General features: G+C 72.3%; 51 protein-coding genes and 1 tRNA gene (1 of these 52 only partly in view). 36 read left to right on the top strand and 16 right to left on the bottom strand.

The window, feature by feature from the left end:
* Positions 1-77: the beginning of a DUF427 domain-containing protein gene (locus BXA11_RS33850; RefSeq protein WP_030511622.1), read on the bottom strand. Its footprint begins 667 nt before the window's first position; 77 of the gene's 744 nt are visible here — the first part of the coding sequence; its start codon is at positions 75-77; its stop codon lies beyond the left edge, outside the window.
* 126 nt (positions 78-203) lie between these two features.
* Between BXA11_RS33850 and cysS the strand changes: the two genes are divergently transcribed.
* Positions 204-1,559, top strand: a complete 1,356-nt coding sequence (gene cysS, locus BXA11_RS33845; RefSeq protein ID WP_076441141.1) for a cysteine--tRNA ligase — start codon at positions 204-206, stop codon at positions 1,557-1,559.
* Between the two features lie 288 nt (positions 1,560-1,847).
* On the opposite strand, the gene BXA11_RS33840 is transcribed toward cysS, so the two are convergent.
* Entirely contained in the window at positions 1,848-2,960 is a 1,113-nt protein-coding gene (locus BXA11_RS33840; RefSeq protein ID WP_076441228.1) for a glycosyltransferase family 4 protein, read from the bottom strand.
* Between the two features lie 160 nt (positions 2,961-3,120).
* Between BXA11_RS33840 and BXA11_RS33835 the strand changes: the two genes are divergently transcribed.
* From BXA11_RS33835 to BXA11_RS33815, 5 genes are all read left to right on the top strand, one after another.
* Positions 3,121-3,933 (top strand): PIG-L deacetylase family protein, encoded by an 813-nt coding sequence (locus BXA11_RS33835; RefSeq protein ID WP_076441139.1) that lies wholly within the window; start codon positions 3,121-3,123, stop codon positions 3,931-3,933.
* A gap of 89 nt (positions 3,934-4,022) precedes the next feature.
* Positions 4,023-5,108: a lysylphosphatidylglycerol synthase domain-containing protein gene (locus BXA11_RS33830; protein ID WP_051762571.1), complete on the top strand. Its 1,086-nt coding sequence runs from the start codon at positions 4,023-4,025 to the stop codon at positions 5,106-5,108.
* Positions 5,109-5,278: 170 nt separating this feature from the next.
* Positions 5,279-8,626 carry an ATP-binding protein gene (locus BXA11_RS33825; protein WP_076441137.1) on the top strand — a complete coding sequence of 1,116 codons (3,348 nt, stop codon included), beginning with the start codon at positions 5,279-5,281 and terminating at the stop codon, positions 8,624-8,626.
* Positions 8,627-8,808: 182 nt separating this feature from the next.
* Positions 8,809-9,345: a DedA family protein gene (locus BXA11_RS33820; protein WP_076441135.1), complete on the top strand. Its 537-nt coding sequence runs from the start codon at positions 8,809-8,811 to the stop codon at positions 9,343-9,345.
* Positions 9,338-10,192 carry a D-alanyl-D-alanine carboxypeptidase family protein gene (locus tag BXA11_RS33815; RefSeq protein WP_076441133.1) on the top strand — a complete coding sequence of 285 codons (855 nt, stop codon included), beginning with the start codon at positions 9,338-9,340 and terminating at the stop codon, positions 10,190-10,192. Before BXA11_RS33820 ends, BXA11_RS33815 begins: the two co-directional genes overlap by 8 nt.
* Here BXA11_RS33815 and BXA11_RS33810 read toward each other — a convergent pair.
* Complete coding sequence (locus BXA11_RS33810; RefSeq protein WP_076441131.1) at positions 10,179-10,988, bottom strand: TrmH family RNA methyltransferase; 810 nt, start codon at positions 10,986-10,988, stop codon at positions 10,179-10,181. The genes BXA11_RS33815 and BXA11_RS33810 overlap by 14 nt on opposite strands.
* 112 nt (positions 10,989-11,100) lie before the next feature.
* Between BXA11_RS33810 and BXA11_RS33805 the strand changes: the two genes are divergently transcribed.
* The 3 genes from BXA11_RS33805 to BXA11_RS33795 all read left to right on the top strand — a co-directional run bounded on the left by BXA11_RS33805 (position 11,101) and on the right by BXA11_RS33795 (position 15,457).
* Positions 11,101-12,861 carry a substrate-binding and VWA domain-containing protein gene (locus tag BXA11_RS33805; RefSeq protein ID WP_083744776.1) on the top strand — a complete coding sequence of 587 codons (1,761 nt, stop codon included), beginning with the start codon at positions 11,101-11,103 and terminating at the stop codon, positions 12,859-12,861.
* Between the two features lie 134 nt (positions 12,862-12,995).
* Entirely contained in the window at positions 12,996-14,720 is a 1,725-nt protein-coding gene (locus BXA11_RS33800) for a sigma-70 family RNA polymerase sigma factor (protein ID WP_076441126.1), read from the top strand.
* 197 nt (positions 14,721-14,917) lie between these two features.
* Positions 14,918-15,457, top strand: a complete 540-nt coding sequence (locus BXA11_RS33795; RefSeq protein ID WP_051762575.1) for a hypothetical protein — start codon at positions 14,918-14,920, stop codon at positions 15,455-15,457.
* Here BXA11_RS33795 and pdxR read toward each other — a convergent pair.
* Positions 15,435-16,820 carry a MocR-like pyridoxine biosynthesis transcription factor PdxR gene (gene pdxR, locus BXA11_RS33790; protein WP_076441124.1) on the bottom strand — a complete coding sequence of 462 codons (1,386 nt, stop codon included), beginning with the start codon at positions 16,818-16,820 and terminating at the stop codon, positions 15,435-15,437. The genes BXA11_RS33795 and pdxR overlap by 23 nt on opposite strands.
* An 82-nt stretch (positions 16,821-16,902) precedes the next feature.
* Between pdxR and BXA11_RS33785 the strand changes: the two genes are divergently transcribed.
* The 12 genes from BXA11_RS33785 to BXA11_RS45535 all read left to right on the top strand — a co-directional run bounded on the left by BXA11_RS33785 (position 16,903) and on the right by BXA11_RS45535 (position 30,988).
* The gene (locus BXA11_RS33785; RefSeq protein WP_076441121.1) at positions 16,903-17,550 is read left to right on the top strand and encodes a pyridoxamine 5'-phosphate oxidase family protein; all 648 of its coding nucleotides are present in this window, start codon (positions 16,903-16,905) and stop codon (positions 17,548-17,550) included.
* A gap of 60 nt (positions 17,551-17,610) precedes the next feature.
* Entirely contained in the window at positions 17,611-19,833 is a 2,223-nt protein-coding gene (locus BXA11_RS33780; protein ID WP_076441119.1) for a serine/threonine-protein kinase, read from the top strand.
* A gap of 135 nt (positions 19,834-19,968) precedes the next feature.
* The gene (locus BXA11_RS33775) at positions 19,969-21,648 is read left to right on the top strand and encodes a serine/threonine-protein kinase (protein ID WP_076441117.1); all 1,680 of its coding nucleotides are present in this window, start codon (positions 19,969-19,971) and stop codon (positions 21,646-21,648) included.
* Positions 21,649-22,995 (top strand): protein kinase family protein, encoded by a 1,347-nt coding sequence (locus BXA11_RS33770; protein WP_076441115.1) that lies wholly within the window; start codon positions 21,649-21,651, stop codon positions 22,993-22,995.
* A gap of 19 nt (positions 22,996-23,014) precedes the next feature.
* Entirely contained in the window at positions 23,015-24,019 is a 1,005-nt protein-coding gene (locus BXA11_RS33765; RefSeq protein WP_076441113.1) for a DUF2510 domain-containing protein, read from the top strand.
* A 35-nt stretch (positions 24,020-24,054) separates the two neighbouring features.
* Positions 24,055-24,651: an oligoribonuclease gene (orn, locus tag BXA11_RS33760; RefSeq protein WP_076441111.1), complete on the top strand. Its 597-nt coding sequence runs from the start codon at positions 24,055-24,057 to the stop codon at positions 24,649-24,651.
* A gap of 82 nt (positions 24,652-24,733) precedes the next feature.
* Positions 24,734-24,806 (top strand) — tRNA-His (locus tag BXA11_RS33755).
* A 95-nt stretch (positions 24,807-24,901) separates the two neighbouring features.
* Positions 24,902-25,426 carry a PadR family transcriptional regulator gene (locus tag BXA11_RS33750; protein WP_076441109.1) on the top strand — a complete coding sequence of 175 codons (525 nt, stop codon included), beginning with the start codon at positions 24,902-24,904 and terminating at the stop codon, positions 25,424-25,426.
* Positions 25,423-26,103 (top strand): ABC transporter ATP-binding protein, encoded by a 681-nt coding sequence (locus BXA11_RS33745; protein ID WP_076441107.1) that lies wholly within the window; start codon positions 25,423-25,425, stop codon positions 26,101-26,103. The genes BXA11_RS33750 and BXA11_RS33745 overlap by 4 nt, the downstream gene beginning before the upstream one ends.
* Entirely contained in the window at positions 26,100-28,313 is a 2,214-nt protein-coding gene (locus tag BXA11_RS33740) for an FtsX-like permease family protein (protein WP_076441105.1), read from the top strand. The genes BXA11_RS33745 and BXA11_RS33740 overlap by 4 nt, the downstream gene beginning before the upstream one ends.
* 8 nt (positions 28,314-28,321) lie before the next feature.
* On the top strand, positions 28,322-30,562 hold the full coding sequence (locus tag BXA11_RS33735; protein WP_076441103.1) for a penicillin acylase family protein: 2,241 nt from the start codon (positions 28,322-28,324) through the stop codon (positions 30,560-30,562).
* Positions 30,563-30,673: 111 nt separating this feature from the next.
* Complete coding sequence (locus BXA11_RS45535) at positions 30,674-30,988, top strand: helix-turn-helix domain-containing protein (RefSeq protein ID WP_083744774.1); 315 nt, start codon at positions 30,674-30,676, stop codon at positions 30,986-30,988.
* Here the strand turns inward: BXA11_RS45535 and lat are convergent.
* The gene (gene lat, locus BXA11_RS33725) at positions 30,896-32,182 is read right to left on the bottom strand and encodes an L-lysine 6-transaminase (protein WP_076441101.1); all 1,287 of its coding nucleotides are present in this window, start codon (positions 32,180-32,182) and stop codon (positions 30,896-30,898) included. The two genes, BXA11_RS45535 and lat, sit on opposite strands and share 93 nt — an antisense overlap.
* Before the next feature lie 236 nt (positions 32,183-32,418).
* Here lat and BXA11_RS33720 point away from each other — a divergent pair, with 236 nt between their 5' ends.
* Both BXA11_RS33720 and BXA11_RS33715 read left to right on the top strand, forming a co-directional pair.
* Positions 32,419-33,774, top strand: a complete 1,356-nt coding sequence (locus tag BXA11_RS33720; RefSeq protein ID WP_204053959.1) for a transaminase — start codon at positions 32,419-32,421, stop codon at positions 33,772-33,774.
* Positions 33,771-34,217, top strand: coding sequence for an Lrp/AsnC family transcriptional regulator (locus tag BXA11_RS33715; protein ID WP_030511648.1), 447 nt, complete (start codon positions 33,771-33,773; stop codon positions 34,215-34,217). Before BXA11_RS33720 ends, BXA11_RS33715 begins: the two co-directional genes overlap by 4 nt.
* A 3-nt stretch (positions 34,218-34,220) precedes the next feature.
* Here the strand turns inward: BXA11_RS33715 and BXA11_RS33710 are convergent, their stop codons facing one another.
* Positions 34,221-35,876: a penicillin-binding transpeptidase domain-containing protein gene (locus BXA11_RS33710; protein ID WP_083744773.1), complete on the bottom strand. Its 1,656-nt coding sequence runs from the start codon at positions 35,874-35,876 to the stop codon at positions 34,221-34,223.
* A 32-nt stretch (positions 35,877-35,908) separates the two neighbouring features.
* Here BXA11_RS33710 and BXA11_RS33705 point away from each other — a divergent pair, with 32 nt between their 5' ends.
* On the top strand, positions 35,909-36,751 hold the full coding sequence (locus BXA11_RS33705; RefSeq protein ID WP_036408802.1) for a spermidine synthase: 843 nt from the start codon (positions 35,909-35,911) through the stop codon (positions 36,749-36,751).
* A gap of 264 nt (positions 36,752-37,015) precedes the next feature.
* On the opposite strand, the gene BXA11_RS33700 is transcribed toward BXA11_RS33705, so the two are convergent.
* A complete protein-coding gene (locus BXA11_RS33700; RefSeq protein WP_083744772.1) occupies positions 37,016-39,301 on the bottom strand; it encodes an HNH endonuclease signature motif containing protein in 2,286 nt (761 codons plus the stop codon).
* Positions 39,302-39,416: 115 nt separating this feature from the next.
* The gene (locus BXA11_RS33695; RefSeq protein ID WP_076441095.1) at positions 39,417-39,878 is read right to left on the bottom strand and encodes a MarR family winged helix-turn-helix transcriptional regulator; all 462 of its coding nucleotides are present in this window, start codon (positions 39,876-39,878) and stop codon (positions 39,417-39,419) included.
* A gap of 66 nt (positions 39,879-39,944) precedes the next feature.
* On the opposite strand from BXA11_RS33695, the gene BXA11_RS33690 reads away from it, so the two are divergent.
* On the top strand, positions 39,945-40,814 hold the full coding sequence (locus BXA11_RS33690) for a nitroreductase/quinone reductase family protein (RefSeq protein ID WP_076441093.1): 870 nt from the start codon (positions 39,945-39,947) through the stop codon (positions 40,812-40,814).
* Here BXA11_RS33690 and BXA11_RS33685 read toward each other — a convergent pair.
* Positions 40,811-41,077 carry a 4a-hydroxytetrahydrobiopterin dehydratase gene (locus BXA11_RS33685; RefSeq protein WP_036408806.1) on the bottom strand — a complete coding sequence of 89 codons (267 nt, stop codon included), beginning with the start codon at positions 41,075-41,077 and terminating at the stop codon, positions 40,811-40,813. The two genes, BXA11_RS33690 and BXA11_RS33685, sit on opposite strands and share 4 nt — an antisense overlap.
* Positions 41,078-41,124: 47 nt before the next feature.
* On the opposite strand from BXA11_RS33685, the gene BXA11_RS33680 reads away from it, so the two are divergent.
* Positions 41,125-41,766 (top strand): class II aldolase/adducin family protein, encoded by a 642-nt coding sequence (locus BXA11_RS33680; RefSeq protein ID WP_076441091.1) that lies wholly within the window; start codon positions 41,125-41,127, stop codon positions 41,764-41,766.
* Positions 41,767-41,770: 4 nt separating this feature from the next.
* Here BXA11_RS33680 and BXA11_RS33675 read toward each other — a convergent pair whose 3' ends face one another.
* On the bottom strand, positions 41,771-43,345 hold the full coding sequence (locus tag BXA11_RS33675; protein WP_076441089.1) for a DUF885 domain-containing protein: 1,575 nt from the start codon (positions 43,343-43,345) through the stop codon (positions 41,771-41,773).
* A gap of 56 nt (positions 43,346-43,401) precedes the next feature.
* Between BXA11_RS33675 and BXA11_RS33670 the strand changes: the two genes are divergently transcribed.
* Complete coding sequence (locus BXA11_RS33670) at positions 43,402-44,628, top strand: DUF4032 domain-containing protein (protein WP_030511657.1); 1,227 nt, start codon at positions 43,402-43,404, stop codon at positions 44,626-44,628.
* Here BXA11_RS33670 and BXA11_RS33665 read toward each other — a convergent pair.
* Complete coding sequence (locus BXA11_RS33665) at positions 44,603-45,127, bottom strand: 2-thiouracil desulfurase family protein (protein ID WP_076441224.1); 525 nt, start codon at positions 45,125-45,127, stop codon at positions 44,603-44,605. The two genes, BXA11_RS33670 and BXA11_RS33665, sit on opposite strands and share 26 nt — an antisense overlap.
* 209 nt (positions 45,128-45,336) lie before the next feature.
* Here BXA11_RS33665 and BXA11_RS33660 point away from each other — a divergent pair, with 209 nt between their 5' ends.
* Genes BXA11_RS33660 through BXA11_RS33645 form a run of 4 tightly spaced genes read left to right on the top strand, consistent with a single transcriptional unit; the run spans position 45,337 to position 47,337 of the window.
* Entirely contained in the window at positions 45,337-45,708 is a 372-nt protein-coding gene (locus BXA11_RS33660; RefSeq protein WP_030511659.1) for a hypothetical protein, read from the top strand.
* Between the two features lie 14 nt (positions 45,709-45,722).
* Positions 45,723-46,535 (top strand): DUF4388 domain-containing protein, encoded by an 813-nt coding sequence (locus BXA11_RS33655; RefSeq protein ID WP_030511660.1) that lies wholly within the window; start codon positions 45,723-45,725, stop codon positions 46,533-46,535.
* 38 nt (positions 46,536-46,573) lie between these two features.
* Positions 46,574-46,942: a roadblock/LC7 domain-containing protein gene (locus tag BXA11_RS33650; RefSeq protein WP_030511661.1), complete on the top strand. Its 369-nt coding sequence runs from the start codon at positions 46,574-46,576 to the stop codon at positions 46,940-46,942.
* 23 nt (positions 46,943-46,965) lie between these two features.
* Positions 46,966-47,337, top strand: coding sequence for a hypothetical protein (locus BXA11_RS33645; RefSeq protein WP_030511662.1), 372 nt, complete (start codon positions 46,966-46,968; stop codon positions 47,335-47,337).
* 6 nt (positions 47,338-47,343) lie between these two features.
* Here the strand turns inward: BXA11_RS33645 and BXA11_RS33640 are convergent, their stop codons facing one another.
* Positions 47,344-48,180 (bottom strand): alpha/beta fold hydrolase, encoded by an 837-nt coding sequence (locus BXA11_RS33640; protein ID WP_076441087.1) that lies wholly within the window; start codon positions 48,178-48,180, stop codon positions 47,344-47,346.
* 81 nt (positions 48,181-48,261) lie between these two features.
* On the opposite strand from BXA11_RS33640, the gene BXA11_RS33635 reads away from it, so the two are divergent.
* Entirely contained in the window at positions 48,262-49,647 is a 1,386-nt protein-coding gene (locus tag BXA11_RS33635) for an MFS transporter (protein ID WP_204053787.1), read from the top strand.
* On the opposite strand, the gene modA is transcribed toward BXA11_RS33635, so the two are convergent.
* Entirely contained in the window at positions 49,628-50,386 is a 759-nt protein-coding gene (gene modA, locus BXA11_RS33630) for a molybdate ABC transporter substrate-binding protein (RefSeq protein ID WP_143734676.1), read from the bottom strand. The genes BXA11_RS33635 and modA overlap by 20 nt on opposite strands.
* Before the next feature lie 116 nt (positions 50,387-50,502).
* Here modA and BXA11_RS33625 point away from each other — a divergent pair, with 116 nt between their 5' ends.
* On the top strand, positions 50,503-51,063 hold the full coding sequence (locus BXA11_RS33625) for a Dps family protein (RefSeq protein ID WP_030511666.1): 561 nt from the start codon (positions 50,503-50,505) through the stop codon (positions 51,061-51,063).
* 24 nt (positions 51,064-51,087) lie between these two features.
* Here the strand turns inward: BXA11_RS33625 and BXA11_RS33620 are convergent, their stop codons facing one another.
* Together BXA11_RS33620 and BXA11_RS33615 are read right to left on the bottom strand one after the other, a co-directional pair.
* The gene (locus tag BXA11_RS33620) at positions 51,088-53,082 is read right to left on the bottom strand and encodes a phosphocholine-specific phospholipase C (protein WP_076441085.1); all 1,995 of its coding nucleotides are present in this window, start codon (positions 53,080-53,082) and stop codon (positions 51,088-51,090) included.
* A 57-nt stretch (positions 53,083-53,139) separates the two neighbouring features.
* Positions 53,140-54,243: a helix-turn-helix transcriptional regulator gene (locus BXA11_RS33615; protein ID WP_143734675.1), complete on the bottom strand. Its 1,104-nt coding sequence runs from the start codon at positions 54,241-54,243 to the stop codon at positions 53,140-53,142.
* Between the two features lie 47 nt (positions 54,244-54,290).
* Between BXA11_RS33615 and BXA11_RS33610 the strand changes: the two genes are divergently transcribed.
* Positions 54,291-55,382: a winged helix DNA-binding domain-containing protein gene (locus tag BXA11_RS33610; RefSeq protein ID WP_239105098.1), complete on the top strand. Its 1,092-nt coding sequence runs from the start codon at positions 54,291-54,293 to the stop codon at positions 55,380-55,382.
* 27 nt (positions 55,383-55,409) lie between these two features.
* A complete protein-coding gene (locus BXA11_RS33605) occupies positions 55,410-55,850 on the top strand; it encodes an SRPBCC family protein (protein WP_030511670.1) in 441 nt (146 codons plus the stop codon).
* Here the strand turns inward: BXA11_RS33605 and BXA11_RS33600 are convergent.
* Positions 55,847-56,491 carry a TenA family protein gene (locus BXA11_RS33600; protein ID WP_030511671.1) on the bottom strand — a complete coding sequence of 215 codons (645 nt, stop codon included), beginning with the start codon at positions 56,489-56,491 and terminating at the stop codon, positions 55,847-55,849. The genes BXA11_RS33605 and BXA11_RS33600 overlap by 4 nt on opposite strands.
* A gap of 270 nt (positions 56,492-56,761) precedes the next feature.
* Between BXA11_RS33600 and BXA11_RS33595 the strand changes: the two genes are divergently transcribed.
* The coding region (locus tag BXA11_RS33595; RefSeq protein WP_244303601.1) for an RICIN domain-containing protein at positions 56,762-57,216 on the top strand (455 nt) is incomplete at its 3' end.

The following is a 57,216-nucleotide window of genomic DNA, read 5'->3' as shown; positions in this document are numbered from 1 at the left end:
GCCCGGCCCTCGACGTAGGCACGCACGCGCTTGGCCGTCGTCTCCACCCGGACGCGGCCCCGTTTCGTCGGCTCCATGCCTGCGCCAACCAGCGGGCGGATCGTCCTTATTCCCCGTCCTCACAATCGCCATTTCCCGGTGTGCGGGGCGGGGTCGGCCCGCGCTATCGACAGCGAGCGGATAAGTCGCTTACCCTCGGCTAGGTGGGTCTTCGCCTTTACGATACGCATCGCCGCGCCGTCCGCGATTTCGTCCCCCGAATTCCCGGAACTGTGTCGATTTATCTCTGCGGTCCCACCGTCGTCGTTCCGCCGCACGTGGGACAGCTCAGATCGCAGGTGAATTTCGACATCCTGCACCGCTGGCTGAAAAACAGCGGATATGAGGTCCTGCTCTGCCGGAACGTCACCGACATCGAGGACAAGATAATTCACAGGGCCATTTCCGAGGGGGTTCCCTGGTGGCGGGTCACCGACCCCGTCCACCGCGCCTTCGTCCGCACCTACACCGCCCTGGGATGCCTTCCGCCCAGCGTGGAGCCGCGGGCGACGGGGCACATCCCGGAGATGATCGAGATGGTCGAGCAGCTCGTCGCGTCCGGCCACGCCTACGAGTCCGACGGAAACGTCTATTTCTCGGTCGGCGCCTACCCGCATTACGGGTCCCTCTCCCGGCAGCAGGCGAGACACCTGAGGGCGACCGAGGAGAACGAGCACGGAAAACGCGACCCGCGCGATTTCGCATTGTGGAAGAGCGCCAAACCCGGCGAGCCGGTGTGGGATTCACCCTGGGGCGAGGGGCGCCCGGGGTGGCATCTGGAGTGTTCCGCGATGGCCCGCAGATATCTGGGCGCGGAATTCGACATCCACGGCGGCGGAGCCAATCTCATATTTCCGCACCACGAGAACGAGATGGCCCAGTCGCGGGCCGCCGGAGACTCTTTCGCGCGATTCTGGCTGCACAACGGGCCGGTGACGCACCGGGGCGAGAAGATACGCAAACACCACCGCAACCCGCTGGCCGTCCCCGCCCTGCTCGACCGCGTACGGCCGGCCGAACTCCGCTATTACCTGGCGGCGGCCCATTACCGGTCGCCGGTGGAATTCAGCCCCGACGCCCTGGACGAGGCGGCGGCGGCCTACCGGCGGATCGAGAGGTTCGTGCTGCGGGTGTCCTCCGACGCCGCCGCGTCCCTCCCCCCGCAGTTCAGCGAGGCCATGGACAACGACCTGAATGTGCCGCAGGCCCTCGCGGCCGTCCACGGCGCGGTGGCCGAGGGCAACGCCGCGCTGGCGTCCGGAGATCGCGAGCAGGCGGCCGCGAAATGCCGATCGGTCCGGGCCATGCTGAATGTGCTCGGCCTCGATCCGCTCAGCGATACCTGGCATCGGGAAACGCATCTGCAGGAAGTGGCGGGGGCCGTACTCCGGGTGGTCCGTAATCTCGCCGCCGCCAGCGCCCGGCAGGGAGATCACGAACGCGCGCGGATCATGGAGCAGCACATCGAGAGGGCGCTCGCTAAACGCCGCCAAATCGAGCATGCCGCGCTTATCAGATAGATCTTGATCGCCCGGCCGGCGTGCGGGCGGCCCCCGCCCAGCCGTCCGCCACGCGCGGATGACCGACGGGCGGATGTTACAAGAACAAGAACTGACGCTCGGAGGATAATCTCGGCCAATTCATGGGAATCATGAAGGCACCAGCTGACGGACTCCGCCGAAAGGAGGGCCCCGATGAAGAAGGTGCAGATCGTGCCGCGACCGCGGCCGCCGAGAACTCCCGCCCCGATCGACCTGCGCACCCCCTCGGGAAGGGTCCTCCCCTACTAGACCCCGAGTGACCCCGGATCAGCTTCCGGCCAGCTCGTAGCAGTGGGCGAAGCCCTCAAGCACGGCGGGCCAGGAGCACCGGACCGGCTCCGTCTCCCTGTTGTGCTCGGCGATCGACTGACGCAGGGCGGAGTCGCGGGCCAGCCGTACGACCGAGGCGACGAGGTCGTCGAACGTGCGGCCCAGCAGGCCCTCCTTGCCCGGCCTGACGAAGTCGGCCACGCCGCTCTGCGCCCGCGCGACCACCGGCACGCCGGCCGCGCGGGCCTCCAGCGCGGCCAGGCCGAACGACTCGCGCGGCGCCGGGGCCACGAACACGTCGGCCCCGGCCAGCAGGTCCTTGATCTGCTCCCGGCTGTACCTGCCCGGCAGCGACACCCAGCTCATCCGGCGCGCCCTCAGGTAGCGCTCCATGCGCCCGCGGGCCGGGCCGTCGCCCACGATCGTCGCGCGCATCGCGACGTTCCCCGGCACCCTGTCACGCGCCGTCTCCAGCAGCTTGAGCAGGCGCAACGGCTGCTTGCGCGGCGCCAGCCTTCCCACCGCCACCACATGCACCGTCCCGTCCCCGGCGTCCCGTACGGCGCTGTGCCGTTCCGAACCGGGCTCGGGCCGCCACGAGGTCACGTCGAGGCCGTTCGACACCACCTGTACGGGCACCCTAGGCCCGGCCACGGCGCGGATGGGGCGCGCGGCGGCCTCGCTGACGGCGGTGAGGACCAGGCCCCAGCGCCGCCACCCGAAGGCCGCCTCCAGCGCCCGATAGACGCCCCGGGTGACCGGATCCCACATGCTGTGGACGGTCGCGACCACCGGCAGCCCGGACCGCACCGCCGCGTGCACTCCCATCCACGCGAACGGCGAGACGGCCCCCGTGTGGACGTGCGCCACGTCGTACCGGCCGCTCGCCATGATGCGGAGAAGGTGGGCCGTGCCGCGCGGATGGACGGGCAGGTCGAACGGGAGGTTCGCGACCACGCGGTGCACCCCCGGCAGCCGCTCCCCCGGCGTCGCCGTCACCACCTCGACCGTGTGGCCCGCCTCTCGCTGGGCCCTGACGAGGTCGGCGACCTGCACCTCGATCCCTCCGAGCCGCGGCAGGTAGCAGTCGCTGACGTGAAGAATCCTCACCGGGTCAGCCTGGCAGAGCACGCCACGCCCATCAAACCGCGCGCCTGTCCTGACTGCTCACAGGGGAGGCCGACGTCACGCGACCCGGGCCACGTGGGATCATGGGCGGAAGCCGGCGCAGATGAGTGGAGCACGCGATGACGACGTTCCGTGGGGCGCGATGAGGACGGCGGTGTTCTTCCACGCCCATCCCGATGACGAGGCGCTGCTGACCGCCGGGACCATGGCCATGCTGGCCGACGAGGGGCACCGCGTGGTGCTCGTCGTCGCGACGGCCGGTGAGCGCGGCCTCGCCGAAGTCCCCCACGGCGAGGAGCTCGGCAGGACCCGCATGGACGAGCTGCACCGATCGGCCGCGGCCCTGGGCTGTGCCCGGGTCGTGCTGCTCGGCTACGGGGACTCCGGCCTGGCGATCGACGGCGGCGTGGCCGGCGAGCGGCCGGACGACGCGTTCATCGACGCCGACATCGAGGAGGCGGCGCAACGGCTGGCCTCGGTGCTCAAGGAGGAGACGGCCGACCTCCTCACGATCTACGACCCGGCCGGCGGCTACGGCCACCCCGACCACGTGCAGGTCTACCGGGTCGGCAGCCGGGCCGCCGAGATCGCCGGGACGCCCATCGTGCTGGAGGCGACGGTCGACCGCGACCTGCTGCTCAAGGGCGTGCGGCTGGCCTCCCGGTTCTACCCGGCGATCGACGTGCGGAGCTTCGAACGGGCCTACTCGCCCCGGGACTCGATCACCCACCGGGTCAACGTGCGCAAGTACGCCAAGGCCAAGAGGGCGGCGATGGCGGCCCACGCCAGCCAGGCCACCGGCGGCGACGGCGACCGCACGCTGGGCGCGATGCTGAAGATCCCGGGGTTCGCCTACCGCTTCGTCTTCGGCACCGAGTGGTACGTGCGCCGCGGCCTGCCCCGCGGCACCCGCCTGCGGCATCCCTTCGACGGCGGCCCGCAGGCCACCCCCTAAGGGTCGTGCTCCTCCGTCAGGAGGATTCGGCCGCCCCCGAGGGCCCGGCAGACTGGAGGGGACCGACACCGGACTGGGGGCATACGCGGGTGAACAGGAAGTGGCTGCAGATCGCGCTGTCTGTGGTGTCGCTCGGGCTGGCCACGGCGCTGGTGGTCTATCTCCCGGAGATCGTGCACACCCTCACCGGCGCCACCGTGAGCTGGACGGAGATCGGCCACCAGTTCGGCGGTCTCGGGTGGCAGACCATCGCGCTGATGACCGTCCTGTGGCTGGCGAGCCTGCTGGCGTACACGTTCGTGATGACCTCCGCGCTGCCCGGGCTCACGCACATGCAGGCGCTCACACTCAACGCCGCGGGAAGCGCGGTCAGCAACCTGCTGCCGTTCGGCGGCGCGGCGGGCGTGGCCCTGACGTTCGGCATGACCCGCGGCTGGGGCTTCGCCAACCGGCCGATCGTCGTCTACACGCTGGTCACCGGCATCTGGAACTCGCTGTTCCGGTTCATCCTGCCCGCCGTGGGGATCGTGTGCCTGCTCATGGCGGGCAAGGCCACCAATCCCACGGTCGCCAAGGCGGGCTGGGTCGGGGCCGTCTCGATCCTCGTCCTCGTCGCCGTCGTCGCCACGGCGCTCTACTGGGACCGCGCCGCCGCCGTCCTCGGCCGCGTCCTCGACGGGATCGTACGGCTCGCGCCCCGGCGGTTCCGCCCGGCGGAGCACGCGGCGTCGGCGGCCATCGAACGGCTGCGCAGGGACACCGCCGAGATCATCCACAGCCGGTGGGCGGGCCTGTCGCTCGGGATGGTCGCCTTCCTCGCCCTGCAGTGCCTGATCATGGCCGCCTGCCTGGTCGCCACCGACTCCTACCCGGGGCCGGCCGAGACCGTCGCCGTCTTCGCGCTCAGCCGCGTCCTCACCACCGCCCTCGTCACGCCCAGTGGAGCCGGGATCATGGAGGGGGGCGTCGCCACACTGCTGATCGGGGCGTTCGGGCAGCCCGCGGGCGGGGCCACCGCGGCCGCCGTGCTGTTCGGCTTCTGGACCTACACCATCGAGATTCCCTGGGGCGGGCTGGCGCTCGGCGGCTGGGCCCTGCTGCGCAGGCGGGAGACCCGCGCCGGGGCCGCAGAGGCGGGATCGGCCGCCTCCCCGCACCGCACCCGGGTCCGCTGATCAACTGCGGGTCACCCTGCCGATCTCCTACACTCGCTGGGCGAGAAGGTGAGAGTGCCCGGGTTGGTGAATGCCTTGTGCCCCTTCGCGGGCGCGCATACGGTGACGCCTGAGACAGGACGACCAGCGGCGGCCGGCAGGCACGGCGCACGAGAGCGGAGGAGCGCCCGATGAGCCCCCCGACGAGCCCGGTGGCGTTCCGGGTCCTCGGACCGGTGGGGGCGCACGACGGCACCGACGAGCTCGACCTCGGCGGGCTGCGGCAGCGCGCGGTGCTGGCCCGCCTGCTCGTGGCGCGCGGCCAGGTCGTGCCCGTGGACACCCTGCTGTTCGACCTGTGGGACGACGACACCGCCAAGGGCGCCCAGTCGGGGTTGCAGGTCTACATCTCCCGGCTGCGCCGCGTGCTGGAGCCCAACCGGCCCCGTGGCGGGCCCAACCGCCTGCTCGTGACCGTCGCGTCGGGGTACGCCCTGCGCGCCGCCCCGGAGCAGGTGGACGCCCTGCGCTTCGAGGCCATGGTCCGCTCGGCCGGGGAGCGGATGGAGGAGAGCCCCCAGGCCGCCCGGGCCCGGCTGGACTCCGCGCTCGCGCTGTGGCAGGGCACGCCTTACTCGGACTTCGCCGACCAGCCCTGGGCGGAGGCGGAGGTGGCGCGGCTGAGCGAGCTGCGCCTGGTGGCCAGGGAGCGGCACGCCGACGCCGGGCTGCGGATGGGCCTGCACGCCGAGACCGTGCCCGACCTGGAGGCGCTGACGACCCAGCACGCCCTGCGTGAGGAGGGCTGGCGGCTGCTCGCGCTCGGGCTCTACCGGTGCGGGCGGCAAGGCGACGCGCTCGCCGCGCTGCGCCGGGCCCGCACGATCCTGTCCGACGAGCTGGGCATCGACCCGGGGCCGGCGCTGCGGAAGCTGGAGTCGGACATCCTGGCCCAGGCCCCCGGGCTCGACCTCGTGCTTCCCGCGCCCCGGCGGCCCGCCGAGATCACCGCGACCTGGCCGCCCCGGCCGGTCGCCACCGGCGACGCCCCGCCGCTGGAGCCCGAGCCGTTCGTCGGCCGCGACGCCGAGCTGGCCGCGCTCGCCGCCGCCGCGCCCCGCGTCCAGGCGGGCCGGTTCACGGTCGCCGTGGTCAGCGGCGACCCCGGCGCGGGGAAGACGACGCTGGTGCGGCGGCTGTTCGAGCGGCTGGAGGGCGACGGCTGGATAGGGGCGACCGGAGGCTGCCCCGACAGCACGGCGACCCCGCCCGGCTGGGCCTGGGTCGAGGTGCTGCGCGCCCTGGTCGCCCGCAGGGGCGCGGGCGAGTACGCCGCGCTGCTGGCGCCGCTGCTCGACGACGCCGCTCCCGACACCGCCGACGACGAGGCGTCGGGCGGCTTCCGGCTGCACCGGGCCGTCGGCGGCTACCTGTCGGCCGTGGCGCGCGAGGCCCCGCTGCTGATCCTCCTGGAGGACCTGCACTGGGCCGACGACCAGACGCTCGCGCTGCTGCGCGCGCTGCCCAGCCTGCTCGCCGCCAGCCGCGTGCTCGTCGTGGTGACCTGCCGCGACGGCGAGCTGAACGACCAGCAGCAGGATGTGCTGGCCGCGCTGGCCCGGCTCGACCCCGTACGCGTGGGGCTCGGCGGCCTCGACGACGCCGCGGTGGCGGAGCTCGTCCGGGCGACCTGCGTGCACGAGGTGGACGACGAGGTCGTCAGCACGATCGTCGAGCGGGCCGGGGGCAACCCGTTCTTCGTCAAGGAGACGGCCCGGCTGTTCGAGGCCGAGGCCGACATCTCCGAGGTGCCCTCGGGCGTGCGCGACGTGTTGCGGCGGCGGATCGCCCGGCTGCCGGAGCGGGCCCAGCAGGTGTTGCTGCAGGCCGCCGTGATCGGCCGCGACGTGGACGTGGACGTCCTCGTCGACGTCTCCGGCGACGAGGACGCCGTGGTGGACGCGGTCGAGGCGGCCCTGCTCGCCGGGCTGGCGACCGAGCCGGGCCCCGGCCTGCTCAGGTTCGACCACGACCTGGTCAGGGACACGATCTACTCGGACGCCTCCCGGCTGCGCCGCTCGCGGCTGCACGCCGCGGTCGCCTCGGTGATCGAGCAGCGCAGCCCGAACGACGTGGCCGCGCTGGCCCACCACTACGACGCGGCGGGCACGGTGGAGACCGCCGCGAAGGCCGTGCGGTACGCCGGGCTGGCGGCCGAGCAGGCCGAGCGCAGGTTCGCCCACCGGGAGGCCGCCACCCTCTGGCAGCAGGCCATCGCCGCCTTCGACCGGGCTCGCACAGGCCGTGGATCCGTACGCGACCGGCTGGAGCTTCAGCTGCGGATGATCAGGGCGCTGGCGCTGTGCGGGGACATGACCGCCGCCCGCGCGCATCGGGGGGAGGCGATGGCGGTCGCGCTGCCCCTCGGCGATCTGGAGCTGACCGCCCGGGTCGCGGCGGCGCTCGCGGTGCCGCACAAGGGCATCGCGCGCGACTTCACGCGCACGGCCTGGGAGATCGTCGACGTCACCGAGAAGGCGCTGGTCGAGCTGCCGGAGGGCGAGCAGTCGCTGCGGGCCAGCCTGCTCGCGACGCTGGCCCTGGAGTTGGAGGGGTCGGCCACCGAGCGCGGCTACCAGGCGTCGCTGGAGGCCGAGGAGCTGGCCAGGTCGAGCGGCGACCCGGCGCTGCTGGCGATGGCGCTGAGCGGGCGGCTGCGGCAGTCCTACACGCTGACGCAGGTCGACGAGCGCGAGACCATCGGCCGCGAGCTGCTGCGGGTCGGGGCGGAGTCGGGCCAGATCGCGGTGCAAACACTGGCGCACCTCGTGCTGCTGGAGTGCGCGGCGGCCCGGGGCGACTTCGCCGAGGCCGACGAGCACCTCGCGCAGGCCGAGCGCCTCGGACGGCAGTACGCCCTGCCTGCCCCGGCGGCGGTCGGCGCGTGGTACGCCGGGCAGCGGCTGATGATCACCGGCGACTACGCCGGGGCCGAGCGGGCCTACCGGAACGCGGCGCGGCTTACCGCGCGGGCCGGCATGCTCGAAGGCCGCCAGGACCTGCCGCTGATCGCCACGTTCTGCCTGCACCTGGTGGACGGGCGGGCCGCCGAGATGGCCGAGCCGCTGGGCGAGGCCCACCAGCGCGGCGCGAAGTGGACGCTCGACGCCTACGCCGTGGCGCTCGCCTCGGCCGGGCACGTGCGGGACGCCCAGGTGGTGGCCGCGAGCCGGGAGCCGGTCCGCACCGACTTCCTCTACGAGCTCGCGCTCATCTGGCGGGCGCTCGCCGGGATGCTGCTGGACGACGAGGGCCGGATGCGGGAGGCGTACGAGAAGCTGGCGCCGTTCCGCGACCGCATCGCCGGGGCCGGCACCGGCGTGGTCGCGCTGTGGCCGGTGGCGAAGACGCTCGGCGATCTCGCCGTACGGCTCGGCCTGCCGGCCCGAGACCACTACGAGAAGGCGCTGGCCGTGGCCGAGCGGGTGGGCGTGCCCCGCTGGGTCGCCGAGGCCCGCGGAGCGCTCGCGAACAGGTGAGCAAGTAGAGGGGCGGAGTTCGCAAAGGCCCCTGTCGCATCGCGAACCCGTCACCTCTCGTCCCCTCAGGTGTACAAAGGACGAATTGATCGCCGCTTGACATCCGCTTGCAATCGGCGCGAGCCGGGACGCTAAGGTAAGGCTTGCCTGATGACTGCCCCCACGACCGGCGGTGAGAGCACGTGAGGATTCCCGACCCCACGGCCGCCTCCGTGTTCGGCCTTCCTCTGTGGCTGGTCGTCGCGGTCGGCGCGGTCGCCCTGTTCGGCGCGTTCCAGGTGTACTACTGGGTCGGCCGCAGGCTCGGCGAGGCGCTCTACCGCTCGCGGATGGGCCGCAGGATCGGCCGGGCGCGGATCGAACGCGTGGAGAACGTGGTGCGCCGGTGGGGCGCGCTCGCCGTGTACGGCTGCTTCTGGGTGCCGGGCCTGCGGCACACGCTGCCGTGGGTCGCGGGGGCGCTGCGGGTGGACTACCGCTGGTATGTGGTGGCCAGCGCGCTCGGCTGCCTGACCTGGGTGCCGGTGACCTCCTTCGGCCTCTACTCGCTCCTGTGGGCCTGGCTGTCGCTGGCGGCCCGGTCCCCCGCGCTGGCCGCGGCCGTCGTCGCCGTCGTGGCCCTGGCCGTCGCCCTCCTCGTACGGCGCCGCAGGAGGAGGGGCGGGACCGGAGACGCGCCCGCCACGCCAGAAGCCGTGCGATCATGTCCGGATGCGTAACGGGGTAATCATCGCGCTGGCCGCCGCCCTCGTCACGGCAGGGGCCGCCGCCGCACCCGCTCAGGCCGCCGCAACACCGTCGGTCACCGCCAGGGAGGCCTACCTGGTGGACACCACGGACGGAACGGTCCAGTTCGCCAAGCGCGAGACGCGCCGGGTGCCGGTCGCGAGCCTGACCAAGGTCATGACCGCCTACGTGGTGCGGCGGCAGGCCCGCCTGGACGACGTGGTGACCATCACCAAGGCCGACATACGGCACGCGACGGCCGGCGGGGCCACGACCGCGGGCCTGCGGGCGGGCGAGCGGCTCACGGTGCGCGACCTGCTCTACGGGCTCATGCTCCCCTCGGGAGCCGACGCCGCGCACGCCCTGGCCGAGCGGTACGGCCCGGGGACGGCGAAGTTCGTCGCCAAGATGAACGCCGCGGCACGGCGCCTCGGCCTGCGCGACACCCGCTACGCCAACCCCGACGGCCTGCCGTCGAAGGCGTACTCCACCGCCCGCGACCAGGCGACGCTGGCCGTCGCGGCGCTGCGCGACCCCGTGATCGCGACCGTCGCCAGGACGCCCAGGCGGGCGGTCGGGAAGTCGGCCCTCCACCGGGCGCACGTGTGGCACAACACCAACGACCTGCTGGACGACGGCGCGGTGGGGCTGAAGACCGGCTTCACCAGCCAGGCGGGCTACTGCCTGTCGTTCGCCGCCGTCCGGGACGGGCGCACGTACGTGGGGGTCGTGCTGGGCGAGCGCAGCGAGAAGGCCAGGCTGGCGACCGCGCGCAAGCTGCTCGACTGGGCCGGGACGGGAGCCTCCGAGGAAGCAGAGCCCGGGGTCACGATCCCCTGAGCAGGCCGTGACAGGCGATGGCCGCGGCGGCCACCACGTTCAGGGAGTCGACGCCGAGGTCCATCGCCTGTGCGCTCATCGGGATGCAGACGGGCTCGTCGGCCTCGTGCAGCCAGTGGGACGACAGCCCGTCGCCCTCCGAGCCGAGCATCAGCGCGACCCGTCCGGACAGCGGGGCCTTGTCCAGCGGCACGGCCGACTGGTCGGGCGTGAGCGCGAGCAGGCGGAAGCCGGCCGCCCTGATCTCCGCCAGGCCGCCGTGCCAGTCGGCCATACGGGCGTACGGAATGGCGAACACCGCCCCCATCGACACCTTGACGGCCCTGCGATAGAGGGGGTCGGCGCAGCGCGGTGACAGCACGATCGCGCCGACGCCGAGCGCCGCCGCGCAGCGGAAGATCGCCCCCACGTTGCCGTGGTCGACCAGATCCTCCAGGACGAGGATCCGCGACCCCGCGTCCGTGAGGAGTTCGCCGACCGAGGGAAGCGGGGTGCGCTCCATCGCGGCGAGCGCGCCCCGGTGCACCTGGAAGCCGGTGATCCCCTCCATCACCCGGTCGGAGACCACGTAGACGGTGGCCTCCCCGACGACGCCGGCCAGCGCGTCGAGCCATTTGGCGGTGGTCAGCACGGAACGCACCGGATGGCCCGCGCCGATCGCCCGCCTGATGACCTTCTCGCCCTCGGCGACGAACAGCCCGCGCTCGCTCTCGACGCTTTTGCGCAGGTCGACGTCGCGCAGCCGCACGTAGTCCGACAGGCGCGGATCGGCGGCGTCCTCGACCGGGATGACCACGGGCCAAGGGTACGGGCAGGGAGAACACCTCCGCACACCCGGCGCAAGATGCGGCTTTTGCCAGTATCGTTCCGTAAACCTGTTTCGGCCAGTCGACACCGGAGAGAGCACCGTGGGCGGACGACACCGCACAGACGAACTCGATGGCGGCTTCGACCCCCAGTACGAGCCCCCGCCACCGCCGCGGCGGCGCGCCGGGCGGGGGACGGTGTTCGTCCCGCTGGCCGGAGCGGTCGCCCTGGCCGTGCTCCTCGGCGTCGCCGCGTACGTGGTGGTGAACAAGAGCCCGGGCTGCGCCGGCGAGAAGGTCAAGCTCTCGGTCGTCACCGCGCCCGACATCCAGCCCGCCGTACAGAAGATCGCCGCCAGGTTCGGCAAGTCGGGCAGGGCCGTCGACGGCAAGTGCGTCGCCGTCACGGTCAAGGCCGCCGAGTCGGCCGACGTCGCCAACGCGATGGCGGGCACCGGTCCCACCAGCGGAAAGCTGGACCCCGATCTGTGGATCCCCGACTCCAGCCTGTGGCTGAGCGGCGTCAAGAACGCTCCCGAGCCCGCCGGGAACGCCGCGAGCACCCCCGTCGTGCTGGCCGCGTCCAAGACCGGCGCGGACAAGCTCCAGTCGGCCTTCAGCCCCAGCTGGACCGGCCTGATGAGCGCCGCGAACGCCGCCAACCCCGACGGCCTGGCGCGGAAGGTGCGCGTGCTCGCGCTCGACCCCACGCAGAACGCCGCCGGCCTCGGCGCGCTGCTGGCCGGGGCAGCCGTGCTCAAGCAGGGAGGCGGCAGCGAGGAGACGCTCGTCGGCGTGCTGCGCCAGTTGTCGGAGTCCACCGTGTCGACCCCCGACAGCATGTTCGCCACGCTGACCAAGGCCGCGGCCCGCATCCCGGTCGGCGTGACGTCCGAGCAGGCCGTCTGGTCGTACAACACGACGACGACCCCGTCGAACCCGGCGGTGGCGCTCTATCCGGCCGAGGGAACGATCAGCCTCGACTACCCGATCATCGTCACGGCGAAGGACGCCACGACGCGCAAGGCGGCGCAGGCCCTGGCGACCGAAGTGACCTCGCCCAGCGGCAGGAAGACCGTGCAGGACTACGGCTTCCGCGCGCCCGACGGCAAGGGCGGCGGCCTGCTGAAGCCCGACAACGGCGTCAGCGCCAAGAAGCCGGCCGCGATCCCGCTGCCGGACGCCGCGACCGTCACCCGCCTCTCGCAGGCGTGGCACCAGATCAAGCTCGGCACCAGGCTGCTCGCCCTCATCGACATCTCCGGGACCATGGCGCTGCCCGCCGACAAGTCCGGTGTCACCCGGATGCGCGCGATCACCGACCTCACCGTCGAGGGCCTGAAGCTGTTCCCCGACAAGGCCGAGATCGGCATCTGGGCCTTCTCCGACAACCTCCGCGGCGCGGGCGTCGACTGGAAGCCGGTCGTGCAGATCGGGCCGCTTGCCCAGCAGATCAACGGGGTGACCCGCCGCGACGTGATCGGTCAGGCCCTGCGCCAGGCGAAGGCCATCCCCACGGGCAACACCGGCCTGAACGACACCCTGTGGGCCGCCTTCCAGAAGATGACCAAGGAGTACGAGCCCGACAAGGTCAACACGATCCTGCTGTTCACCGACGGCGTCGGCAACGACGACCCGAACGGCGGCATCTCCAACACCGAGATCCTGCGCAAGCTGAAGGACGCCTACGACCCCAAGCGGCCGGTGAGCCTCCTGATCATCTCGTTCAACACCCAGAAGGACGAGGACCGGACGCAGATGACCTCCATCGCCAAGGCGACCGGCGGCGCCGCCTACTTCCCGCAGACGATCCTGGAGATCCGCAACATCTTCCTCAAGGGCATCGCCCGCAGGCTCCAGTAACAGCAGTCGCTGTTTTCGCAGGTCATACCCGTTGGGCATGGCCCTGCGACCCGTAAACGACGCCAGAGGGGACGGCGTCCCACTCGTGTGGGGACCGGCGAGACCAGGTTCCGTCACACGGGGAGGAATGTTCGTTGCCCGCATGGCCCGGCGTCGGGCGAGCCGACGACCATCGACTGCTGGAGGCGCTGCGCCGTGGGGGCGGCGCGGACGCCCAGGCCACGGCCGCGCTGTACGACTCCTACGCCGACCGGCTGAGCGACTACGCGTACGTGCTGGTGCGCGACCTCGACGCGGCGGAGCGCGCGGTGCACGACGCGCTCGTTGCCGCGTCCTGCTGCGCCGACCGGCTGAAGGAACCGGCCCGGCTGCGGGCCTGGCTGTACGCGCTGGCCCGGTTCCACAGCGCCACCCGGAAAGGGGCGGTGCGAGGGGCGAAGGAGGTCACCGGGCCCGTCATGGAGGTGGCGGAGTCCGCGGACCCGCCGCTCGCAGCGCTGGTGCGGGAGGCGCTCGGGGAGATCGCCGGAAACGAACGCGAGGTGCTCGAACTCGCCGTACGGCACGGCCTGACGGCGGCCGAGATCGGGTCGGTCCTCGGGCTCGCCTCCCGGCAGGTGTCGGCGCGGCTCACCCGGGCCCGCGACCACCTGGAGAACGCCGCCGCGGCCCTCGTGCTGGCCAGGGTCGGCCGGGCCCACTGCCCGGAGCTGTCGGCCCTGGTCGACCACGGTGTGGGCGCCGCCTGGCAGGACGGCCCCCTCGCTCCTCCCCTGCGCAAGCGGTTGAGCAAGCACATCGCGGGCTGCGAGGTCTGCCGCGACGGCCGGGGCAGGCACGTGTCGGCCGAGCGGCTGCTCGACATGATCCCCGTCGCCTTCCCCCCGCTGTCGCTGCGCCGCCGGGTGATCGAGTCCGCGCTCCACGCCGACCGGCGTGACGGCGCCGCCACCACCACCGCCACCACCGCCACCACCGCCATCGCCACCGCCGAGTTCGACCGGCGCGGCTTCCCGGCGGCCGCCGGCAGGCGGGCAGAGCACGGGCGGGCAGAGCGTAGGCGGGTCGGCTCCCGTCCGCTGCGGACCGCCCCCGTCATGCTCGCCGCCGTCTGCGTGTTCGGCGCGGCCGGCGGGCTCGCGCTGGTCTCCGGTCAGGCCCCGGCCGAGCGGCTCGAAGCGATACGCGTGTCCCCGACGGCGGCCCCGGAAGACCCTGCCTCCGAAGACCCTGCCTCCGAAGAGCCTGTGCTGGGCCCGGAGGAGAGCGGCCCGCCGTCGGCGACGCCCGGCGCGTCCCCAGACGAGACACCTCCACCGGACGATTCCCCCCACTCGGCCGCGACCGCCCCGCCCCACACCACCGCACCCTCGGGGCGGTCGCGGCCGTCTCCCCCTTCCATGCGACGCGCGCCCAGGCCGGCGCTGACGGCGCTGTGTCCCGGAGATCTGGGCGGGTCCACGGGCGCGTCGATCACGCTGGCCGCGCGCAACGCCGTGATCGAGTGGACGGCCGTCACCTCGGGCGGGATCGTGGTCTCGCCCCGGCACGGCAGGCTCCGCGCGGGCGCGAGCGGCCGGGTCACGCTCACCGTCGTCGATCCCGGCGTCGCGGGCAGGGGCGTGGTGACCTTCGCGTCCTCGGCCGGCCGGCCGGCGTGCCGGGTGGCCTGGGACGGCCGGGAGGGGGACGGCGACGCCGACCCGCTGCCCGACCGGACCTCCGACCCCACGACGGGCCCCCCGACCCGCCCTCCGACCCGCCCGTCGTCCGAGCCCCCAGGCGACTCGGGCGACTCGTCCGAGCCGGGCGACGGCCCGCCTCAGGCCGGCGAAGCCGCGGCCACTCCCTCCGACTGACGCATCCGTCACAAAATCACCATTTGTTACACCCTCGTTGGAAGATTGGCACCCGCCAGTAACAATCAGGATTCGTCAGGTGTCAGCGGAAGTTTGAAAGGGGAAAAACGACGCGACCGAGGATTTGAGGGGGCATTGTGGCCCAAGCATGGCTGCCCGGCGCAAGCCGACTTCCCTCCCCCGGGGACTCCGGAGCGATGCTCGGAGGAGCCCCGAGGACCGTCTGGTTCATCTGGCCCGCCGACCCCCAAGGGGTCTCGGCCAGGTCCGTCGCCCAGCGGCTGATCCAGCTCCACCGGCCTTCCCACCTGGTGTGGAACCCGGTGACCGGGGAGATCGTCCAGTTGCTCCCGCCCACCAGGGCGGGTGGCGGACTAGCCGCGGACCGCGGCAGGAACGGACGGATCTGCGTGCAGATCCAAGTCATCGGCTCGGCGAGGGAACCGTTCACCGACACCAAACTCGACGGCCTGGACGACATCCTGGCCTGGCTCGACTCCTGGGAGGTGCCGCGCCGATGGCCGGCCGGCCCTCCCCTGCCCTACCCGCACTCCCTGACCGCCGAGCGGAGCAAACGGCTGTGGGCGCGGGGCGGCCACTTCGGCCACTCCCAGGTGCCCGGCACCAGGGAGGGCGACCCGGGATCGATCGACATCGCCCGCATCATCGGCGAGGAGGCGCTCAACCTGGAGGTCCCCCTGCCCGGACGCGAGCTCAGGCTTCTGCAGGAGGTATGAGCTCCCGGATCACCGCGCACCCGCGCCGCACGTCGGCCCGGGAGGCCGAGCCGTAGCCCAGCACGAGGCCGTGCACCCGAGGCGGCCCCAGGTGGTGGGGTTCGGTCGTGTCCAGGAGCACGCCGCGTTCCCCGGCCCGCCGCACGAGGCCGGGGAGCACGCCGGCGGGCAGGGTGACCATGACGTGGAGCCCGGCCGTGTCGCCCCGCACGTACGGCCCGAGCGCCTCGACGATGGCCGCCCTCCGGCGGGCGTACTCCAGCCGCATCCTGCGCAGGTGCCGGTCGAGGTCACCGCGTTCCAGCAGGGTCGCCACGGCCCGCTGGACCGGCCCGGACGTGCGGTCGGCGAGCTGCATCCTGCGCTCGGCCACGGCGTCGAGCAGGTCGGCGGGGGCGACCAGCCAGCCGAGCCCGACGTCGGGACCGAGCGACTTCGACAGCGTGCCGAGCAGCACCACCCGCCCGGGGTCGAGCCCGTAGAGCGCGGGCAGCGGCGCGACGTCGTAGCGGAACTCGGCGTCGTAGTCGTCCTCGACGACGATCGCGCCGGTCCTGCGCGCCCAGGCGAGCAGCTTCTCCCTGCGCGGGATCGGCAGCCTGCCGCCGACCGGGAACTGGTGGGCGGGCGTGGTGTAGAGCACCCGCAGGTCGTCGGGGAGCGCCTCGACGATCACGCCCTGCTCGTCCACCGGGCAGGGCACGACCTCCGCGCCCCGGGAGGCGAAGATCCGCCGGGCGGCCCGCCAGCCCGGCTCCTCCACGCCGGCCCGGGTCCCCGGCCCGAGCAGCGTGGCGGCGATCAGGTCGAGGCCGTTGCCGGTGCCCCTGGTGACCATGACGTTCCCGGCGCCCACCGGCACGGCCCTGGCCCTGCGCAGGTGGTCGGCCAGCAGCTCGCGCAGCTCCGGATGGCCGTAGGGGTCGGGAAACGCGTTCAGCGCGAGCTCGCCGGCCGAGCGCCAGGCCCGCCGCCAGGCCGCCGTGTCGTACCCGAACACCCACGGCCGCCCCGGCCGCAGGTCCACCCAACCCGGGGGCGCCGGCTCGCGGTGGACGCTGCCGCGGGTTTCGATCACCTGTGCGCCGGGCTTCTCGTACGGCAGGGTGTCGTCGGCCACATAGGTGCCCGAGCCGTGCCGCCCGTCCAGCCACCCCTCGGCGTACAACTGCTGGTACGCGTCCGTAGCGACGGTCCTGCTGACGCCCAGCAGGGCGGCGAGGGCCCGCGTGGACGGCAGCCGCTCCCCCGCCCTGAGCCGGCCGGTGCGCATGGCCTCCCGCAGTTGACCGGCCACCTGGACGGCGAGCGGCACCGCGGCCTCGCGGTCCACGGCCAGCGGCAGATCTATGGTCACGCGCACAGTGGTCCCCGCAAAGTGGTCTCTCCGTATGGGCACTGAGTGGACGTGTTCCGCCGGTCCACTTCGGCCTAACTTATCGGACATGCTCTCCACAACCGCCCGTACAACCCTTAGGCGGTCGAAAGACCGCGCCCGCATCGACCGCGCCGACCTGTACGCGATCCTGGACGCCGGTCTCATCTGTCATCTCGGCGTGGTGGCCGACGGATCCCCCATGGTGGTCCCCACCGGATACGGGCGGATCGGCGACACCCTCTACCTCCACGGCTCCACCGGCGCGACCTCGCTGCGTGCCGCGCTCGGCAGCCCGGTCTGCGTCACCGTGACCCACCTCGACGGCATCGTGCTGGCGCGCTCCGCCTTCCACCACTCCGTGAACTACCGGTCCGCCATGGTCTACGGCCTCGCCCGGATGGTGGACGACCCGGAGGAACGACTCGCCGGACTGCGGGCCATCACCGAACAGCTCGCCCCCGGGCAGTGGGACGTCGTACGCCTGCCGGACCGCAAGGAGACGGCCGCAACGGCCGTGGTCGCCCTGTCCCTGGAGGAGGCGTCGGTGAAGGTCCGGCAGGGACCGCCGGTAGACGACGAGGAGGACTACGACCTGCCCGTCTGGGCGGGCGTGCTGCCGCTCACCGTGTCGTGGGGCGCTCCCGAGACCGACCCGCGCCTCACGCCCGGCATCCCGGTTCCCCCGCACGTCGCGAACCGCCGGCCACGGCTGTAAGCGGGTTGCAAGCGGTTTCACCGACACTACGGCCGACCGTTCATCGACCAGGGAGGCCGCATGAGTTCCGCCGAGCACTGGAATGTGCCCGGCTACACGGTGACGCGTGAGCTGGGCGCGGGAGGCGGCGGCCGCGTCGTTCTCGCCGTCCACGAGTGGTCCGGCGCCCCGGTGGCGATCAAGTACCTGTCGGAGGACCTGCGCCGGGACGAGGGATTCGTCGTTCGCTTCCGGCAGGAGGCCCGCCTGCTCGTCGAGCTGGACGACCCCCACGTGGTGCGGCTCTACGAGTACCTGGAGACCGGGCGGGGCGCCGCGATCGTCATGGAACTGGTCGACGGTCCCACCTTGCGAGCGCTGCTGCGCGAGCAGGGCCCGACGGGCGCCGAGGCCGCGCTCGCCGTCCTCAAGGGCTCCCTGCTCGGCCTGGCCGCGGCGCACGCGACCGGCGTCGTCCACCGGGACTACAAGCCCGAGAACGTGCTGGTCACCGCCGACGGGGCGAGCAAGCTCGCCGACTTCGGCATCGCGGTGCGGGCCGGAGGAGCCCCCGGCTCCCCGGCCGGCACCCCGCCGTACATGGCCCCCGAGCAGTGGACGGGCACGGCCACCTCGCCGGCGTCGGACGTGTACGCCGCGACCGCGGTCTTCTTCGAGTGCCTGACCGGGCACCGGCCCTACCGGGCGACCGAGCACTCCGTCCTCCGGCACATGCACAGGACGGCCCCCGTACCGGTCGAGGAGGTCCCGGAACCGCTGCGGCACCTGGTCGCGCGCGGCATGGCCAAGGACCCCGCGCTGCGGCCGGCGAGCGCGGCGGCGTTCGTCGCCGAGCTGGAGCGGGCCGCCGTGGCCGCGTACGGCCCGGACTGGGAGGAGCGAGGCCGTCGCAGGCTGGCCGCGCTCGCCGCCACCCTGGCCGCGACGTTCCCGCTGAACCGGGCACGTCCCCCCGAGGTCGGCACCTCGCTGTTCACCACGGCGCTGCGGTCGCTGCGGAGCAGGGGTGTCCTGCTCACCGCCGGGGCCGTGCTGATCGTGGTCGCGGGCGGCGGCATCGGCGCGTACGCCCTCGGCTCGGCCGGGACGCGCACCGTCGCGGCGTCCGCGTCGCCGGTCGTCCCCAAGAAGACACCGAGCGGGACACCGCACGAGACACCGCACGAGACACCGAGCGAGACGCCCCGGGAGACTCCGGACGCGGCCGTCGCGGAATCGGTCACGCCCTCGCCGGAGCCTTCTCCAGCACCCTCCCCGACGCCCTCCCCGACGCCCTCGGCCACACCGTCGGTGAAGCCGTCACCCTCGCCGTCGCCCTCTCCGTCACCCTCGCCGTCGCCTTCTCCGTCGCTCAGCACGGTCGCCGACCTGGATGTCGGCGGGCTGTCATACCGGGCCGGAACCGGTGAGGACGGCGCGACCGGGGCCGGCACGGTCACCGTCAGGACGAGCGGGCCGGGCACGGTGACCCTGACCGTGCGCTTCACCGCGAACGGCACGGTGACCGCCACCCGCACGCTCACCCTCCGCGGCGCGACGTCCTACACCCGCACCGTCTCCGGCGGGCTCGGCCGCGTCTGCTCGGGCACCTGGGGCATGAGCGTGACCACCCGCCCGGCCGCGCCGGGCGGCGCCCGCGAGGCCACGGCGAAGGTTCCGCCGTGCCCGACCTCGGTCACCGCGCTGAGGGTCGGCACACCGGCCGTGTCCTCGGCCGGAGCCGCGTCGGCCACCGTGACAGCCACCGTGACGGTGACCACCGACGGCACCGGCCCGGTGGACCTCACCGGACGGTTCTCCGCGCCCTCGGCGGACGGCGGCACGAAGACGGTCCGCCTGTCCGGGGCGAGGACCTACACACGGACGCTGTCGTACACCTTCCCGCGCCGCCCCTGCGGCGAGAGCGTCACGTTCGGCGCCTCGACCGACCCCGCGGCCCCGGGCGGCGCCGCCTCGCGTTCGGTCACTGTGACCTGCCCCGCCTCCGTCGGCCAGGTACGCGTGCAGAGCCTGGCCATCAGCGGGACGACGGCCACGTCCACCATCACCGTCACCACCGGCAACACCTCCGAGGTGCGGTTGAACCTCGCCTGGACGAGCGGCGGCTCCACCGTGTCCACCCGGACCGTCAGCCTGTCGGGCAAGACCGGCTACACCGTCACGACCTCGTACACCTACTCCCGCCGGCCCTGCGACTCGTACGGCGTGACCGCGTCGACCTCCCCGGCCGCGGCGGGCGGCGCCTCCACGGTCACCCGGCAGACGGATTCGTGCATCAAATAGGACCGGATGGGATCGGACTATTACTGACAACCCAGTCTGACTAAATCGTGACTTCTCAGCGCATCAGGCGGTGCGTCACTAAGCTACGGTTTCGTCATTCGGCGGGGGCCCCAGGCGATGAGGAGACAGACCGTTATGCACGGCCAGACGGGCGCCTGGCGCGTCCCCGGCTATACGGAAATTCGTGAACTCGGAACCGGGGGCGCCGGGCGGGTGATTCTCGCGCGGCACGACGCCGACGACATCCCTGTGGCGATCAAGTACCTGTCCGACGAGATGATGGCGGACCTCCACTTCGTCGCCCGGTTCCGGCACGAGGCCCGCCTGCTCGCCGCCATGGACCCCAGCCCCCACGCGGCGCGCTTCTACGAGTACGTCGAGACCGCGCGCGGCGCCGCCATCGTCATGGAGCTCATCGACGGCGTCTCGCTGCGCGCGATGCTCCGCTCGGAGGGCCCGACCGGTCCCGAGGCCGCGCTCGCCGTGCTCAAGGGCTCGCTGCTCGGCCTGGCCGCGGCGCACTCCATCGGCGTCGTCCACCGCGACTACAAGCCCGAGAACGTCATGGTCGAGGCCGACGGCACCAGCAAGCTCGTCGACTTCGGCATCGCGGCGCAGGCCGGCGAGGGGGTCAGGGCGGCCGGTACGCCGCCGTACATGGCCCCGGAGCAGTGGTCGGGCGGCAAGGCCGGACCGGCGAGCGACGTCTACGCCGCCACCGTCGTCTTCTTCGAGTGCCTCACCGGCGGACGGCCGTTCCGGGCGCAGAACATGGCCGCGCTGGCCCGCCAGCACCAGGCGACCCCTCCTCCGGTCGACGAGGTGCCGCCTCCGCTGCGCGACCTCGTGGAGTGCGGCATGGCCAAACGGCCGGAGGACCGGTTCGCGTCGGCCGAGGAGTTCCTGCGGGAGCTCGAGACCATCGCCGCCGGTGCGTACGGCCCGGCCTGGGAGGAGCGCGGACGGCGCCGGCTCGCGGCGCTCGCCGGTCTGCTCGTGCCGTTCTTCCCGCTGAGGGAGAACGACCCCGAGACCGGCACCGCGCTGGCCGAGACCAAGCTCGGCGGGCTGCTGAGCCAGACCCGCATGAAGATCGGCCTGACCCTGGCCGGAATGGTCGTGATCGCGGGCGGAACGGTGGCACTGGTCCAGACCGTGAGCGGCGGCACGACCCTGCAGGCGGGGACGACGATCGAGACGTCGAGCCCGCCCGCGATCGATCCCTCCTCGATCGAGGTGGAGGACGACTCCGGCGGCGAGCCCACCGACGAGCCGGTCGAGCAGCCCGAGGACGCCACCCCCACCCCGGCGGCCACCGGCCAGGAGCCGAGCACCCCGCCGACGACGCCGCCGACCGTGCGGCCCAGCGCGACCCAGCGGGCGACCCCCAGGCCCAGCCTCTCGACGACCGCGAAGCCGAGGCCCACGCCGACCATCAGGCGGACCCCGAAGCCGAGGCCGTCGCCGAAGCCCGTGCCCTCGGACGACTCGGTCACGGTGGACCCGCGCGGCAACACGCCGACGAGCACGCGGCCCAGCCCCGCCCAGACCAGCAACCCGCCCACGACACGGCCCACTACCCGGCCCACTCGGCCGACGACGCAGCCCTCCACCAGCCAGCCGACGCCGACACAGAGCAATCCGGGCACGCCCCCGTCCCCGACGACCGAACCGCCGCCGCGGCTGACGCTTTCGCCCACCCCTCCTTCCGATACTCCGACGGGCGGGCTCGCCGCCGCCCTGGTGACGATCGGCCTCGTTCCCGCCACACTGGCCATGGGACGCATGCGCGGACGGCACCGAAGGCGGCGGTAGATGCGAGAAGGCGCGACGGTCGCGGGGCACCGGCTCACCGGCCGCACCCGGCGCAGCGAGGTCGGCACCTGGGCGGACGCCGTGTCCCCCGACGGACGGCCGTCCGGCGCGCTGTTATTCGATCCCCCGGCCGTCGCGACGGCCGGGGCACGCGAGCGGCTCGTCGCGACGGTCGGCGCCGACGTGCGTCTCCAGTCGGGCGGGCCGATCGGGCTGCTGCCCGTGATCGACCTGGTGGCCGCGCGCGACGAGGTCTGGCTGATCACCACACGGGCGACGCCGGCCGTCGCCGACCTGATGGCCGCCGGCCGCCTGGACCCGGGCGGCGCGGCGACCGTGCTCCTGGAGACCGCGCAGGCGCTGCTCACCGTGCACGCCGCCGGGGCGGCCCACGGCGCGCTGCACGCGGGGACCATCGTGATCGGCGAGGACGGCTCGGTGCTGCTGGCCGAGCGCGGCCTGCTGCGGGCGCTGCGGGGCGAGCACGCGTCCGCGGAGCAGGACGTGGCGGCCTGGGCCGCGCTCGCCGGCGCACTGGCCGCGAACTGCGGTCAGGGACACGCCGCGGCGGCGCTGCGGCGCGCGTCGGCCGCCGCGGCCCACGGACTGGCCGCCGCGCGGGACACGCTGCTCGCAGAGCGCGACGCGTTCCCCGGGGTGGGCAGGGAAGGGCTGGCCCGCGCGGCCCACGGCCTGTCCGCGCCCACGTCCCCCGATCTCCCCATCGGCCCTGCCGCCGGCGTGGCCGCCGGTTCTTCCGGCGGGGAGGCGGTGACCCTGCTCGACCTGCCGGGCGCGGCGGACGGCCCCGGCGACGTGATGATGCGGTTCGGGCCCGGGGTCCCGACCGAGACCACGGCCGCGCAGATCTGGCGGGCCGGGCAGACCTCCGCCGCCATCACGGCCACCCAAACCCGCGGTCCGGCTCCCCGGCGGCGCCGGAGGCGTTCGACGGCCTGGGCGGGGACCTTGCTGCTGGCGATCCTGATCGCGGCGGTGATCCTGTGGCTGCGCCAGACGCCCGGCGCGCCGCTCGCGGTGAGCGACGTCGACGTCAAGGCGCCCAAGAAGACAGTGCGCTGCGACGGCCAGGCCGACTTCGTCGGCGTCGTCACGACCAACGGCGAGGCGGGGTCGATCCGCTACCTCTGGATCCGCAGCGACGGCCGCAAGCCGCTGGAGGGGGAGCAGCGCACCTCCTCGGGAGACACGTCGGTGGACCTCCCCCTGCACTGGAAGGTGACCGGATCGGGATCGTTCAAGGGCACGGCCACGCTCCGCGTCCTGTCCCCCACGACGTCCGGAAAGCCGATCCAGGACAAGGCAAGTTTCACCTACAAATGCTGATTTCATTAGTGTGGCGCGCATGACGACGACCCCCGCCGGCTGGTATCCGGACCCGTACGGCTCCCCTCTCCTGCGATGGTGGGACGGCACCCAGTGGACCGACGCCACCCACGCTCCCGGGCAGGAGGCCGGGGCGCCTCAGGCCCCACAGCAGGCCCCACAGCAGGCACCGCTGCAGGCCCCACAGCAGACGCAGCCCCAATGGGGGCCTGTGAACCAGACGGCGCAGCTTCCGATGCCCGAGTTCGGCGCGCCGCGGCGTACGGCCCCGGTCTGGCCGTGGATCGTGGGCGGCATCGCGACGGTGGTGGTGCTCGCGCTGGTCATCGGTGGTGCGGTCATCGTCCTGCGCGATCGTGCCTACACGGCCAACGCCCGGCCGGACACCACAGCGACGGCGCCGCAGCTCGACCAGACTGTGCCGCCCGAGCAGGAGCCGCAGCAGTCCGCGCCGCCGCTGCCCCAGCTCCCCCAGCCGGCCGGCGACCGCATCAAGGACCCGGTGACCGGCCTGTCGTACGCGTACCCCGGCGACAAGTGGCAGGTGCCGGAGTCGAAGGACATCAACAACCCCGCCGACCAGCGGAGTCCGCTGTGGACGAGCGGCTGCACGGCGACGTCCCAGGCGAACTACGACGGCAGGGGCAACGACTGGGTCGGCAGCGTCTACACCGCCGAGGTGCCCCAGATCTACCCCTACAGCGGCTCCCAGGGTCTGGGGCAGCTGTCCCAGACCCTGCTGCTCACCTTCGACCAGGACTTCTACGGCATCCCGCATGACCACAAGATCCTGCGCAACGAGGCGCTGACCGTGAGCGGCAAGCAGGGCTGGGTCATCGAGTTCGAGATGGACTTCACCAAGGTCGCCGAGGCCAACGGCCTGAAGTGGAAGAAGGAGAAGGGCGCGATCGTCCTGGTGGACCGCGGTCAGAACGCCCGTCCCGCGATGCTGTACGTTTCGGTGCCGGACAACCTGGACCAGTCGGTCCTCAAGCGCGTGGAGGACTCTCTTCAGTCTCAGTGACGTCCCCATTTACCCTTCAGCATTACTCTTGAGCCATGACTGACCCGCTGGTCTGGATCGACTGTGAGATGACCGGGCTCGACCTCGGCCGTGACGCGCTGATCGAGGTGGCCTGTATCGTCACCGACAGCGAGCTGAACCAGCTGGATGAGGGCGTGGACGTCGTCATCAAGCCCCCCGCCGAGACGCTGGAGCAGATGTCCGAGGTCGTGCGGGAGATGCACACGGCCTCGGGGCTGCTCCAGGCGCTCGCGACGGGGGTGACCCTGGCGGAGGCCGAGGCCGTCGTGCTCGACTACATCCGCTCCCATGTGCCCGAGGCCAAGAAGGCGCCGCTGTGCGGCAACTCCATCGCGACCGACCGCGCCTTCATCGCCAGGGACATGCCGCTGGTGGACACGTTCCTGCACTACCGGATGGTCGACGTCTCGTCGATCAAGGAGCTGGCCCGCCGCTGGTATCCCCGGGTCTACTTCGCCTCTCCGGAGAAGCAGGGCGGGCACCGGGCGCTGGCCGACATCACCGAGAGCATCCGGGAGCTGCGCTACTACCGCGCCGCGGTCTTCGTGCCGCAGCCGGGCCCCGACTCCGCCACCGCCCGCGAGGTCGCGGAGGCCGTCTCCGGGCCCTGACCTCCGCACGTGGCGGTATTGAGGCGCGAACAACTCCGAAATGCCGCTACACTTTCTTCGTACGCCTCGAACGGCGCACATGGTGGGTGTAGCTCAGCTGGCAGAGCGCCAGGTTGTGGTCCTGGATGTCGTGGGTTCAAGTCCCATCACTCACCCTAGCGGCGAACGGCCGGTCCCTACGGACCGGCCGTTCGCTTTTTCATCGGTACTTATCCCCCGCGTGTATACCCTCGGGGTATAGCCTGCGGGCATGACCGTTCCCCTCGCGTTGCTCGGCCTGCTGGAGCGGGAGCCGAGCCACGGATACGACCTGAAACGCGACTACGACACCTTCTTCGGCCGCGGCAGGCCGCTGCCCTTCGGGCAGGTGTACTCCACGCTCGGCCGCCTGGCCAGGGACGGCAAGGTCACCGGCCAGAGCGAGCCGGGCGACGGGCCGGATCGCAAGCGCTACGCCATCACCCCCCTGGGCCGGCAGGAGGTCGCCACGTGGCTGACCGAGCCGGTCGCGGCCGAGCCGTACCTGCAGACGGTGCTGTTCACCAAGGTCGTGCTGGCGCTGATGCTGGGCCGTGACGCGGCCGGCTACCTGGACGCGCAGCGCGCCACGCACATGCGGCGCATGCGGGAGCTCACGGAGGTCAAGCGCGGCGGCTCCCTGACCGACGCCCTGCTGGCCGATCACGCCATGTTCCACCTGGAGGCGGACCTGCGGTGGATCGACGTCACCCAGGCCCGGCTGGGCGCGCTGGCCGAGATGGTGCGTGCGTCGTGATCGTCGAGGCTCGGGAGGTCAGCCGCTCCTACGGCAGCACGGTCGCGCTGCGCGAGGCGAACCTGTCGGTGGCCGCGGGCGAGGTCGTGGCGATCATGGGCCCCAGCGGGTCGGGCAAGTCGACGCTGCTGCACTGCCTGGCCGGCATCTTCACGCCGGACAGCGGCGAGGTGTGGTTCGACGGACGCCGCCTGGACACCCTCGACGACGGCCGCCGCAGCGAGCTGCGGCGCACCGCTTTCGGCTTCGTCTTCCAGTTCGGCCAGCTCGTGCCGGAGCTGACCGCGGCCGACAATGTGATGCTGCCGCTGCTGCTGGGCCGCACCCGGAGGAAGCACGCCGAGCGGCGCGCGGCCGAATGGCTCGAACGGCTGGAGCTGGCCGACCTGGGCGGCCGGCGCACCGGGGAGCTGTCCGGCGGGCAGGCGCAGCGCGTGGCGATCGCCAGAGCGCTGGTGACGCGGCCGCGGGTCGTGTTCGCCGACGAGCCCACCGGCGCGCTGGACACGCTCACGGGCGAGCACGTGATGGACCTGCTGGTGGGCCTGGCCCGCGAGGAGGGCGCGACCGTGATCGTGGTGACCCACGACGCCCGGGTCGCCGCCTGCGCCGATCGGGAGGTCGTGGTGCGCGACGGCCGGGTCTTCGACCCCTATGCAACCGGGGCCATGCGATGATCCGGCTGAGCCTGCGGCTGTCGCTGAGCAGCGGCAGGGAGGCGGTGGCCAGGCTGGCGATGATCGTCGTCGGGGTGGCGGCCGGTGTCGCGGTGCTGCTGGCCACGCTGTCGCTGTTCAACGCGTTCCAGGCCACCGACGGCCGTCCCTGCTGGGAGTGCACGACCGGCTCGGCGCCCAGCGGCTGGGCCCTCGACGCGACGGCCGACGGCGCGTTGTGGAGCTACCGCGAGGACTTCTACGCGGGCCGCACGATCAAGAGGCTCGACGCCGCCGCGCTCGGCACGCGGGCGCCCGTCGTCCCCGGCCTGTCCCGCATGCCCGGCCCCGGGCAGTATTACGCCTCGCCCGCGCTGGCCGGGCTGCTGGACTCGGCGCCGCCTGAGGAGCTGGCCGCCCGCTTCCCCGGCACGCGCGCCGGGCTGATCGGCGACGCGGCGCTGTCCGGGCCCGGCGAGCTGGTCGCCGTGGTGGGACGGACGCCGGATCAGGTCGCCGCCCTGCCCGGCGCCAGGCAGATCGACGAGGTCGGCACCATGCCCGCCGTCGACGACAGCGGGGACGTCTACCGGTTCGCCTTCGGCGTCGCCGCGGTCGGGCTGATCGTCCCGCTGCTGGTGCTCGTGGGCACCGCCACCCGGCTGGCCGCGGCTCGCCGCGAGACCCGCTTCGCGGCGATCCGCCTGGTCGGCGCCACCACGCGGCAGATCAACGTGCTCGCGGCGGTGGACGCGGCGCTGGGCGCGCTGGCCGGCGCGCTGACGGGCCTCGCGATCTTCCAGCTCGTACGGCCTGCAGTGGCCGGGGTGCGGATCACCGGTGCGCGGTTCTTCCCCGACCTGGTCGCCCCGCACGCCTGGCAGTACGCGGCCGTGCTCGGCGGTGTGCCGGTGGTGGCGGCCTGCGCCGCCCTGTGGTCGCTGCGCCGGGTGCGGATCTCGCCCCTCGGTGTGGCGAGGAAGACCGCCGCGTCCCCGCCGCGGGCGTGGCGGGTGATCCCGCTGCTGGTGGGACTGGGGATGTTCGCGGGCCCGGTGTACCGGAACGGCAAGCCCGACGAGCTTCTGGCCGTCGTCGCGCTCGCGCTGATCATGGTCGGGCTGATGCTGGCCGGGCCCTGGCTGACCATGGTCGCCGCGCGCCTGGCCGCCCGGCTGACCCGGGGCGGGGCGACGCTGCTGGCCGCGCGGCGCCTGGCCGCCGATCCGAAGACCGCCTTCAGGTCGGTGAGCGGACTGGTCCTGGCGGTGTTCATCGGGACGACGATCGCGGCCCTCGTGCCTGCTGTGGTCGCCGGCCAGCAGAAGGTGGCCGGGGGCACGCTCAACGACGTCCTGGGCGCCACGTTCGAGCGGCCGGGCGTCTCCGGCCTGTCACCGCGGGCGGGGACGGAGCTGCTCGCCCGGCTGCGCGCCCATTCGGGCGTGGAGGTGCTGCCGATCTACGGCCGGGTGGACACGGGGAAGGTTCCCCCACGGCCCGACGGCCCGCCGCCCACGCCGTACGTCGTCGAGTGCGCCGGTCTGGCCCTCTTCCCCGTGCTGGGCCGCTGCCCCGCAAACACGCACGCCGTGGCGGGCAACTTCGCCCGCATCGTCGGCGCCGACAACCCGCTCACCGTCGACAGGCTCCTTCCGCTGGCGGGCCCCGACAGCCCGACCGCCTCCGCCGACGGGCTCGACCTGGCGGCCGTCATGATCACCACGCCGGACACGGCGACACTGGAGCGGCTGCGCACCCTGCTGGCCGGTTACACCGTCGAAGCGCCGATGACCTTCGCCGAGATCGCCCAGGTCAGGGCGGACCTGTACACCCGGGCGGAGAACGTCGCGCTGGCCATGGTCGGGCTCACCCTGGTCGCGGGCGCCTGCGGCCTCGTGGTCGCGGCCGGCGGCGGGCTGGTGGAGCGCAGGCAGCCGTTCACCCTGCTGCGGCTGGCGGGCACGCCCACGCGCACCCTGGCCGCGGTGGTGCTGCTGGAGTCGGCGCTGCCGCTCGTGCTGGCCGCCGCGCTCGCCGCGGTCGCCGGTTTCGGCGTGGCCGAGCCGCTCATCGACGCCCTCGCGATGAAGAGCGCGTCGACGGCCATGCCGGGCCCTGTCTACTTCACCTCACTCGGCGGCGGCCTGGCCGCGTCCCTCCTGGTGATCCTCACCACGCTGCCGCTGCTGCGGCGCATGACCACGCCCGACAACGCGCGTTTCGAATAGGAGCTCCCGTGAAGTTCGTGCCTGCCGCGGCGATCTCGCTGGCATTGCTCGCCCCTCCCGTGCCCCCGGCGGAGGCGGCCGACGCGGGATACTCGGCCACGATCCGGCGCACCGAATACGGCATCCCGCACATCACCGCCAAGGACTACGGCGGCCTCGGTTTCGGATACGGCTACGCCTTCGCCCAGGACAACCTGTGCACCCTGGCCTCCTGGGTGGTGACCCTGCGCGGCGAGCGCTCCCGCCACTTCGGGCCGGAGGCCGAGTCCGACGACCCCAAGCCGGTCGCCAACCTCACCAGCGACGTCTACTACAAGAGCGTCGCCGCCTCGGGCGTCGTACGGCGGCTGCTGGCCCGGCCCGCGCCGGTCGGCCCGAGCGACGAGCTGCGCCGCCTGGTGGACGGCTACGTCGCCGGATACAACCGCTACCTGGAGGACACCGGGGTGGCGAACCTGCCCGATCCCCGATGCCGGGGTAAGGCGTGGGTCGGCCCGATCACCGCCACCGACATGTGGAACAACCTGCTCGACCTCAGCCGGATGGTCTCCAGCTCCAGCCTGAAGGAGGCCATCACCGGCATGGCCGAACCCGAGAGACCGAAGCCTGAGCCGCCGGCGGCGGGCAGCAACGCCTGGGTCCTCGGCCGTCAGGCCACCCGCGGGGGCGGCGGCATGGTGCTGGCCGACCCGCACTTCCCCTGGCAGGGGATCCGCCGCTTCTACCAGGTCCAGCTCACGATCCCCGGCGTGCTCGACGTCTCCGGCGGCAGCCTGTACGGCACCCCGGTCGTCCAGATAGGCCACAACGCCAAGGTCGCCTGGACCCACACCGTCTCCCACGCGCAGCGCTTCACCGTCTACCGGCTGGCACTCGCGGGCGGCCACAGCTACACGGTCGACGGCCGGGCGGAGCCGATGGGCGAGCAGGAGGTGGAGGTCGCGCTGCCGGACGGCACCCTCTCCGGCCACACCCTCCTCACCTCCCGCTACGGCCCGGTGCTCGCGGTCGGGCGGACCGGCGAGGCCGCGTACGCGCTGGCCGACGCGAACGCCGCCAACCTGCGGGCGGCCGACGAATGGCTGGCGATGGCCAGGGCGGGCAGCCTCGACGAGCTGCGTGAGGCCCAGCGGACCCACCAGGGGATGCCGTTCGTCCACACCCTCGCCACCGACGTGAGCGGCACCGCCTACTTCGCCGACACTTCGGTCGTCCCGCACGTCACCGACGCAGAGGCGAAGCGCTGCGCCAAGCCCTCGCCCGTTCCGGGCCTCGACGCGTACGTCCTGGACGGCTCGACCTCCGCGTGCCTGTGGGGCAGGGACGGCGACGCCGTCGTGCCGGGCATCTTCGGGCCCGGCACGCAGCCGAGGCTGGTCCGCGCCGACTACGTCGCCAACTCCAACAACACCTACTGGATGACGAACCCGGAGAAGCCGCTCACCGGCTATCCCCAGGCGTACGGCGAGACGGGCACCGAACTGGAGCCGCGCCCCCGGGTCAGCCTCGACATGATCGCCCAGCGGCTGTCCGGCGCCGACGGGCTCGGCGCGCCCGGCTTCACGCTGGAGACGTTGCAGGCCACGGTGCACGGCAAGCGCAACCTGACCTTCGAGCTGATGCGCGACGACCTGCTGAAGCTGTGCCGTGCCCACCCCGAGCTCGGCCACGAGGCCTGCCGGACGCTGGAGAGGTGGGACGGGCGGGCCACCCTGGACGGCGAGGGCGCCGTCCTGTGGCGCGAGATCTTCACCCGGCTGGGCCGTCCCATGTGGCGGGTGCCTTTCGACCCCGCGCGTCCGCTGACCACCCCGAGAGGGCTGAAGATCGATGACCCGGCGGTGCGGCAGGCATTCGCCGACGCGGTGCTGTTCTTCCGGTCCAACCGGATTCCGCTGACGCTCACCCCCGGGCAGGCGCAGAGCTACTCCTCGATCCCGATTCCCGGCTGCACCGAAGGGGAGGGCTGCTTCGACCGGGTGCGCACGGGCGGGCCGCTGGGCACGGACGGACGCTACCCGGAGGTGAACACCGGATCCAGCTTCATGATGGCCGTCGAGCTCACCCCCGGCGGCCCCCGCACGCGTACCGTCCTCACCTACTCCCTGTCCGCCAACCCCGCGTCACCCCACCACGCCGACCAGACGGCCCTGTTCTCGCGCGGCGGGTGGGTGACTGAACGCTTCACCGCGGCCGAGATCGCCGCCGATCCGCATCTCGAGACCGTCACGATCCACGGGGGGCATTGACCCGGGCAAGTCAGTGCACTTTTCCCCAAAGGTGGACGATGCGGGTTATGCTGCCTCACAACCGCCGTGCGGGGGCCTCGGCGATCTCTGATCGTCTTCTACGGAGGCCGGATGAGAATCGACGACCGCACCGGAATGGGGCTGAGCAAGCGCGAGGCCGAGGTCATGGAGCTGATCGCGACCGGTCACTCCAACGGCGAGATCGCGCGGCTGCTGTTCCTGAGCGAGAAGACCGTGAAGAACCACGTCAACCGCATCTACGCGAAGCTGGGCGTGGACTCGAGGATGACGGCCATCTGCCGGTGGCGCGGCGAACCCGCGCCACCCGCGCCGTCAGCCCCCGGCCCGATCCCCGGCGAGGACGGCGCGCAGCCCGGCCAGGCCGTACTCAAGCTCGTCCGGCTGGACGGACAGGGCAGGGCGTAGCCGTACGGACCGCTCGCCGCAGCGCAGGACCAGGATCGCGCGTTCCTCCCGGAGCCGGGCGACCAGGCCGCCGGGGTCGGGAACGTCGAAGGCGCACATCAGCCCGCGTCCGCGCGCGTTGGCGACCAGGCCCTCGGCCTCCAGGCCCTGGAGGGCGCCCAGCAGCTTCTCGCCCAGGATGGCCGCCCTCGGGATCAGGGCGTCGCGCTCGATGATCTCCAGCATCCGGCGGGAGCGCACCATGTCGGCCAGGCCGCCGCCCCAGGTGGAGTTGATCCTGCCGCTGACCCGGAACACGTTGTCGGGCACGAGGTCCACCCTGCGGCCCGCCATGATGCCGCCGACCTGGACCTTCTTCGCGAATGCCACGATGTCGGGGGCCAGGCCGAGCTGCTGGTACGCCCAGGGGGTGCCGGTCAGGCCGACGCCGGTCTGCACCTCGTCCATGACGAACAGGGCCTCGTACTCGTGGCAGAGCGCCTGCATCGCCTGGAGGAACTCGGGGCGCATGTGGTTGTCGCCGCCCTCGCCCTGGATGGGCTCGGCGATGAAGCAGGCGATGTCGTGGCGGAACCGCTCGAACGCCTCCCTGGCCTGCGCGAGCGCCCGCTCCTCCGCCCGCTCGACGTCCCCGAAGTGGATGGCGGGGACGTCCACGCGCGGCCAGCAGAAGCGGGGGAACCTGTCGGTCTTGACGGGGTCGGTGTTGGTGAGCGAGAGCGTGTAGCCGCCCCGGCCGTGGAAGGCCCGCGTGAGGTGGAGGACGCGCGTGCCGAGGCCGGGGTGGCGGCCGTGGGCCTCATTCCAGCGGCTCTTCCAGTCGAAGGCGCACTTGAGCGCGTTCTCCACGGCCGCCGAGCCGCCCTCGACGAAGAACAGGTGCGGCAGCTCGGGGTCGCCGAGCACCCGCCGGAACGTCTCCACGAACTCGGCGAGGTGGACGGTGTACATGTCGGAGTTGGCCGGCTTGTTGGCGGCCACCCGGCCGAGCAGTGCGACGAACTCCGGGTCGTCGGCGAACGGGTTCACCCCGAGCGGCGACGACGCGAAGAACGTGTAGAAGTCGAGGTATCTCCGGCCGTCCCGAGCGTCGACCAGCCAGGAGCCGGCGCTCCTGTCCAGGTCGAGCACGAGGCGGTAGCCGTCCACGAGCAGGTGCCGTGCGAGGGCGTCGTGCACAGTGGTGGGGTCCATTTCGCCTCCGCGTCATACTGGGAAACGAGATGATTCCCTCACATCAGGGCATCTATGTGAAGGGTTTCCGCCTAGATAGCACCTCAAGAGAACATTTTTCAGGCCACAAGGGTAGGTCCCACGCCCGAGAAGCTCATCACGGGCAGACTGCTGACGATTCGAATCCGATTGTGTACCTTTGCTTCAGATTCCGTGGGTTTATACGGAGCGCAGCGATCTTTTCTGAGGCAGGGATGATGATCGACCGTAGTCGGCTGGCCCGGTTGCTCGACCGCGAGCGCGACGCGTTCCGGAAGCGCAACCCGCGCTCGGCCGCCGCGTACGAGCAGGCGAGAGGTCACCTGTTCGGCGGCGTGCCGATGACGTGGATGAACAAGACGGCCGCGGGTTTCCCGCTCTACCTGGCCGAGGCCCGCGGCGCCCGGGTCACCGACCTGGACGGCCACGAGTACGTCGACCTCTGCCTCGGCGACACCGGCGCGATGGCCGGGCACTCCCCTCAGGCGACCGTGGAGGCCGTCGCCGACCGGTTCGGCCGCCGGGGCGGCGCCACGGTGATGATGCCGACCGAGGACGCCGCCTGGGTCGGCGCCGAGCTGGGCCGCCGGTTCCGCGTGCCCTACTGGAGCTTCTCGCTGACGGCCACCGACGCCAACCGATGGGCGATCCGGCTGGCCAGGGCGATCACCGGCAGGCCCAGGATCCTCGTGAACAGCTACTGCTACCACGGCAGCGTGGACGAGGTGCTGCTCGTGGTCGGCCCGGACGGCCGGCAGGTGTCCCGCGAGGGCAACGTCGGCGCTCCGGTCGATCCCACCGTCACCTCGCGCGTCGTTGAGTTCAACGACCTGCCCTCGCTGGAGCGCGAGCTGGCGTACGGCGACGTCGCGGCGGTCCTCATGGAGCCCGCCCTCACCAACATCGGCATCGTGCTGCCCGAGCCCGGCTACCTGGAGGGTGTCAGGGAGCTGACCCTGCGGTACGGCAGTCTGCTGATCAACGACGAGACGCACACCTTCTCGGCGGGCCCGGGCGGCTGCACGAAGGCGTGGGACCTGACCCCCGACATCGTCACGATCGGCAAGGCGATCGGCGGCGGCATCCCGAGCGGCGGCTACGGCCTGTCCGCCGAGGTCGCCGCGCGCGTCGAGGCGATGGACGGGCTCGACCTGGTCGACATGGGCGGTGTCGGCGGCACGCTGGCCGGCAACGCCCTGTCGGTCGCCGCCATGCGCGCCACCCTGGAACACGTGCTCACCGACGACGCGTTCGCCGCCATGACCGAGCTGGCGACCCGCTTCACCAAGGGCGTCCAGGAGGTGATCGACGCGCACGGCCTGCCGTGGTCGGTCACGCAGCTCGGGGCGCGCGCCGAGTATCGCTTCACCAATCCCGCGCCACGCAACGGCGGCGAGTCGAACGCGGCCGGCGACCCCGACCTGGACGACTACCTGCACATCTACCTGGCCAACCGGGGCGTGCTGCTCACGCCGTTCCACAACATGGCGCTGATGTCCCCCGCCACCACCGAGGCGGACGTGGACCTCCACCACGAGGTGTTCGCCGCGGCCGTGGCGGACCTGGTCTCATGACGCTCGACGAGGTCGACCGGGTCCTGCTGCGCGAGCTGCAGCGGGACGGCAGGGCCTCCTACACCGCGCTCGCCGAGGCCACCGGCCTGTCGGCTCCCGCCGTACGGCAACGGGTGCAGCGGCTCCGCGACGAGGGGGTCGTGCAGATCGTCGGCGTCACCGACCCGATGGCGTTGGGCCTGCCGGTCATGGCGCTGATCGGCGTCCGCGTCGACAGCGACGTGCACGAGGTCGCGGACCGGATCAGCGAGCTGTCCGGCGTGATCTACGTGGTGCTCACGGCGGGCTCGTTCGACCTGTTCGCCGAGGTGGTGTGCCGGGAGCCCGCCGAGTTGCTCAGCGTGCTCAACGACCACGTCAAGCGGGTGCCGGGCGTCACCAGGGCCGAGGCGTTCACCTACTTCGGGATCCACACGCACCGGTTCGCCTGGCCCGGTGTGTGAGGCTTAAAGCGCCCTCAGGAAGCGAGCGGCGATGGGGACGGCGGCGCCACGGCCGGTGCCGCCGTGCTCGACGAACACGGCGAAGGCGAGGTCGCCCCGATAGCCGATGAACCAGGCGTGGTCCTGCCCGCCCCGCCCGTCCTCGGCGGTGCCGGTCTTTCCCGCGACCCCCTGCGGAAGGCCGGCACCGGCGGCGGTCCCGTCGATCGTGACCGCGCTCATCAGCGAGCGCAGCCCATCCGCCACGTTGGACGGCAGCGGCACGCTCTGCGGCAGCTCCCCCTGCGGCGCCTCGTCCGCCAGCGGGCGGACCGGCCGCCACTCGCCGCTCTCCACCGCGGCGGCGACCAGCGCCATGCACAACGGGGTCGCCTCCACGGTGCCCTGTCCGAAGGAATCCTCGGCGAGCGCGTCCGTGCTGTCCGGCCGCCGCAGGCTGCCGCACGTGCTCGTGCCGGCGTTCTCCCCCGACACGCCGAAGCCGAACGCCCTGGCCTGGTCGACCAGCGTGTCGCCGTTCAGCCGCTCGACCGTCAGCCGGGCGAACGTGGTGTTGCACGACAGGGCGAACGCCTGGCGCAGCGTGACCGTCCCGTGGTCCTCGTTGTGGTAGTTCTGGATCGACCGATTGAAGGGGATCTGGTAGGACGCCGGGCACTCCACCGTACTGTCGGGGGACAGCCCGTTGTTGAGCAGCGCCGCCGCCGTGACCGTCTTGAACGTCGAGCCGGGGGGGTATTTGTTCTGGAATGCCCCCAGGCCGCCCAGCCGGTCGGCGACCGCGAGGATCTCCCCCGTGGACGGCCGTATGGCCACGACGGCGCCCCGTTGCACGCCGTCGAGCGCCCGGGCCGCCGCGGCCTGCACCGCGTAGTCGATGGTGGTCCGTACGCCGGCCGGCGGCTTCTCCGGCTTGTAGGACAGAACGGTCTTCGCCGGCATGCCCGGGTTGTCGACCTCCAGCTCCCATCCCACGGCCACCCCCGTCGCGGGCGCCACCCCCTGGCTCACCAGGTTGTCGAGGTACGCCTCGGCGCCCGAGTCCCGCGGGAACTCCCGCCCTCCCCTCGTCACCGGTCGCAGCGGCCCCACGTCCGGCTCGGTCCTCACGAGACTGCCGCCGGGCTGGATCTCCGGATGCAGGACGGACGGCGACCAGACGACCTTCCAGGTGAGGTCGCGTACCGCCAGCTGCAGACTGGAGTCGAAGCGCCAGGTGCCGGCGTCCTGCTCGTCGCGCTCCTGGGTGAAGGGAATCTCGGCCGTCTCCTCCCCGGTGCGTACGAGGTCGCCCACCGTGATCCGCAGCGACTTGGAGAGGGCGGCGTCCTCGAACTCGCGGTGCTGGTCCGCGAAGTCGTCCGGGGGATCCTCGACCAGCTCGCGCATGGCGTCGTAGTCGCTCTTGACCCAGGCCTGGAAGTAGGCGGCGGCCGTCTCGTCCGGAGAGCCCTCCGGAGAGCTTGCGGGAGACGGCTCGGGAGAGGACACCGGGCGGAGCTGGAGCGTCTGCGGTCCGCCGGGCGCGGACGTCCCCCGCGGCGCGGCGACGAAGTCCGAGACCGGATCCTGCATGCCGGAGACAATGAGTCCGGCAACGCCGAAGACGAAGATGGCCGCGGCGACCATGAGGAGGGCGAGCAGGGCCCTGTTCCGCATACGGTTCTCATATCACGCGAAAGGAGTCATAGGTGGCAAGGAGCAGAGAACCGTTGCCAGGCCGCTATCCGGTGACCTTCGGCGAGGTGGAGCTCCTGCGCGACCTCGACCGGCCCGACGGGTGGATGCTGATCAGGGACGGCGTGCCTCAGTCGTACGTCGACCTGACCGATCCCACCTATCTGGACTTCTCGTACACGCAGCTCATGGCGAGTGTGATCGACTGCCTGCCCGAAGGCCCGCTCGACGCCGTCCACATCGGCGGCGGGGCGTGCACGATCCCGCGGTACATCTCCGCGCGGCGGCCCGGCTCCCGGCACATCGTCGTGGAACCCGACGCCGGGCTGGTTCAGCTCGTACGCGACCAGCTCAACCTCAAGTCGGTGCCCCGGATGAAGGTCCGGGTGGTGGACGGCCGCGCGGCGACGACAGGCCTCGGTGACGACTCGGCCGACCTGTTCGTGCTCGACGCGTTCTCGGGCGCGACGATGCCGGTCGAGCTGGCGACCGTCCAGTACATGACGGAGATCGCCCGCGTCCTGCGCTCCTCCGGCATGGCACTGATCAACGTGGCGGACGGCAAGGGCCTGCCGTTCGTGAAACGGGTCGCCTCCTCCGTGAGCCGGGTCTTTCCGCATGCCGCGCTACTGGCCGAGCCCGGCATCCTGCGTGGACGCAGATTCGGCAACGTCGTCCTGGCGGCCTCGCGCGGCGACCTGCCCATCGAGGCGCTCACCAGGAAGGCGGCGGGTGGTCTCACCCAGGCGCGATGCCTGGCGGACGAGGACCTGACCCGCCTGGTCGCGGGCGCCCCTCCCATCCACGACGGCGACGCCGTCCTCTCCCCCGTTCCCCCGCCGGGGCTGTTCGACTAGCTCACGAAGCTTGGCCGAACCTGCGCACGGTTCGCGGGACTCGGCCGAGCGCAGGATTTGCGGGCCACAGCCGAGGCGACGCAGGATTTGCGAGCCTCGGTCGAGCCGGCGCACGGCGTACGGTGTGCGGCGCACTAGCCTTGGCCCCGGTCACTGCGCCGGAAGCAACCTCCGGTCCTCGCGAAGCCCGCTCCGCTGGGCCTTCGCTGCGGTCCTCGCTTCCTTCCGCTCCGCTCCCTCGATCCCTCGCGTCGGCCCTGGTCGTCATTTCCGTAGCCGTGTGGCTGCGAGTGGGTGGTAGGTGAAGGTCCAGCGGTCGGTGCCGGTTTGGCGGCGGGTGTAGCGGTGGGGGTGCTGGTAGCGGTCGCGGTTGTGGAACTGGCAGGCCGGGCCCAACAGCTTCAGGTCCGTGAGTCCGCCGGTGCTCCAGTCGTCGGCGTGATCGATCTGGCACATCGTCGCCGGGAGCGGGCAGCCGTCGACCCAGCAGGTGGCATACCGGGCGAAGATCGCCCTCCGTTGGGCGGGGGTGGCCAGGCGGACCTTGCGGCCCATGTCGAGCACCTGCCCTTCGGCGTCCATCACCAGCCGCAGGAGAGTCGAGGTGCGGGCGAGGCGGTGCACGCTGGTGACGGGCAGCATCTGCCCGGTCGCCAGCAACAACCCCGGCACCGTCCCCAGCAACGCCCCTGGCGCTATCCCGAACAGCGCCCCCGGCTCCGTCCCGCGTAGCCTCCCCGGCGGCTCTCCGGCCGATGCGGTGTCCTGCCCACGCGGGTACTCCCCCGCAGGCCGAGGCCCGGCGTGGGTACGCCGCGCGGAGTTGTCCTCGGGAGGAGGATCCGGCTGCGCTGCCTCGGAAGGCGCTGTGCCGCAAGGTGTTATGCCCGAAGGCGCCGGGTTCGAAGGCGCTGCGTCCGAAGGCGCTGGGTTCGAAGGCCCGCCACCGTCTGCAGGCCATGCTGACCCGCGCCGCACCGCGTCCGGTGCCCCAGTCTGTGCCACAGCACGGCCGCAGTCATCGCCCTCTACGGGCGCGGTGTCGTCGCCCTCGGCAGAGACGGCGCTCGCGGCCTTACGCGGCTCACACTCACCGGCCCGCCGCTCACCAGCCCCGCGCTCACGGGACGCGCGCCTACCGGTCCCACGCTCAGAGGTTCCGTACTCATCCGCCCCGCGCTCGCCAGGTCCGGGGTGGCGGGACTCCTCATCGCGGGGACCGGTGGTGGCACGGTCGGCGCTTCCGGCACCGGCGTCCGCGGCTCCATCGGCACCGGCATCGCTCCCCGCACTGGCGTCCGCGGCTCCATCGGCACCGGCATGTGCCTCAGTCTCGGCTTCGGCGGGGTCGCTGGTGGCGGCCTCGCCCGGGGCAGAGCCGCTGGTGTCGTCGGCGGCGGGGGCAGAGGTGTTGGTGCCTTCGGCGGTGGCGGCGAGGTCGGAGTCGGCAGGGTGGGGGTCGCTGGCGTCGTCAGTGGCGGGGTCGGTGGCCGGGTCGGCGGGGAGGGATTCGGCGTTGACCAGGACCAGGAGTTCGGTGGCGATCTTCTGCTCCAGCAGGGCGATGAAGGCATCGGCCTGGCGCACGCTCAGCGGCCGGTCATCGCCCTCCGCGCGGGGTTTGGCGTAGGCGTCCAGCAGGGCCCGCAGCCGGGCGGCCGCTTCGCGGGGGAGGGAGAACTCCCCTTCCAGGCCGCCGCCCCGCCCAGGGCGCACCCGCAGGAATCGCCGCCCGTACTCGGCCCGCTCATCACGGTCCTCTCCATCAGGGTCCAGCACCGCCCGCAGGTAGCGGCCGGCTTTGGCCACCTCCGCCGCGCCTGCTTTGGTTGCGAGCTCCAGCAGGATCGGCTCGGCCACACCGGCGTGCTCATCGGACAGGTTCGCGGTGGCGGTGCAGATGGCCTCCACCACCCCCGCCGCCAACTGCCCGGCGGCGAACCTCTCCCGCACCCGCGGCAGACGCGCCAGCTCCACCGCCAACGTCAGCAGACGTCCCGCACCGCCGACACTCATCCCGGCGGCGGTACGCAGCCAGCTGCGGGTGGAGGCATGCCCATGCTGCTTGGCCCGCCCAGCGGCATGCACGCGCCCCACCCGATCGGCCAGCGCGCAGGTGATCCGGTCCCGCGCGAACAGCAAATCCTCCGCCTCAGCAAGACAGACATCCGCATCCTCGGGAAGCGGCGCCAACGCCAACGCCTGCGCCGACTCCCGCAACGACCCCACCAGCACCCACGACGACCGAGCACGAGAGCGACCACCTGCGCCAACCCCATGACCATCGGCACCAAGGTCATCGGCACGCGGGCCGTCCGCGCCGGCGGCGTCCGCACCCGGGCTGCCTGGGCTCCCGGTGCCGGGCGCGCCGTTGCTCGTGTTCGCGCTCGTGTGCCGCGGCGGCTGGAGGTCGATGATCGGAAAGTACTCGCGGGCGGAAGAGCCATCGGCAGACCACAACGGCGAGCCCGCGGTCAACCGGTCCCACCAGCCGTCGCCAGTGTTATTCGAACGACGAGGGCGGTCGGGATCGATATCGAACAGATCCATCGCACCTCCTCATGGGATTCGAAAACCTGTATGAATTCTTTCACGCTCCGTGAGCACGCGGCAAGCTCGCGGGCCGACAAGCTGGGATCACAGGCGAGACCTAGGGCCCGATCGATTACTCCGCGTCACCGGTGACGGCTCGCTCGTACGCCCGGAGCGTCTCGACGAACATGCGCCGCTGCTCGCTCGTCAGCGGCCCCAGGGCGCTGCGCCACGCACCGGCGCCACGGGCGAGCCAGGCGTCGACGGCCTCCCGATTGGCCTCGGCGATGCTCACGATCGTGCGACGGCGGTCCGCGTCGTCCTCGCGGCGGTCCACGACCCCCTTGCGGCTGAGGTCGCCCACCATCAGGCTCACGGTCGCCGGGGTGACCTCCAGCCGGGCGGCGAGCTCGTTTACCGTGAGCGGACCGTCGAACAGCAGGTAGGACAGCAGCGACAGGTGGCGTGGCGCCAGATCGAGCGTCCGGAGCGACTCGGGGACCGGCATGCGCTTGGCCCGCCCCACCAGACGCGGCATCAGCAGCAGGAGGGTGCGAACCCCCTCATCCAGGCTCAGTCCCTCATCCGTTGACATAGATAGATCTCCAAAATAGCTTTGCTATCAAAGCAAATACTTCTGAGGCTCGGGAGTCATCGTCGCATGTCCGAATGGAACGACAAGATCATCGAAGAGTTCCGGGCGAATGCCGGCGTGGTCGGCGGACCGTTCGAGGGGACACCGCTGATCCTGCTGACGACCACCGGCGCCAGAACGGGCGCGGCCCGAACGAACCCGGTCGCCTGCCGGCGTGACGGGGAAAGAATCCTGGTGTTCGCCTCCTACGCGGGCGCGCCACGCCACCCGGACTGGTATCACAACCTGCTGGCCAATCCCACCGTGACCGTCGAGGCGGGCGACGGGACGACGATCGAGACGTTCACCGCCACGGCCGTACCGCTCTCGGGCGAGGAGCGCGACCGCATGTACGCCCGGCAGGCCGAGCTGGCGCCGGTCTTCGCCGACTATCAGGCCCGTACCTCCCGTGTCATCCCCGTCGTCGCCCTCTATCGGCGAGACCGCGAACGCGCCCGGGCGCTCGGCGACGAGCTGGTGCGGATCCACGACGGGCTGCGGGCGGAGATGGCCGCGCTGCTGGCCGCGGTCGAGGACGGGCTCGCCGCGGGCAGCCCGGTGAGCCTGCCGGGTCGCGGCCTGGAGGGAGCGCTGCGGGAGCGCTGCCTGTCCTTCTGCACGGCCTTCCACGAGCACCATGTCAACGAGAACGAGCGGGGCTTCCCCCTGCTGGAGCGGACCTTTCCGGGGCTGGCCCCGACCCTCGACCGCCTGCGCGAAGAGCACGTGCGGCTGGCCGGGATCAGGGAGGACCTGCGTACGGCGGTGGGCGAGGCGGGCACCGGCGACCCCGCCGCTCTCATGGACAGGCTCACGCGCCTGTCGGCCGAGCTGGAGGCCCACTTCGCCCGCGAGGAGGAGCAGCTCCTCACCGCGCTGAACGCGCTCCAGATCTAGGACTGTCCGGACTCGTGGTCGGCCACGATGGCGTCGATGCGGGCGGCGAGCTTGTAGTCGAGGTCGGTCAGACCGCCGGCGTCGTGGGTGGTCAGCGCCAGGTGGAGGGTGCGCCATCGGATGTCGATGTCGGGATGGTGGTTGAGCGCCTCGGCCTGCTCGGCGATGTCGTTCACGATCGCGATGGCCGTACGGAAATCTCGGGCGACCACGGTCCTGCGGATCGTGTCTCCCTCTCGGCGCCACTCGGAAGCCTCGTACATGGAATCAGGACATCACGAAACACGGCCCATTGTGTAGATTCGCCCGCGTGGACGAGCAGGCGGGCGAGCAGGTGGACGAGCTGCGGCGGGAGCTGTGCGAGTACGGGCGGCGGGCGGCGGCCCTCGGCCTGGTGATCGGCACGTCGGGGAACCTGAGCGCCCGGGAGGGCGACCTGGTCGTCGTCACGCCCTCGGGCGTGGCGCTCGACCGGCTGCGCCCGGAGGACTGCCCTGTGGTCGACCTCGAAGGGCACGTTGTGCAGGGGGAGCGCAAGCCCTCCTCCGAGACGCCCATGCATCTCGCGCTGTATTCGGCGACGGGGGCCCGGGCGGTGGTGCACACCCACTCGGTCTTCGCGACCGTGGTCGCCTCGACCATGACCGAGCTGCCGCCGATCCACTACAACGCCCTGCTGCTCGGCGGCGCCGTCCGGGTCGCCCCTTACGCGACCTACGGCACGCCGGAGCTGGCCCGCAACGTCATCGCCGCGATCGAGAACAGGCAGGCCGCCCTGATGGCCAGTCACGGCGCGGTGACGATCGGCGGCGGCCTCGAGCAGGCGTTCGAGGCGACGCGCCTGCTCGAGTGGCTGTGCGAGGTCTACGTCCGCGCCCTCGGGGTGGGCCGGCCCGCGGTGCTCACCGAGGACCAGCTCACCGCCGTCATCGAACGCGCGTTCAGCGGCTGAGCTCTCAGCCGAGCACGACCTTCCGGGCGAGGCCGAGCGGGAGCCCGCCGGAGCCCGCGATCGTGTCGTGGAAGGTCCGCAGATCGCCCGTGTAGTCCGCCCGGATGCGCTCGATCTCCAGCGCTCCCGTGAGGTAGGAGGGCGCCTGCGTGGGCCAGGCGCAGTAGCGGCTGACCTCCCCTGCGGCGGTGCCCGGCGACAGCGACGCCTTCGTGGTCAGGAACTCCTCCGCCTGCTCGATCGACATGTCGTCGCAGTGCAGCGCGGTGTCCACCACGATCCGGGCGGCCCGCCAGATGCGGCAGTCGAGGTGGGCGAGCTCGGTCTCGGGCGTGTCGAAGTAGCCCTGCTCGTGCATGAGCTTCTCGACGTAGAGCCCCCAGCCCTCCACGAAGTAGGGCGTACGGAAGATCTTGCGGGCGCGGTGCGGGTTGCCGGCCATCCAGGACAGGTGCCAGTGGTGGCCGGGGTACCCCTCGTGCACGCTGATCGAGGGCATCTGGGGGCGGGAGTTGGTCCGCAGCCGCTGCCGCACCTGCTCCTCGGTGAAGCCGTCCGGCGTGTACGGCACGAAGAACACGCCGTCGCGCGAGGACGACAGCGGCGGCGGGGCGAGGTAGCTGGCCACGGCGATGATGGGCCGCTGGAACTCCGGCGACGGCTCGACCCGGCACACCTCCCCCTCGGGGAAGGTCACCAGCCCGCGCTCGCGGACGAACTCGCGCGCCCGCAGCGTCTCGGCCTCATACTCGGCGCGCATGGCCTCCAGGGTCGGCGGGTGGTCGTCCATGAGCGACTCCATCGCCTCCCGCCAGCCGGCGGAGCCGAGGCGGGCGGCGACCTCGGTCATCCGCGTGTCCAGCTCGGCCCAGGCCTGGCGGCCCTTCTCATGCAGCTCGGCGGCGCCGTAGCCGAGCATCTCCTGTTCGCGCAGCAGCGCGGAGTAGAGCTCCTCGCCCATCCGCCAGGTGCCCCTGGCCTCGAAGCCCTCCAGGAACCGGACCAGTCCGTCGAACGCGTCGGCGGCCGGCTCGGCGGCCCGCGCCAGCCGCGCCCGCAGGTCCGGATCGCCGATCAGCGCGGGCAGCGTCTCGGTCAGGAAGCGGCGTCCCGTACGGGCCTGGTCGAGGCCGCGCCTGACGAGCAGGTCGGCGGCGAGGTCGGGGTCCAGGTTGGCCTGGCAGGCGGCGAGGACGGCGGGCACCTCGGCCAGCCGTGCGACGGCGGCGTCGACCAGCTCGGCCTCCGGCTTGAGGCGCTGCTGGAACGGCGTGAACATCGACCCGAAGATGACCCCGAGGTAGGCGGCCGGTTCGCGCCGCCACTCCGGCCAGCGGGCCTGCGCGATCTGCCCGCGCAGGTGGGCGGCGACCAGGTCCCTGTCGATCCCGTCTTCGGGACTCTCGGGCGTCGACTCCGACAGCTTGCGCAGCCATTCCTCGGCCGCCCGCTCGCGCGCCGTGAAGGCGCTCGCGCTGAGATCGCCCAGCGTGCGGTCGTATCCGTCGGCCCCCAGGAGGGCCGCCCTGACCGGGTTCTCGGCCAGGTACCAGTCGATGAACTCGTCCACCAGCGTCATAGCGCTCGACTCTATCCGCGACACTTGGGTGGAAGCCCCCAGAAAAGGAGCGATTGGTGCCTCTGCAGATCACCGGCGCCCCCAGCGACCCCGACCTGATCCGGCTGCCGTGGGACGTCCCCCTCGAAGAGTGGCCCGTCCACCACCTGGTGACGCTGCCCCGCGGCATCTCCCGGCATGTGGTGCGCTTCGCCCGGCTCAGCGGCCGGGTGTACGCGATCAAGGAGATCAGCACCAGGTATGCCAAGCGGGAGTACCAGCTGCTGTGGGACCTGGCGCGGCACGACGCCCCCGCCGTCGAGCCGGTCGCCATCGTCACCGGCAGGACCGCCCCGGACGGCTCCGAGCTGGACTCCGCCCTGATCACGCGCCACCTGCAGTTCTCGCTGCCGTACCGCGCGGTGCTGTCGGGCTCGGTGCGGCCCGACACGCTGACCCGCCTGCTCGACGCGCTCGCGGTCCTGCTCGTACGGCTCCACCTGACCGGCTTCTACTGGGGCGACTGCTCGCTGTCGAACACGCTGTTCCGGCGGGACGCCGGGGCGTTCGCTGCCTACCTGGTGGACGCCGAGACCGGCGAACTCCACCCGGCGATCAGCGAGGGCCAGCGGTCGCACGACATCGACGTGGCGCACGTCAACATCTACGGCGAGATGCTCGACCTGGAGGCGGGCGGCCTGCTCCACCCGACCATCGACCCGCTGGCCTTCGCCGAGCAGCTCGTCGAGCGCTACCAGCGGCTGTGGGACGAGCTGACCGAGGACGAGATCATCGAGGAGGTCGACTGGCACCGCGTGGACCAGCGGGTGCGCCGCCTCAACTCGCTCGGCTTCGACGTCGCCGAGATGATGGTGCGCCGCAAGGCAGGCACCTCCCGCCTGATCGTCCGGCCGAAGGTCGTGGACGCCGGGCACCACCAGCGCCGCCTGCTGCGCCTGACCGGCCTCGACGTGGAGGAGAACCAGGCCAGGCGGCTGCTCAACGACCTCGACTCGTTCCGCGTGTCAACTGGCCTGCGGCACGAGGACGAGGCGATCGTGGCCCATCGCTGGCTGGCCGAGGTGTTCCAGCCGGTGGTGAACGCGATCCCGGCCGACCTGCGGCGCAAGCTGGAGCCCGCCCAGCTCTTCCACGAGGTGCTCGACCACCGCTGGTACATGTCGGAGGCCGCCGGCAAGGACGTCGGCCTGGAGGCGGCGGTGCGGTCCTACGTGGACAACGTCCTGGTGCACAAGCCCGACGAGAAGGCCGTCATCGTCAGCCCGGATCCCCTCTCTCCGTGAACACTGTCCCCGTGAGCGACTCCAGATAGCGGGCGGCGTCCGGGATCCGGTCCTCGCCGAAGACGCGTATGCCGTTCAGCTCCAGCAGCGCGGTCGTCACCCCCTGCCCGGGGGTGGTCCTCCCCCGGTGGGTGCCGTCGTAGATCCGCAGGGACCCGCACGACGGGCTGCCCTCCTTGAGGATCGCGACCCGTACGCCGAGGGACCGGGCGACGGCGAGGGCCTGCCGCGCCCCGGACAGGAACGCGGCGGTCACGTCGTCGCCCTCCGGCGTCAGGATCCGGGCCGCGCCAGCCAGGACGGCCGCGCCGCCCGCGCCGCCCTCGATCTCGGCGGGCGGCCGGGGAACGGGCAGCCCGCCCTCGACCTCGGGGCAGAACCGCACCAGCCGTCCCTCCGCGCGCCAGCGGGCGAGCAGGTCGTCGTCGCTGGTCTTGGCCCCGCCGTCGTACCGCACCCGGCTGCCGAGCAGGCAGGCGCTGACGAGAATCCGTTCCACGCCCCCCATTCTGGCCGCCGTACGGGGTGCACGCGCCAGTCCCGACGACATGAGGAAATTTCATGAAAATCGGGATTACCATTCCGAGAGGAAGAATTCTTATTCTTCTGGACTAATCCGTTTATCCGATCTGTTTTCGGCCCGCAAGGCCCGTCCACCTGCTCCTCTAGTGTTGGCCGCGCTGTACCGGCGAGGCGAGGAGTTACGGGTTGATCGGGATAGAGGACTGCCTTTCCGAGGCCATGTCGATCCCGGGCGCGCTCGGCGCCATTCTCGTGGACCACACCAGCGGCATGGCCGTCGCGGGAAAGGGGATCCCCGATCCGGGGCGGGCGGCCGCGGGGCTCAGCGAGGCGTACCGCGCCACGCTCGACGGGATCGCGATGGCGTCCCAGGAGACGGGCTTCCGGATCGAGGACGTGATCGTCACCACGGGCACGGCGTACCACCTGGTGCGGCCCATGGAGATGATGTTCGACGGTCCGCTGCTGCTGTGCGTGTGCCTGGACGTGGAACGGTCGAACCTCGCCCTGGCGCGGCGACGGCTGCGCACGATCACCGACGAGCTGGTCGCGTCCTGATGGGGGCCTGACCGGTGGCCGCCCCGACTCTCGACACCGTGCTCACCGGCCTCGCCCAGGACGAGGCCACCGGTTCGCTGCGGGTGGGCAAGGAGGGCACGGTCTTCTACGTCCGCGGCCGGGTGGCGTACGTGGAGTGCGCGGCGACGCCCGGCGTGGAGGAGTTGCTCGGCGCGTCGGGCCGGATCAGCGCGAACGGGGTCCGCCGCGCGCGGCAGGAGACCGGCGCCGGCGGCGACGGCGGCGCCCTGCTGGTGGACAGAGGGGTGCTCAGCCGGGGCGAGCTGGAGTTCAGCGTGCTGTCCGCCACGCTCGACGCGGCGTTCTTCCTGCTCACGTCGAGAACGGCGCGAACCAGGTTCAAGGAGGGCGACGCCCACTGGCTCGGGATCCACTGGTTCTTCGACGTCCAGGGGCTGCTGCGCGAGTGCGCGCGGCGCCGGGCCCGGCTGGAACGGGCCTGGCCCTCCGCCGAGCTGGACGCGCGTCCGGTGACGCCCCTGCGGCGGATCCCGGGCACGCACGCGCTGCTCACCCGGCTCCAGTGGGAGCTGCTGCTCGCCGCGGACTCCACCGCCACGCCGGTCGAGCTGGCCCGCCGCCTCGGGCGCCCGGCCTACTCCACGCTGCTTGCCGTACGGGAGCTCGCGGCGGCCGGGCTGGTGGTGACGGACGAGACGGCGGCGCTGCCCAAGCGCACGCCCAAGCCGCTCCCACCGCAACCGAGGGAGCCCGAGCGCTCCGCCCCGGGACTCCCGCAGGTGAACGGCGACGCGGCCGACGTGAACCTGCTGCTCAGACTGCGTGACGCGCTGGAGGCGCTGTAGTGATCGGATGGCTCAAGCGGGCCGGAAAGGGTGTCTCGGTGGATCTGCGCCACGACATACATGAGGAACTGGTCGTCCTGCGCGAACGCGCGCCCGAGATCACTGGAGCGCTCACCTGCACGATCGACGGCATGCTCGTGACGACGGACCTGGCCGCCGACACCGAGCAGACCGCGGCGCTCACGTCGGCGCTGCTGTCGCTGAGCCGGAAGATGACCGATCTCGCCAGGATCGGGCTGCTGGAGGAGACGCTGATCTCCGGCGCCCAGGGGCACACCGCGTGCTACGCCGCGGGCCCCACGCTCGTCCTCACCGTACTCGCGGGCCGGGGAGCCAATCTCGGCCTGCTCCGGATCGAGGGACGCAGGGCGGCGAACAAGATCGCCGCCATCGTCGAACGCGGATGACAACCCAGAACAGGAGAAGAGACATGGCGAACATCGACGTCTCCCTGAAGGAGATGCTGACCATCGACGGCGCGATCGGCGCGGCGGTGGCCGACTACGGGAGCGGGATGGCGCTGGGCACGCTCGGCGGTTCCAAGGACCTCGATCTCCAGGTGGCCGCCGCGGCCAACACCGAGGTGGTCAAGGCCAAGCTCCGCGCGATGGACGCGCTCAAGCTGAGCGACGCGATCGAGGACATCCTCATCACGCTGAGCACGCAGTATCACATCATCCGGCCGCTGGCCGGCCGCGGCGGCAAGGGCTTATTCCTTTACCTCGCCCTCGACCGCAACCGGGCCAACCTCGCGATGGCCCGGCACCAGCTCCGCGCGATCGAGGACAAGCTCGAGATCTGAGGCCGGTCAGCCCCGCCCGGTCAGTTCGGCGATCGCCTCCGCGATGACCGGACAGAGCGGGCGGGGCAGGTCGTGGCCCATCCCCGGGAAGGTCAGCAGCTTCGCGCCGGGGATGGCGTCCGCGGTCGCCGTCCCGCCTTCGAGGGTGATCAGCGGGTCGTCCTCGCCGTGGATCACCAGCGCGGGCGCAGAGAGCCCGCGCAGCCCCTCCGTACGGTCGCCGGACCTCCGGATGGCGATGAACTGCCGGGCGGTGCCCGCGGGGTCGAAGGCCCGGTCATAGGACTCCGCGGCCACCCGGGTGACGCGCTCGACGTCCATCTCGTAGCCGGGAGAGCCGATGACCCGCGCGGTCTCCACGGCGCGGGCGAGCGCCTCGTCGCGGTCCTGCGGGGCGGGCGCCGTCAGCACGGTCATGGCCGCCTCGGTCGCCTGTCCCACCCGGGGCCCCGGCGTGGACATGATCGAGGTCAGCGTACGAACCCGGGCGGGGTGGCGGATGGCGAGGGCCTGGGCGATCATGCCGCCCATCGACGCGCCCACCACGTGGGCGCTCTCCCAGCCGAGCACGTCCATCAGGCCGGCCGTGTCGTCGGCCATGTCGTCCAGAGTGTACGAGGGGGCGGGCGCCTGGCCGTCCGCCGGGGTGAAGTGGGTGGACAGGCCCACGTCCCGGTTGTCGAACCGGACGACCCGGTGGCCGGACTCCACGAGCGGCCCGATGAGCTCCTCGGGCCAGCCGATCATCTGTGCTCCGAGCCCCATGATGAGGACGACCGGACGTCCCCCCGGCTCGCCGAACACCTCGTAGCAGATCTCGATGCCGTTCGCCGTCGCACGCATGCGAGGAGAATTTCATTCGGTTTGCCCTGCCGCAAGCGCTACCTGACCAGATCTGTACGGTTGTGTGGTGTGGTGTCGCAAATGACCCGCCGACGGCGGCGACTCGTTCTTCTCATCTGCTGCATGAGCCTGCTGATCGTGTCTCTCGACAACACGATCGTCAACGTCGCCCTGCCGTCGCTCGGGCACGACCTGCGCGCGCCGATTTCCGGCCTCCAGTGGACGGTGGACGCCTACACGCTGACGCTCGCGAGCCTGCTGATGCTGGCCGGCTCGACGGCCGACCGGATAGGCCGCCGCCGCACGTTCCAGACCGGGCTGGTGGTCTTCACGGCCGGGTCGCTGCTGTGCAGCCTCGCCCCGAGCCTGGGCTGGCTGGTGGCCGCCAGGATCGTCCAGGCCGTCGGCGGGTCGATGCTCAACCCGGTGGCCATGTCGATCATCACGAACACGTTCACCGACCGCAGGGAGCGGGCCCAGGCGATCGGCGTGTGGGGCGGCGTAACCGGCATCAGCATGGCGCTCGGACCGGTCGTCGGCGGCCTGCTCACCGACACGGTGAACTGGCGGGCCATCTTCTGGATCAACGTGCCCATCGGCCTGCTCGCCCTGTTCCTGACCTGGCGCTTCGTCCCGGAGTCGAAGGCGCCCTCGGCGCGGAGGCTCGACCCGGCCGGGCAGGTGCTGGTGATCGTCCTGCTCGGCACTCTCACGTACGGGATCATCGAGGGCCCGGCGGCGGGCCCCGGCGTGAGCGCCGCCTGCTTCGTCGTCGCGGCGGCGGCCCTGGCCGCGCTGGTGGTCTGGGAGCTGCGCAGGCCAGAGCCCCTCATCGACATGCGGTTCTTCCGCAGCGCGCCGTTCTCGGGCGCGGCCGTCATGGCGGTGTCGGGGTTCGCCGGCCTGGGGGCCTTCCTGTTCCTCAACACGCTCTACCTGCAGAGCCACCGCGGTCTTTCCGCCCTCGCCGCCGGGCTGTGCACGCTGCCGGTCGCGGCGATCACGACGATCGTGGGACCGCTGTCGGGCCGGCTCGTCGGCACCCGAGGCCCACGCGTGCCGTCGGTCGTCGCGGGCGTGTGCCTCGCCGTGGCCGGGGCGCTGCTGTCCCAGGTGACGCTCACCACGCCGCTTCCCCTGCTGCTCGGGATCTACGTGATCTTCGGCGTCGGATTCGGCATGCTCAACCCTCCGATCACCAACACCGCGGTCTCCGGGATGCCGCTCGCGCAGGCGGGGGTGGCCGCCGCGGTCGCCTCGACCAGCAGGCAGGTCGGCCAGTCCCTCGGCGTGGCCATCGCCGGGTCCATGGCCTCCAGCGCCGCGGCCTATCGCGTCAACGCCCTGTACGGGCTGATCGTGCTGGCGGTCGCCCTCCTGACGACCGGCCGCTGGGCCAGGGCCACGGCCGAGCGCACGGCGGCGCGGCTCACGGAAGGCCCACAGGTCACCCTGTCACAGGGGTGAAGCCGGCGGCCGCGAGGACCCTGCGGCCCTCGTCGGACAGGACCAGGTCGACGAACTCCCTGGTCAGCGCGATGCGCGTGGTCCCGGGGACGGTCGCGACGAGGTAGTCCTCGACCACCTTCGCCGCCTCGGGGAAGTCCACGCCCTCCACCGCTCCCGCCGCCGCCCTGACGTCCGTACGGTAGACCAGCGCCGCGTCCGCCTTCCCGAGCCTGACCTTGGTCAGCGCCCCTGCGGCGTTCTGATCGGGGCCGTTCTGATCGGGGCCGGCCGGCGTGACGGTCACCCCGGCGGCGGAGAGCGCGGCGCGGGCGCCCGCCCCGCACGGCGCCGCCTCGGCGCACAGGGCCACCCTGACGCCGGGAGCGGCCAGGTCCTTCAGGTTCGCGACGTGGGCGGGGTTCCCCTTCGGCACGGCGATCTGGAGGCGGTCACGCGCGAAGACCCGCGGGCTCGGCGCCCCCGACGCGCGCATGGTCGCCGCGCCGGCCGCGGCGAACAGGTCGGCCGGCGCTCCCTGCACGATCCGCCGCGCCAGCGCGCCGCTGCCCCCGAAGTCCAGCCGGACGGCGACGCCGGGGTGAGCGGCCTCGAACGTCTTGCCCAGCGAGCCGAAGGTCGCGGTGAGCGAGGTGTCGGCGAACACGGTGAGCGTCTGCCGCCCGCCGCCTCCGCAGCCGGTCACCGCGAGCAGCACCACCGCGAGCGCCACGCAGGTGGCCGGTGTGACATGGTTCACCTTGGGATATATGCCCCGAGAAGGCGTTTAGAGGTCATGCCTGGCGAAAGACTAACTATTGGGGATAAATCGACTGAGCGAGGAGAGACATCTTGAGCGTCAACCCTTCCTCCAGAATGCGTGAGAGCAGCCAGCCCTGGCTTCACCAGAGGGGCACCGAGATACAGTCGTTCGGGACCGTGCGCGACTTCCCGGTCGGGCTGCCGAGGGAGACCCGCGAATACTCCTGCCAGCGGCTCAACCAGATCCTGGCCGACACGCAGATCCTCTACAGCCTCTACAAGAAGCACCACTGGCTCATGCGGGGGCCGACCTTCTACCAGCTGCACCTGCTCCTCGACAAGCATGCGAGCGAGCAGCTGCCGATCATCGACGCGGTAGCCGAACGCATCCAGACCCTCGGCGGCGTCGCGGTCGGCGATCCCCGCCAGGTGGCGGAGATGACCGTGATCCCGCGGCCGCCGGACGGCGTGGAGGAGGTGCCCGCCATGCTCTCCCGGCTCCTGGAGGCGCACGAGACGATCCTGGTCGCCGCGCATGACGCCGCCTCCCGCGCGGCCGAGATGGGCGACGACGGCACCAACGACCTGCTCGTCTCCGAGGTCATCCGCACGGGCGAGCTGCAGGCGTGGTTCCTCGCCGAGCACCTCGTGGACACGCCGCTCGTCCGCACCTGACCTGCCGCGTTCCCGGCCCGGGCGTCACCCGGTGACGCTCGGGCGGCCGTTCTCGATGTGTCCCATCAGCCGCCGGGCGAACCCGTCGTGCCCCGCCACGCCGATCATCAGGTCGTACCACCCGGCGGGGGCGTGCCACTCGACGCGGGCGGTGGCCCCCGGCGCGACCAGGACCGTACGCGCCTCGCCCCCGTAGGCCAGCGGGGTGAGCGACACCTCGGCGGGGACGGCGCCGGGGAGGGATACGGGGTTCGCCACCGCGATCACGACGGCGCGGGCCTCGGCGTCGATCGCGCCGGTCACCTCCACCGGGTCGGCCGTCCCGCCCCGGAACTCCCGGCGGAATCCGTTCGGCCCGACGAGCACCAGGTCGTACGACGGGCAGGGGAAGTAGACCACCTCCTCCGCCGCGCCGAGCACGTCGAAGTGCATCGGCGTCGCGACCTCGCCGAGGTAGCCGTACAGGATGAAGTGGGCGGAGGCCGCGCCGGAGTTGCGCATCGCGATCTCCACGGAGCGCCCGCGCACCACTGCTTCGGCGTCCGGCTGGTAGGGCAGCGCGCGGGCGGGCCTGACCCCCGGCTCCTGGACCGGCATCCGCTGCTCGGCGGGCGCCTGCGGATACCACCGGTTCCCGGCCGGGGACGGCCGCGGGGCGGCCACGGTCTCCACGGGAGGCGGCGCCATGGGCGCGGCGAAGTCGAAGGCGGAGGTGAGGTCGCCCGCCACCCGCCGCCGCCATTCGCCGATCGGAGCGGTGATCCCGAACCTGCGCTCCAGGAACCGTACGGTCGAGGTGTGGTCGAACGTCTCCGAGCAGACGTGGCCGCCCACGCTCCACGGCGACACGACGATCATGGGTACGCGGACGCCGAGGCCCATCGGCCGCCCGCCGACGAACTCCTCAGGGGTGCCGACGGGCGGGACCGGCGGCGGCACGTGGTCGAAGAAGCCGTCGTTCTCGTCGTAGGTCACGAACAGGGCGGTACGCGCCCAGACCTCGGGATGGGACCCCAGCGCGTCGAGCAGCTGGTAGACGACCCGTCCGCCCTCCACCGCCGACGACCCCTCGGGGTGCTCGGAGTCGGCCAGCGGGGGCACGACGTACGACACCGCGGGCAGGCGGCCGGCGGCCACGTCGGCGGCGAACCACTCCCCCAGGCCTCCCGCGGGCGCGCGGCGCAGCGCCCGGTCGTAGAGGTCGCGGTCGGCGGGTTCCAGCGCGGCCACCCGCGCCTCCAGCTCGGCGAGCAACGGCGCCGGGTCCTCCGCCGCCCGGACCTTCTCGTAGAACGCGCGCATGCCGCCCAGCCCGAGCCGGTCCATCACGGCCACGAACGGCCGGAAGAACTCGAGGTTGTTGCACTCGTAGTTGTCCCACTCCTGGTACACCTGCCAGGTGTGCCCGGCCCGCGTCAGCAGTTCCGGCGCGGTGACCCAGTCGTAGCCCGGATGCCCCTCCGCCCCCTCGGAGGCCACGTTGTCCAGCGCGCGCTGCCGGGTGCCAGGCTCGTAGCCCGTGTGACCGGAGACGTGGTAGTTGCGATTGGGCGTCGTCGAGGTCAGCAGCGAGCAGTGGTAGGCGTCGCAGATCGTGAACGTGTCGGCGAGCTCGTAGTGGAAGGGCAGGTCGAGCCGGTCGTAGTAGGCCATAGCGCCGGGCCCCTTGCTGGGCACCCAGGCGTCGTTCCAGCCCATGGCCCAGGCGTTCTGGGTGCCGAGCCAGGTGTGGTCGTGCGTGTCGAGCAGCATCGGGTCGGCCCCCGCCCGCTCCGCCGCCTCCCGTACGGAGAAGGGCAGCACGCCGTCCTGCTCGAAGATCGGCCGCCATGCCCGGGTGGACACCGCGTTGCGGTCGCCGAATCCCCGCACCCCGCGCATCCGCCCGAAGTAGTGGTCGAACGAGCGGTTCTCCAGCATCACGAAGACGACGTGCTCGACGTCGGCCAGGCTTCCCGGCGGAACCGGCCGGGCCAGCGCCCGGAGCAGGGAAGGCGGCAACGAGGATCCGGCCGACATGGACGCCCCTTCAGGAGAAATCTGGCGAAACGCCCACAACCTAACAGCGACGTCTCGTCATACCAGCACGCGGCCCAGCTCACGAAGGGCCCGGGCGGCCCCGGCACGACGGGCCAGTGCGAGTGCCTGCCGGGCGAGGCAGACCGCCTGGTCCCGCTCGTGCGCCTCCGCGTACGCGTGCGCCCTGCGGGCCAGCATGTACGCCGCCAGGTACGCGGGCGCGGACGGGGCCGGCTCACCCTCCAGCATCTCGATGGCGCCGCCCGGCCGGCCGAGGTCGACCAGGCAGCCGGCGCACAGCTCCGCCCGCGTCTCGCCCGGCTCCTCCGGGCACTCCTCAAGGCAGCGGTGACACAGCTCCCCCTCACCGGCAAGCGCGTGCGCCCGGGCCTCGCGCCGCAGGGACAGCGTCCCGACCTCGGCCGGGACCCCCGAACGCTCGCGGGCGGTCACGGCCGCCTCGACGATCTCGCCCGGCGCGGCGGCGTCGACCAGCTCGGCCCGCTGGACCAGCGCGAAGACCTCGGCGAGAGGATCACCGGTCTCGCGCGCCTCGCGGATCGCCCGGTCGGACCACGCCCGCGCCGCCGGCGCGTCGCCCGCCTCGTGCTCCATCCCGCTGATCAGCTCCGCGTCGCGGGCGGCGAGCGCGAGCAGCGGCCCCCGTACGGACGGCCGGGCGTCGCGACGGAACGTCTCGACGCCCGCGAAGACGGGCCGCAGCGCCGCCGCGAGATCGGCGGGCCGCGCGTGCGGCGCGGCGCAGGCGTCGAGCATCCGCTCGAAGTAGCCGGCCGTGCCGGCGTCGGCGCGCCAGGGACGCTCGACGGCCCGGCCGACCCGCTCCTCCTCCTCTTCGGGGAACAGGCCCGACATCAACGGAATCCCGGTCAGGTGGTGCCACAGGACGGTGCCCGACGACGGTCCGACGAACAGGTCTCCCTCGTCCACGCCGAACACGCGGCACAGCAGCTCCGCGTGGCCGGGGTCCGGCCGCCGCTCCCCCGCATCCCAGGCGCGCACCGCGTCCGCGGGCAGACCGGGCTCTGTTTCCCCGGCGGCTTCGGTCAGCCGTTCTTCCAGGTCCCGGCGGCTCCACAGCCGGCCGCGGCGCAGGGCTCGCAGCCGGGCGGCCCAGAGCGGGACGTCGATAGCGATCATCAGCGGCACCCCCCGGTTCTGTCGGTGCCGGTCGTTATGTTTGCGATGTGCTGACCCGACGCATGCTCAACCGCGCGCTGCTCGATCGCCAGATGCTGCTCCGTCGTCACGACGTCAAGGCCTTGGCCGCGATCGAGCATCTGGTGGGCATGCAGTCGCAGGCTCCTCTATCAGCCTACGTCGGCCTGTGGACCCGCCTGCCGGACTTCCGGCACGAGGACCTGGCCGGGCTGCTCACCGACCGCACGGCCGTACGGATCGCGCTGATGCGCGGCACCATCCACCTCGTCAGCGCCGACGACTGCCTCGCCCTGCGCCCGGTCGTGCAGCCGCTCCTCGACCGCGTGCTGCGCACGTCGTACGGCAGGTGGCTGGACGGAGTGGATCTCGGCGAGGTGGCGAGCGTCGCCCGCGCCCTGATGGACGAGCGGCCGCTGAGCTTCGCGGAGCTTGAGGAACTGCTCGCCGAGCGGTGGCCGGGCCGCGAGGCGCTGGCCCAGGCCGTACGCGCGGTCGTGCCGCTGGTGCAGGTGCCGCCACGGGGCGTGTGGGGCGCCTCGGCGCAGGCACGGCATGTCCCCGCCGAGTCGTGGCTGGGCCGTCCGCTCGGCGACGGCTCGGCCGCCGGCGACATGGTGCTGCGTTACCTGCGCGCCTTCGGGCCGGCGTCGGTCAAGGACATGCAGATCTGGTCGGGCCTGACCGGGCTGCGCGCCGTCGTGAGAAACCTCGATCTGGTCGCGTATCGGGACGAGAACGGGGTGGAGCTGTTCGACCTGCCCGGGGCGCCGCTGCCCGGCCCGGACGCCGAGGCGCCGGCGCGGTTCCTGCCCGAGTTCGACAACCTGCTGCTCTCGCACGCCGACCGGACGCGGGTGATGGCGGAGCAGCACCGCACGCGGGTCTTCACGGTCAACGGGATCATCCGCGCGACGATCCTGGTCGACGGTTTCGTCGCCGGGTTGTGGCGGATCGAGCGGAGAGGGACCCAGCGCACCGGGGAGACCGCCGTCCTGGAGATCGAGCCGTTCGAGCCGCTGGGCGCCGCCACTCGCGACGCCCTGGCGGCCGAGGGTGAGCGCCTGCTGGAGTTCGCGGCCGGCGACGCTCCCGCGCGCGACATCCGCTTCCTGGGGTAGGTCGCTTTCCTGGGTAGGACCCTCGGCGTGGAGACCCTCTCGGTGGCGGTGGACGCGCAGGCGAGCCCGGATCGGGTGTTCGCCGTGCTCACCGACTGGCCCCGGCACCACGAGTGGATGCTGCTGACCCGCGCGTGGGTGGTGGCCGGTGACGGGCGCAGCAGGGGCAGCAGGCTCGCGGCGGCCACCGGCGTCGGCCCGCTGTCGTTTGTGGACACGATGGACGTCACCGGCTGGCGTCCGCCGCACGAGGTGGAGGTCCGCCACACCGGCCGCGTCGTGCGCGGAGTCGGGCGATTCCACGTGCTGCCCCGCCCGGACGGCGGGAGCAGGATCATCTGGGAGGAGAACCTCCACGTGCCCTTCGGCCTGGCCGGCCGGATCGGCTGGCGGATCGCCGGGCCGGTGAGCGCGGTCTTCCTGCGCGTGTCCCTGCGCCGCCTCGCCGCCCTCGCCCTGCGCGCCTAACCGAGCGCCATGTCGAAGAAGCGGCGCTCCAGCGTGGTCGCCCGCCGGAAGACGTCGAGCACCTTGGCCCGGCCGTCCTCGTCGAGCCCGGGGCCGAGCCGGTCGAGCTCGCCGCGCAGGAAGCCCACCCACGCCTCGAACTCCGGCCCGCTGTGCAGTTCGATCCACTCCCGGTGGACGAAGCCGTCCGGGAGTTCGACGATCCGGGAGGCCCAGCCGAGGTAGGCCCATTCGGCCACGCACAACACCGCCAGGATCAGCGGATAGTCCTGGCCGCGGCGCACCTCGTCCATCAGGTCCCGGAACTCGACCGTCACCGGCTCCAGCGTGGGCGGGGCCGGCTCACCGCCGACCTCGGCGAGCGCGCGGTGGAAGTAGCCCCGCTCGGTGTCGGCGACGGTCAGCCCGAGGAAGCGGCCGACGGCCACCCGCGACTCGAAGGTGTCCGCGGCGGCGACCGCGGCGCCGAGCAGCGCCGTGAAGGCGTCAACGAACTGGAAGTCCTGCTCCAGATAGCGGCGCATGCCGGCGGTGCCCCTCCCGATCGCCTCCGCGAAGGGGTGCGTGACCACCGCCGTCCAGTCGGGCTCGCTCTGCGACCGCAACCACGCGCTGAAGGGCGTCCTCGATTCCTCGGTCATCCCGGCATCTCTCCCCGTGTCCCGGCGTGAACGTTTCACGATGATCTCAAAGGACTTCCGTCCGTCTCCACCTGCCCCACCGGGGTGAACGCCCGTGTGGCCTGCGGACCAGGGCGGGCGAAGTCGTTGACCGATGGTCAACAGATCCGTAATTTGATGCGTGTTGTTCCTCCTCATGAATGCTGTTCTCATTCATGAACATCCCCCTCGCGGGACCAGGAGTTCGCCCCCTCGGTCAGGGGTCCTGCACGACCTGCAAGGAGCTCGGCTTTGAGAACCAGAACCAGAACCGGAGTCGGGGTGATCGGCACCGTGATCGGCACCGTGATCGGCACCGTGATCGGCACCGTGGCCGGGGTCGCCGCCCTGGTCGGCGGCGTCTTCGTCGGCGTCTCCAGCGCGGCGCCCAGTGCCGGACCCAGTGCGGGCGCCTACCGGATCGTGAACGGCGCCAGCGGCCTGTGCCTCACCGTCCCGGGCGGCAGCACCTCCGACGGCGTGCAGCTCACCGTTTCCAGCTGCAACGGCGCGAGCAACCAGACCTGGAACCTGTCGGCCCAGGGCAGCGGCTTCCGCCTGGCCGCCGCCAACAGCGGCAAATGCGCCGGCGTCAAGGACGCCTCCACCTCCGCCGGCAAGGCCGTCCAGCAGGAGTCGTGCACCGGCTCCTCCTCCCAGACCTGGGAGCCGACCGCCTCCGGCTCCGACTACCGCCTCGTCAACGC

The sequence above is a fragment of the Microbispora rosea genome, from assembly GCF_900156315.1.
Classification (GTDB): Bacteria; Actinomycetota; Actinomycetes; order Streptosporangiales; family Streptosporangiaceae; genus Microbispora; species Microbispora rosea.
The sequence above is the reverse complement of the archived record's forward strand: the minus strand, read 5'-3'. Positions and strand labels throughout refer to the sequence as shown.

What these genes read in the sequence shown, in the direction of transcription:
- BXA11_RS33835 (WP_076441139.1), top strand. Translation starts at nt 3,121, where the DNA reads ATGAGGACGGCGGTGTTCTTCCACGCCCATCCCGATGACGAGGCGCTG.
- BXA11_RS33825 (WP_076441137.1), top strand. Translation starts at nt 5,279, where the DNA reads ATGAGCCCCCCGACGAGCCCGGTGGCGTTCCGGGTCCTCGGACCGGTG.
- BXA11_RS33815 (WP_076441133.1), top strand. Translation starts at nt 9,338, where the DNA reads ATGCGTAACGGGGTAATCATCGCGCTGGCCGCCGCCCTCGTCACGGCA.
- BXA11_RS33795 (WP_051762575.1), top strand. Translation starts at nt 14,918, where the DNA reads ATGCTCGGAGGAGCCCCGAGGACCGTCTGGTTCATCTGGCCCGCCGAC.
- BXA11_RS33785 (WP_076441121.1), top strand. Translation starts at nt 16,903, where the DNA reads ATGCTCTCCACAACCGCCCGTACAACCCTTAGGCGGTCGAAAGACCGC.
- BXA11_RS33780 (WP_076441119.1), top strand. Translation starts at nt 17,611, where the DNA reads ATGAGTTCCGCCGAGCACTGGAATGTGCCCGGCTACACGGTGACGCGT.
- BXA11_RS33775 (WP_076441117.1), top strand. Translation starts at nt 19,969, where the DNA reads ATGCACGGCCAGACGGGCGCCTGGCGCGTCCCCGGCTATACGGAAATT.
- BXA11_RS33770 (WP_076441115.1), top strand. Translation starts at nt 21,649, where the DNA reads ATGCGAGAAGGCGCGACGGTCGCGGGGCACCGGCTCACCGGCCGCACC.
- BXA11_RS33765 (WP_076441113.1), top strand. Translation starts at nt 23,015, where the DNA reads ATGACGACGACCCCCGCCGGCTGGTATCCGGACCCGTACGGCTCCCCT.
- orn (WP_076441111.1), top strand. Translation starts at nt 24,055, where the DNA reads ATGACTGACCCGCTGGTCTGGATCGACTGTGAGATGACCGGGCTCGAC.
- BXA11_RS33750 (WP_076441109.1), top strand. Translation starts at nt 24,902, where the DNA reads ATGACCGTTCCCCTCGCGTTGCTCGGCCTGCTGGAGCGGGAGCCGAGC.
- BXA11_RS33740 (WP_076441105.1), top strand. Translation starts at nt 26,100, where the DNA reads ATGATCCGGCTGAGCCTGCGGCTGTCGCTGAGCAGCGGCAGGGAGGCG.
- BXA11_RS45535 (WP_083744774.1), top strand. Translation starts at nt 30,674, where the DNA reads ATGAGAATCGACGACCGCACCGGAATGGGGCTGAGCAAGCGCGAGGCC.
- lat (WP_076441101.1), bottom strand. Translation starts at nt 32,182, where the DNA reads ATGGACCCCACCACTGTGCACGACGCCCTCGCACGGCACCTGCTCGTG.
- BXA11_RS33720 (WP_204053959.1), top strand. Translation starts at nt 32,419, where the DNA reads ATGATCGACCGTAGTCGGCTGGCCCGGTTGCTCGACCGCGAGCGCGAC.
- BXA11_RS33715 (WP_030511648.1), top strand. Translation starts at nt 33,771, where the DNA reads ATGACGCTCGACGAGGTCGACCGGGTCCTGCTGCGCGAGCTGCAGCGG.
- BXA11_RS33710 (WP_083744773.1), bottom strand. Translation starts at nt 35,876, where the DNA reads ATGCGGAACAGGGCCCTGCTCGCCCTCCTCATGGTCGCCGCGGCCATC.
- BXA11_RS33700 (WP_083744772.1), bottom strand. Translation starts at nt 39,301, where the DNA reads ATGGATCTGTTCGATATCGATCCCGACCGCCCTCGTCGTTCGAATAAC.
- BXA11_RS33695 (WP_076441095.1), bottom strand. Translation starts at nt 39,878, where the DNA reads ATGTCAACGGATGAGGGACTGAGCCTGGATGAGGGGGTTCGCACCCTC.
- BXA11_RS33690 (WP_076441093.1), top strand. Translation starts at nt 39,945, where the DNA reads ATGTCCGAATGGAACGACAAGATCATCGAAGAGTTCCGGGCGAATGCC.
- BXA11_RS33685 (WP_036408806.1), bottom strand. Translation starts at nt 41,077, where the DNA reads ATGTACGAGGCTTCCGAGTGGCGCCGAGAGGGAGACACGATCCGCAGG.
- BXA11_RS33675 (WP_076441089.1), bottom strand. Translation starts at nt 43,345, where the DNA reads ATGACGCTGGTGGACGAGTTCATCGACTGGTACCTGGCCGAGAACCCG.
- BXA11_RS33645 (WP_030511662.1), top strand. Translation starts at nt 46,966, where the DNA reads ATGGCGAACATCGACGTCTCCCTGAAGGAGATGCTGACCATCGACGGC.
- BXA11_RS33640 (WP_076441087.1), bottom strand. Translation starts at nt 48,180, where the DNA reads ATGCGTGCGACGGCGAACGGCATCGAGATCTGCTACGAGGTGTTCGGC.
- BXA11_RS33635 (WP_204053787.1), top strand. Translation starts at nt 48,262, where the DNA reads ATGACCCGCCGACGGCGGCGACTCGTTCTTCTCATCTGCTGCATGAGC.
- BXA11_RS33625 (WP_030511666.1), top strand. Translation starts at nt 50,503, where the DNA reads ATGCGTGAGAGCAGCCAGCCCTGGCTTCACCAGAGGGGCACCGAGATA.
- BXA11_RS33620 (WP_076441085.1), bottom strand. Translation starts at nt 53,082, where the DNA reads ATGTCGGCCGGATCCTCGTTGCCGCCTTCCCTGCTCCGGGCGCTGGCC.
- BXA11_RS33615 (WP_143734675.1), bottom strand. Translation starts at nt 54,243, where the DNA reads ATGATCGCTATCGACGTCCCGCTCTGGGCCGCCCGGCTGCGAGCCCTG.
- BXA11_RS33600 (WP_030511671.1), bottom strand. Translation starts at nt 56,491, where the DNA reads ATGACCGAGGAATCGAGGACGCCCTTCAGCGCGTGGTTGCGGTCGCAG.